The 43989-nt window shown below is 39.4% G+C and carries 38 protein-coding genes; 28 read left to right on the top strand and 10 right to left on the bottom strand.

Annotated features, from left to right (window positions below; translation table 11 throughout):
* Positions 1-107 precede the first annotated feature (107 nt).
* From OC25_RS24530 to OC25_RS24515, 4 genes are all read right to left on the bottom strand, one after another.
* Positions 108-914, bottom strand: a complete 807-nt coding sequence (locus tag OC25_RS24530) for a M48 family metallopeptidase (protein ID WP_039482308.1) — start codon at positions 912-914, stop codon at positions 108-110.
* A gap of 169 nt (positions 915-1083) precedes the next feature.
* Positions 1084-1731 (bottom strand): glycerol-3-phosphate 1-O-acyltransferase PlsY, encoded by a 648-nt coding sequence (gene plsY / locus OC25_RS24525; RefSeq protein WP_039482305.1) that lies wholly within the window; start codon positions 1729-1731, stop codon positions 1084-1086.
* Positions 1732-1780: 49 nt separating this feature from the next.
* Complete coding sequence (gene nadC / locus OC25_RS24520) at positions 1781-2623, bottom strand: carboxylating nicotinate-nucleotide diphosphorylase (RefSeq protein ID WP_039482302.1); 843 nt, start codon at positions 2621-2623, stop codon at positions 1781-1783.
* Between the two features lie 96 nt (positions 2624-2719).
* The gene (locus tag OC25_RS24515; RefSeq protein WP_039482299.1) at positions 2720-3118 is read right to left on the bottom strand and encodes a DUF4783 domain-containing protein; all 399 of its coding nucleotides are present in this window, start codon (positions 3116-3118) and stop codon (positions 2720-2722) included.
* A 172-nt stretch (positions 3119-3290) separates the two neighbouring features.
* On the opposite strand from OC25_RS24515, the gene gpmI reads away from it, so the two are divergent.
* Positions 3291-4811 carry a 2,3-bisphosphoglycerate-independent phosphoglycerate mutase gene (gene gpmI / locus OC25_RS24510; protein WP_039482297.1) on the top strand — a complete coding sequence of 507 codons (1521 nt, stop codon included), beginning with the start codon at positions 3291-3293 and terminating at the stop codon, positions 4809-4811.
* Positions 4811-5341 (top strand): hypothetical protein, encoded by a 531-nt coding sequence (locus tag OC25_RS24505; RefSeq protein ID WP_039482292.1) that lies wholly within the window; start codon positions 4811-4813, stop codon positions 5339-5341. The genes gpmI and OC25_RS24505 overlap by 1 nt, the downstream gene beginning before the upstream one ends.
* A gap of 53 nt (positions 5342-5394) precedes the next feature.
* On the opposite strand, the gene OC25_RS24500 is transcribed toward OC25_RS24505, so the two are convergent.
* Entirely contained in the window at positions 5395-6015 is a 621-nt protein-coding gene (locus OC25_RS24500) for a tetratricopeptide repeat protein (RefSeq protein ID WP_039482289.1), read from the bottom strand.
* Between the two features lie 315 nt (positions 6016-6330).
* On the opposite strand from OC25_RS24500, the gene lon reads away from it, so the two are divergent.
* Both lon and OC25_RS24490 read left to right on the top strand, forming a co-directional pair.
* On the top strand, positions 6331-8802 hold the full coding sequence (gene lon, locus OC25_RS24495; protein ID WP_039482287.1) for an endopeptidase La: 2472 nt from the start codon (positions 6331-6333) through the stop codon (positions 8800-8802).
* Positions 8803-8885: 83 nt separating this feature from the next.
* The gene (locus OC25_RS24490; RefSeq protein WP_039482286.1) at positions 8886-9836 is read left to right on the top strand and encodes a lipid A deacylase LpxR family protein; all 951 of its coding nucleotides are present in this window, start codon (positions 8886-8888) and stop codon (positions 9834-9836) included.
* Positions 9837-10025: 189 nt separating this feature from the next.
* On the opposite strand, the gene OC25_RS24485 is transcribed toward OC25_RS24490, so the two are convergent.
* Entirely contained in the window at positions 10026-11060 is a 1035-nt protein-coding gene (locus OC25_RS24485) for an MAC/perforin domain-containing protein (protein ID WP_039482284.1), read from the bottom strand.
* 134 nt (positions 11061-11194) lie between these two features.
* Positions 11195-11602 carry an alternative ribosome rescue aminoacyl-tRNA hydrolase ArfB gene (gene arfB / locus OC25_RS24480; protein ID WP_039482281.1) on the bottom strand — a complete coding sequence of 136 codons (408 nt, stop codon included), beginning with the start codon at positions 11600-11602 and terminating at the stop codon, positions 11195-11197.
* 74 nt (positions 11603-11676) lie between these two features.
* On the opposite strand from arfB, the gene cmk reads away from it, so the two are divergent.
* From cmk to OC25_RS24430, 10 genes are all read left to right on the top strand, one after another.
* Positions 11677-12357: a (d)CMP kinase gene (cmk, locus tag OC25_RS24475; RefSeq protein WP_039482277.1), complete on the top strand. Its 681-nt coding sequence runs from the start codon at positions 11677-11679 to the stop codon at positions 12355-12357.
* Positions 12358-12615: 258 nt separating this feature from the next.
* Positions 12616-13422, top strand: coding sequence for a 3-keto-disaccharide hydrolase (locus tag OC25_RS24470; RefSeq protein ID WP_245222148.1), 807 nt, complete (start codon positions 12616-12618; stop codon positions 13420-13422).
* A 60-nt stretch (positions 13423-13482) separates the two neighbouring features.
* Positions 13483-14982 (top strand): TPM domain-containing protein, encoded by a 1500-nt coding sequence (locus OC25_RS27130; RefSeq protein WP_052266433.1) that lies wholly within the window; start codon positions 13483-13485, stop codon positions 14980-14982.
* An 85-nt stretch (positions 14983-15067) separates the two neighbouring features.
* Complete coding sequence (gene lepB / locus OC25_RS24460; protein ID WP_039482269.1) at positions 15068-15724, top strand: signal peptidase I; 657 nt, start codon at positions 15068-15070, stop codon at positions 15722-15724.
* 141 nt (positions 15725-15865) lie between these two features.
* On the top strand, positions 15866-16849 hold the full coding sequence (locus OC25_RS24455) for an SH3 domain-containing protein (RefSeq protein ID WP_039482266.1): 984 nt from the start codon (positions 15866-15868) through the stop codon (positions 16847-16849).
* 530 nt (positions 16850-17379) lie between these two features.
* Positions 17380-19314, top strand: a complete 1935-nt coding sequence (gene rpsA / locus OC25_RS24450; RefSeq protein WP_039482263.1) for a 30S ribosomal protein S1 — start codon at positions 17380-17382, stop codon at positions 19312-19314.
* 430 nt (positions 19315-19744) lie between these two features.
* Entirely contained in the window at positions 19745-21418 is a 1674-nt protein-coding gene (locus OC25_RS24445) for a beta-N-acetylhexosaminidase (protein WP_039482258.1), read from the top strand.
* Between the two features lie 76 nt (positions 21419-21494).
* The gene (locus OC25_RS24440; protein ID WP_039482255.1) at positions 21495-21680 is read left to right on the top strand and encodes a hypothetical protein; all 186 of its coding nucleotides are present in this window, start codon (positions 21495-21497) and stop codon (positions 21678-21680) included.
* Between the two features lie 3 nt (positions 21681-21683).
* The gene (locus OC25_RS24435) at positions 21684-22160 is read left to right on the top strand and encodes an RNA polymerase sigma factor (RefSeq protein WP_039482250.1); all 477 of its coding nucleotides are present in this window, start codon (positions 21684-21686) and stop codon (positions 22158-22160) included.
* Between the two features lies 1 nt (position 22161).
* Positions 22162-22761 carry a hypothetical protein gene (locus OC25_RS24430; RefSeq protein ID WP_039482248.1) on the top strand — a complete coding sequence of 200 codons (600 nt, stop codon included), beginning with the start codon at positions 22162-22164 and terminating at the stop codon, positions 22759-22761.
* Here OC25_RS24430 and OC25_RS24425 read toward each other — a convergent pair.
* Complete coding sequence (locus OC25_RS24425) at positions 22750-23676, bottom strand: AraC family transcriptional regulator (protein WP_039482318.1); 927 nt, start codon at positions 23674-23676, stop codon at positions 22750-22752. The genes OC25_RS24430 and OC25_RS24425 overlap by 12 nt on opposite strands.
* 235 nt (positions 23677-23911) lie before the next feature.
* Here OC25_RS24425 and OC25_RS24420 point away from each other — a divergent pair, with 235 nt between their 5' ends.
* The 3 genes from OC25_RS24420 (at position 23912) to OC25_RS24410 (ending at position 26481) form a co-directional block, all read left to right on the top strand.
* On the top strand, positions 23912-25417 hold the full coding sequence (locus OC25_RS24420) for an aldehyde dehydrogenase family protein (protein WP_039482245.1): 1506 nt from the start codon (positions 23912-23914) through the stop codon (positions 25415-25417).
* Between the two features lie 96 nt (positions 25418-25513).
* Positions 25514-25888, top strand: a complete 375-nt coding sequence (locus OC25_RS24415) for a DUF779 domain-containing protein (RefSeq protein ID WP_039482243.1) — start codon at positions 25514-25516, stop codon at positions 25886-25888.
* 392 nt (positions 25889-26280) lie between these two features.
* Entirely contained in the window at positions 26281-26481 is a 201-nt protein-coding gene (locus tag OC25_RS24410) for a hypothetical protein (protein ID WP_039482238.1), read from the top strand.
* Between the two features lie 3 nt (positions 26482-26484).
* On the opposite strand, the gene OC25_RS24405 is transcribed toward OC25_RS24410, so the two are convergent.
* A complete protein-coding gene (locus OC25_RS24405) occupies positions 26485-26886 on the bottom strand; it encodes a thiol-disulfide oxidoreductase DCC family protein (protein WP_039482234.1) in 402 nt (133 codons plus the stop codon).
* Positions 26887-27016: 130 nt separating this feature from the next.
* On the opposite strand from OC25_RS24405, the gene OC25_RS24400 reads away from it, so the two are divergent.
* The 10 genes from OC25_RS24400 to OC25_RS24355 all read left to right on the top strand — a co-directional run bounded on the left by OC25_RS24400 (position 27017) and on the right by OC25_RS24355 (position 39969).
* The gene (locus OC25_RS24400; RefSeq protein WP_052266432.1) at positions 27017-27844 is read left to right on the top strand and encodes an aminotransferase class IV; all 828 of its coding nucleotides are present in this window, start codon (positions 27017-27019) and stop codon (positions 27842-27844) included.
* Between the two features lie 114 nt (positions 27845-27958).
* Positions 27959-28504 (top strand): bifunctional pyr operon transcriptional regulator/uracil phosphoribosyltransferase PyrR, encoded by a 546-nt coding sequence (gene pyrR, locus OC25_RS24395; RefSeq protein WP_039482230.1) that lies wholly within the window; start codon positions 27959-27961, stop codon positions 28502-28504.
* Positions 28505-28511: 7 nt separating this feature from the next.
* Positions 28512-29441, top strand: coding sequence for an aspartate carbamoyltransferase catalytic subunit (locus OC25_RS24390; protein ID WP_039482225.1), 930 nt, complete (start codon positions 28512-28514; stop codon positions 29439-29441).
* Between the two features lie 463 nt (positions 29442-29904).
* Positions 29905-32928 carry a tetratricopeptide repeat protein gene (locus OC25_RS24385; RefSeq protein WP_039482222.1) on the top strand — a complete coding sequence of 1008 codons (3024 nt, stop codon included), beginning with the start codon at positions 29905-29907 and terminating at the stop codon, positions 32926-32928.
* A gap of 4 nt (positions 32929-32932) precedes the next feature.
* The gene (locus OC25_RS24380; RefSeq protein WP_039482219.1) at positions 32933-34630 is read left to right on the top strand and encodes a porin family protein; all 1698 of its coding nucleotides are present in this window, start codon (positions 32933-32935) and stop codon (positions 34628-34630) included.
* A 310-nt stretch (positions 34631-34940) separates the two neighbouring features.
* Positions 34941-36611 (top strand): HU domain-containing protein, encoded by a 1671-nt coding sequence (locus OC25_RS24375; RefSeq protein WP_039482216.1) that lies wholly within the window; start codon positions 34941-34943, stop codon positions 36609-36611.
* Positions 36611-37315 (top strand): MotA/TolQ/ExbB proton channel family protein, encoded by a 705-nt coding sequence (locus tag OC25_RS24370; protein WP_039482213.1) that lies wholly within the window; start codon positions 36611-36613, stop codon positions 37313-37315. The genes OC25_RS24375 and OC25_RS24370 overlap by 1 nt, the downstream gene beginning before the upstream one ends.
* On the top strand, positions 37315-37716 hold the full coding sequence (locus OC25_RS24365; RefSeq protein WP_039482209.1) for an ExbD/TolR family protein: 402 nt from the start codon (positions 37315-37317) through the stop codon (positions 37714-37716). The genes OC25_RS24370 and OC25_RS24365 overlap by 1 nt, the downstream gene beginning before the upstream one ends.
* Positions 37716-38537, top strand: a complete 822-nt coding sequence (locus OC25_RS24360) for a hypothetical protein (RefSeq protein WP_039482205.1) — start codon at positions 37716-37718, stop codon at positions 38535-38537. Before OC25_RS24365 ends, OC25_RS24360 begins: the two co-directional genes overlap by 1 nt.
* Positions 38538-38679: 142 nt before the next feature.
* Positions 38680-39969, top strand: a complete 1290-nt coding sequence (locus OC25_RS24355; protein ID WP_039482202.1) for a bifunctional folylpolyglutamate synthase/dihydrofolate synthase — start codon at positions 38680-38682, stop codon at positions 39967-39969.
* Positions 39970-40051: 82 nt separating this feature from the next.
* On the opposite strand, the gene OC25_RS27125 is transcribed toward OC25_RS24355, so the two are convergent.
* Positions 40052-41710, bottom strand: a complete 1659-nt coding sequence (locus tag OC25_RS27125) for a DUF3472 domain-containing protein (protein WP_052266431.1) — start codon at positions 41708-41710, stop codon at positions 40052-40054.
* 371 nt (positions 41711-42081) lie between these two features.
* Between OC25_RS27125 and pafA the strand changes: the two genes are divergently transcribed.
* The gene (pafA, locus tag OC25_RS24345) at positions 42082-43740 is read left to right on the top strand and encodes an alkaline phosphatase PafA (protein ID WP_039482198.1); all 1659 of its coding nucleotides are present in this window, start codon (positions 42082-42084) and stop codon (positions 43738-43740) included.
* The last annotated feature ends 249 nt before the right edge of the window (positions 43741-43989 follow it).

The raw sequence follows: 43989 nt of genomic DNA, 5'->3' as shown, positions 1-43989 counted from the left end.
CTGAAATAAATCCGATAGCTATCGGATCAGCATGTGGATCAATGAAAAAGGTGGAAGTTTATGCTTCATGCTAAACCTTCCACCCTTTTTACCTTCTGCCTTCTACCTTATTTTTTGTAATACTGCTGTGCCTCTGGTAAATATTTCTGAATCTGTGCAATACGTGTTTCATCACTAGGGTGAGTGCTTAAAAACTCAGCTGGTTTTTGCGCTCCCGCAGAAGCTGAAGCCATCCGGTTCCAGAAAGCAGTAGCATTTTGCGGGTTATAACCAGCCATAGCCATAAAAATCAAACCTAAACGATCGGCCTCCAGCTCCTGGTTACGGCTAAATTTAAGCATGGCAACTGGAGTACCTACGCCGTAAAGTGTATTGAAAATAGATTGTGTTTTCGGATTTTTAGATAAAGCTACACCTGCAGCGGCACCAATTCCCTGTGCTACCATTTCCTGCGACATGCGCTCTGCCGAATGGCCGGCAATGGCGTGGGCAATTTCGTGCCCCATTACAGTAGCTAATCCGGCATCATCCTGTGTTACCGGCAAAATTCCGGTATAAACCACAATTTTACCTCCAGGCATACACCAGGCATTTTTTTCGTTGTTCTGAACCACATTTACTTCCCACTGGTAATCGGCAATTAAATTACCATAGTTATTGCTGTTCATGTACGATTTTACGGCGGTAATTAAACGGCTACCTACGGTTTTCACCTTTAAAGCCTGCGCATTGGATGCCGGTAAAACTGTCGATTTATTTTCAGTTAAAAAGGTATTATATGCTTGAAATGCCATAGGTAAAACCTGGTCGTTACTCACCAGATCAAACCGGCTACGACCGGTTAAAGGCACTGTAGAACAAGAGTTAAACAGTAAAACACCAGCTACGCTTGCTGTTAAAAATAACTTTTTCATTTCTTATCAATTTAGTTTTCTGGGTTATTAAACAATCATTACAGTCCCCGTTTAAAACAGGAGTGAGCATTGTTTCACAAAATCTTTTGTTAATGATATCAATCCCCTATTTGTAATATCCATATTAACAGGAATATTTAAAATAAGTTTTTGATTATGTATTTGTTAATTAATTAGCTTTCTTCTTAAACAAATACACTTTAGATTCTTTGCCCTTGAGCAATCTTTCGAGGTTTTTTTGGTGGGTAACTAAAATAAGTACACAAACAACCATTCCGTATAGTACTTCCGATTTAATGGAAACCTGAAACAGAAAAACTACACTGAGTGGAAAGGTAAAACCTGCGCAGATGGAGCTTAATGAAACATATTTCGTGATCAGCAATACAATTACAAAAACCAGAACGCAAAGCATAGATGCCTCGAAGTTAACTGCCAAAATCATTCCAAAAAGTGTGGCCACTCCTTTTCCTCCGCGAAAGCCGGCAAAAACAGGAAATAAATGCCCCATTACTGCAGTTACGCCCAGGGCAAGCTGATAATTAACAAATGGTGCAGAATTTTGTGGTCCGGTTACTGATAAACCGATGAGATAAGCCAGATTGGTTGCAGTATAACCTTTTGCAATATCGATAATCATTACCGCAATACCAGCTTTCTTACCCAATACCCTGAATGTATTGGTAGCGCCTGCATTACCGCTGCCATACTCTCTTACGTCAACGCCATAAAAGGCCTGACCGAGCCATACGGCTGTTGGTATCGATCCAAAAAGGTAAGCTAATAATAAAGCACTGAGCGAATAAACCGTAACCATAGCCTACAATGATACAAAAAATAAGCTTTTAATTTTAGCGCAAATCACTTTAGTACGCTTTTAAACTCATATCCAGGCTCTTTACCGAATGTGTAAGCGCGCCCATTGAAATAAAATCTACTCCGCATGCCGCATATTCGGCTACATTCTCTTCGGTAATACCACCTGATGCTTCAGTAGTGAATTTACCATCAATTAATGCTACTGCTGCCTTAAGGTTCTCAAAGCTAAAATTATCGAGCATAATACGGTCTACACCACCAATGGCTAAAACCTGTTTCAACTCATCTAAATTTCTTACTTCAATTTCTATCTGAAGTTTTTTATTTTGATCGGCAAGATATTGTTGAGCGGCCTTAATCGCATTCGAAATCCCACCAGCGTAATCAACATGGTTATCTTTAATCAAAATCATATCATAAAGACCAATGCGGTGATTAACACCTCCACCTATCCGCACTGCCCATTTTTCTAAATAACGCAGGCCAGGTGTGGTTTTTCGGGTATCTAAAATTTTGGTTTTAGTAGCCTTCAGTAAAGCAACAATGTGGTGGGTTTTAGTGGCAATGCCGCTCATGCGTTGCATACAGTTTAAGACCAGCCGTTCAGCAATCAGGATGGCGTGTGTACTTCCGGCAACGGTAAGGGCAATATCGCCAACTTTCACTGCGTCACCGTCGTGCAACAGCACTTCAACTTTTAATTCAGCATCTACTTCTTTAAAAATAGCAACAGCAAGTTCTACCCCCGCGAGTATACCATCTTCTTTAATAATCAGTTTTGCTTTTCCCTGTGTGCCCGAAGGAATGGTTGATAACGAAGTATGGTCGCCATCGCCAACATCTTCAGTAAGGGCATTTTTTATGAATTGATGTATAAGTTGAGTATCCAAAATGTAGATTTTAATGTCGCAAAAATAAGAATTATTTGTTAGCAGACAATTTACTGATGGATATAAAGATATTCCGAAGCCTTAGGTAACTGGTTTCTAGTCTTTCGCAGGTTCAATCCTCAACTCGGTTATCGAGAAACTGGTATTGAATTTCTTCATGGTAATAGAAACCCTGAAAGTTTCTTTGGCTGTATTTAAAATAACCACCCCAAAACGGTAATTGGGATTGGTATTAATTTTATGAAAAATACTTGTTTTGGTAGGTGGATGCTTGACAAAAAAATCTCTTAAAATCTGTTCACCCTGTGCTTTTGAGTATACATCTTCTTCATCAACAATAATTAATTCGATGGTAGAGGCGAAATTTTTGGCAATTTCTTTGGCATTGCCAGCCTTAAAATACGACGACAAATCATCAATAATATCAGCCTGAATGGCTGTAGGACGACATAATGATGATAAACTAAAGATTAATAAAAATAAGCTCCGGATCATTTCTGTATTTTATACAGAAGCCTACAGCTAAAATTATGCCATTAGCATATCAAAAAAAGGATTTCTTAATTTGTATAACATCCAATAAAGTTATATTTGTCCTATAAACAAAGCAATAGAACAGTTTTAAAATAGAAATGTTTTATTGCTGGTCAATAATTTTTAAATCAAGATGGTAAATAACAAAAAACTCGCACTTATAATTCTGGATGGTTGGGGCTACGGAAAACAAGATAAATCTGATGCAGCCTATGCTGCTAATACTCCTTTTTTCGATTCGTTATTACAAAATTATCCGAACTCAAAGCTTGAAGCATCTGGTGAGGCGGTAGGTTTACCAGCCGGACAAATGGGAAATTCGGAAGTTGGCCACATGAATTTAGGTGCCGGCCGTGTAGTTTACCAGGAACTGGGCAGAATAAACAAAGCCATTGCCGACCGCGAATTACACAATAGCCAGGTATTGGTAAATGCTTTTGATTATGCCAAAAAGAATAACAAAGCAGTTCATTTTATTGGTTTGGTATCTAATGGCGGTGTGCATGCCCATATCGAGCATTTAAAAGCCCTTTGCGATGCAGCAAACGAATCGAACGTAAAAAATTATGTTCACGCTTTCTTAGATGGTCGCGATACTGATCCGAACTCCGGCCTGGGTTTTATTACCGATTTACAAAACCATATTAAAAATACAGATACCAAACTAGCCTCTTTAATTGGCCGTTATTATGCAATGGACCGCGATAACCGTTGGGAGCGTGTTAAACAGGCTTACGATGTAATGGTTAATGGTGTTGGAGAAAAAACACAGGATGCTTTGGCTGCCATCAGAAAATCGTACGAAGAAAACATTACCGACGAGTTTTTAAAACCAGTGGTACTTACGCAGGATAACGGCGCTCCGGTAGCAACGATCCAGCCTGATGATGTGGTAATCTGTTTCAACTTCCGTACAGATAGGGGTCGCGAAATTACTACCGCCCTGACACAAAAAGATTTCCCTGAGCAGCAAATGCACAAACTGCCATTGTATTATGTAACCATGACTACCTACGATGAAAGTTTTGAAAAGGTAAATGTAATTTTCACTAAAGATGACCTGACCAAAACCATTGGTGAAGTTTTGGCCGATAACAATAAAAACCAGATCCGTATTGCCGAAACTGAAAAGTATCCACACGTTACTTTCTTTTTCTCAGGCGGCAGAGAAGCTGAATTTGCAAACGAAAAACGCATTTTAATCCCTTCGCCAAAAGTGGCTACCTACGACTTGCAACCAGAAATGAGCGCCGCAGGCATTACCGAGGCCATTACCAAAGAAATGGAAACCGGCTGGGCTGATTTTATTTGTTTAAATTTTGCAAATCCTGATATGGTGGGCCATACCGGTGTTTTCGAAGCCGTAGTAAAAGCAGTAGAAACTGCCGATAAATGTGCAGAAACTGTAGTAAAAACCGGATTGGCAAACGGATATTCTTTTATCCTCCTGGCAGATCATGGCAACTCTGAATATATGATTAATGGCGATGGCTCTGTGAACACTGCCCATACCACCAACCTGGTACCTTGTATCTTAATTGATAAAGATTACAAAGCCATTGCCGATGGTAAATTAGGCGACATTGCCCCTACCATTTTAAGGATTTTAGGTGTTGATATTCCGGCAGAAATGACTGGAAACGTTTTAGTATAATGACTAAAAAACTTTATATCGCGGTATTTGCCCTGGCATTGCTTTCCTGTAACCAACGGAAAGCTGCCGAAGCAAATACCGGTTTTTTATATTTTGATATTAAAGGCTATTTTGGAAAAGAAATAAGCCGGATGCAAAAACTCAATCCTACTGTACAAAAAACAGTAAGTGTGAATGGCGAAGCAGAGCATAAAGCAAGCCGCATTGCTGACTGGGAGAAAGAGCTGGCAATCTTTGTTAATGCCGACATCAATAAAACCTCATGGCGGGGAAGTTTTAAAATTAACCAGGAAAATGGTGCTGATGTTTACACTTCAGACAATAAAAAGATTCCGGTTAAAAAGGTTGTGGTTGAAAAAAGCGATGCACAAATTAATAAGGTTGAAATTATCATCGATAATAAAAATATCTTATTCCAAACACAGGATACACTTACCTACTACCCAGATAGTTTGTACCAGATTAAAAAACAACAAAAAATCAGGCTGTTAAACCTGAAAAAATACCTGATAGTTGGAAAATTGAAATAAAAAAAGGAGCCTTGAATTCAACCGAGGCTCCTTTTTACGTTTAGAAGGTCTTTTTATTTCAAGGTTGCAATCTGCGCCTTATCATAAGTTACCCAGTCAATAATATCTTTTCTAAGTGGTTGTAAAGTCAACACCTTCTGAAAATCGGCAATAGAGTTATTAAAAAGCGCAATACAAGCTGCTTTTTCATCTTTTTTCTTGGCTTTAAACGATTTAAAGATCGCATAATCTTTATAGGCTAAACCCCGGTTCTGAAACATTTGGGTATCTTCTTCCCCGTTAATTTCGATTGCTTTTGTAAAATCTTTGAGCGATGCCTGATAAAAATTATCGCGCATGGTGCTTAACGATTCTTTTGGATCGTTGGCAATTTTTAACCGGGCTATCCCACGATAATAAAAAGCCGAAACTTCATTGGGTTTTACCACCAGTAAGCGGCTATAAGTATCTATACACTTTTCATACTCCCGGTTCTGGAAATACGAATAACCAAGCATCTGTAATACATTAGCATTATCAGGAGTCTTGGCACTGGCTTTTTCCAATTGTGCAGCGGCTGTTTTATAATCACCTTTCATCATTGCCTGCATGCTTCTTTCGTAGTTACCCTGTGCAAAACTGCCTGTTGATGAAAAAATAATAAGTGCTAAAATCGCCTGTTTAAAATAGTCCATGTATGATTAATAAGTTTAACAATGATGACGCCTAATACAATATATAGGAGAAATTTTTTGCAATATAATCCTATTCTGATAATTTAAAAGTTTTAATTTCTTTTGTTCGCGCACAAAGTTCCCAAACATTAGCTTAAACGCAAAAAAATACATTATATGATATTGGCGGAAATATTTAAATTGCTCTGCCTTTTTAACATAACATTAATATAATTTTTACTTTGGCACAAGAGTTGAAATTGTTAACTTAATATAAAAATTAAACAAAGTGAATACGATTAAACTGCCAGTTTGTCGTTAGCGGAAAATGTGATAATGAGTAAACAAGATATATTTGATTTCCATACAGCTATGCCAATAATCAATGAAGATACAGAGTTTTTTCCCCTCATGTCTCAACAAGACGAGGACGAAATGAACAATGAGGAAACACCCGAAACATTGGCCATATTGCCTTTGCGAAACACCGTTTTATTTCCGGGAGTTGTAATTCCGATTACAGTTGGAAGGGATAAATCGATTAAATTAATTAAAGAAGCTTACAAGGGAAATAAAATTATTGGGGTAGTTTCTCAAAAAGATGTGTCGATTGAAGACCCGACTTTTGAGCAGCTAAACACCGTTGGTACTGTAGCAAACATCATTAAATTGCTGCAAATGCCAGATGGTAATACCACCGTAATTATACAGGGTAAGCAGCGTTTCAGCTTAATTGAAGAGGTTCAGAACGAACCTTATATTAAAGCTGTTGTTAAAAAATTCGAAGAGCAGAAACATAAAGCCGACAAAGAGTTTAAAACCCTCATCGCATCTATACGCGAAATGTCGGCTCAGATTATCCAGCTTTCACCAAATATTCCGAGTGAAGCCAGTATTGCGCTTAAAAACATCGAGAGCAATTCATTTTTGATCAATTTCATTTCATCGAACATGAATGCCGAAATGGCCGATAAGCAGAAAATCCTGGAAATGGATAAACTGCAGGAAAGAGCACAAAAAGTGATGGAGCTTTTAATGGTCGAACTGCAGATGCTGGAACTGAGAAACCAGATCCAATCTAAAGTACGTACCGATTTAGATAAGCAACAACGCGATTATTTCTTAAATCAACAGTTAAAAACCATTCAGGAAGAATTGGGTGGCAACTCTGCCGATTTGGAATTTGATGCTTTACAGGAAAGGGCCAAGAAGAAAAAATGGACCAAAGCCGTTGCTGCACACTTCGATAAAGAATTAGACAAACTGGGTAGAATGAACCCAGCAGCTCCCGATTATTCGGTACAGTTAAATTATTTAGAACTCCTTTTAGATTTACCGTGGAGCGAGTTTACCAAAGATAATTTTGATCTGAAAAGAGCACAGCGCATCCTGGATAAAGATCACTTTGGTTTAGAAAAAGTAAAACAGCGTATTATCGAATACTTGGCCGTACTGAAACTAAAACAGAACATGAAAGCCCCTATTTTATGTTTGGTTGGCCCTCCGGGAGTTGGTAAAACCTCATTGGGTAAATCAATTGCAAAAGCTTTAGGTCGTAAATACGTACGCATGGCTTTGGGTGGTATCCGCGATGAAGCAGAAATTCGTGGTCACCGTAAAACCTATATTGGCGCTATGCCGGGCCGTATTATTTCTTCGATCAAAAAAGCGGGTGCCGATAATCCTGTTTTCGTACTGGATGAGATTGATAAAGTTGGCACCGATCACCGCGGCGATCCGTCATCAGCTTTGCTTGAGGTTTTAGACCCTGAGCAAAACAATGCTTTCTACGATCATTATGTAGAAATGGATTACGATTTATCGAACATTCTGTTCATTGCTACCGCCAACTCTTTAAGCACCATACAACCTGCTTTGTTAGATCGTATGGAGATTATCGAAGTAAACGGATATACTATTGAAGAGAAAATTGAAATCGCTAAAAAATACCTCTTGCCTAAACAAAAAGAAAACCATGGCTTGCAAACCAAGGATATTAACCTGAAACCAGCGTTAATTGAGAAGGTTATTGAAGATTATACCAGGGAATCGGGTGTGCGTGGTTTAGAGAAAAAAATAGGTTCGATTGTTCGTGGCGTGGCCACAAAAATTGCCATGGAAGAAACTTACGACGCGAACTTAAATCCGGAAGACATAGAGCGTATTTTAGGTGCGCCCATTTACGATAAGGATTTATACGAAGGCAATGAGGTAGCTGGTGTGGTTACCGGCCTGGCCTGGACAAGTGTTGGCGGTGATATTTTATTTATTGAATCGAGCTTAAGTCCTGGAAAAGGCAAATTAACCCTAACCGGTAACCTGGGCGATGTAATGAAAGAATCGGCTGTAATTGCGCTAGCTTATTTACGCGCACATGCTGCCGAGTTTGGTATCGATTATAGCTTGTTTGATAACTGGGATGTACACGTACACGTTCCTGCAGGCGCTACGCCAAAAGACGGTCCTTCAGCAGGTGTTACCATGCTTACCGCCTTAACATCGGCCTTTACCCAACGTAAAGTAAAACAACACCTGGCCATGACAGGAGAAATTACACTACGGGGGAAAGTGCTTCCTGTAGGTGGCATTAAAGAAAAAATCCTCGCTGCCAAAAGGGCCAACATCAAAGAAATTATCCTTTGCAAAAGCAATCGCAAAGACATTTTAGAGATTAAGGAAAGTTATATCAAGGATCTGAAATTCCATTACGTAAGCGAAATGAGCGAAGTAATTGAATTGGCACTTACTAAAAACAAAGTAAAAAAGCCATTGGATTTAAGCGTAAAAGTTGCTTCGATTGTCAACTAATTTTTAATCTTTTGACAGAGAACGATTAAAAATCCAATTACAATAAATACTTTTATAGTCCCGGTAATTATCGGGACTTTTTTATGAAATCACTTTTATCTGCTATCGTTTTTTGTTTGGTTGTTTCAACCGGTTTTGCACAATCTTTCAAAAACGAATTTGGTTTTAAAACCGAAAACGATGCCTATCTGGCCACTTTAAACGACCGTTATTATACCAATGGATTATTTATTTATTTCCGCAGGGCAATAAATACCGAAAAATTAGCCGATAAGATCGAAAAGAAAACCTACGAAATTTCTGCCGGCCAAAAGATGTACACACCTTACTGGGGTCAGGTGCCGAATAAAGAAGATCAGGACCGACCATTTGCCGGTTATTTATATGCAGGCGCTGCTTACTCGGTATTTTACAAAAACGAGAGTGTTTTAAAAACCAGTGTAGAACTGGGTACAGTGGGTCCGAATTCGCTTGCACAAACAGCACAGCGTTTTTTGCATAAAACAGTCGGTTTTTACACACCAGCCGGCTGGGATTACCAGATCAGGAATGAAGTAGCCATAAATTTAGCTGCAAACTACAGCAAATTGCTTTTCAGACCAGAAGATCCGATTGTGGATATCAGCGCACAAGGTTATGCCAATTTAGGTACTACTTTTTCGGGTTTGGGGGCGTCAGTTTTATTCAGGGCGGGTAAAATCAATCAATTATTTAATAGCGCTTACCACAATGCGGTAATTGGTAATGCAAAAACCAAAAGCTTAAACAACTCTGAATTTTTCTTTTACATAAAACCGCAGCTCAATTTTGTAGCTTACGATGCCACCATTCAGGGCAGTCTGTTCAATAATGATAGTCCGCTAACTTTTGGGGTTAAACCCATTGTTTTCGAACAGCAGTTTGGGGTAAATTATAGTTCGAAAAGGTTTACTGCCGATTTTAATATCATCTTAAAAACCAAAGAGGTTAAAAGCGTAGCCAAAGCACAAAATTACGGTGGTTTAAGCTTGTATTACAGGTTTGGGAAAATATAATAAATTGCTGAATTGCGATATGGTAGAATTGTTAGTAACGACGCTTGTTGCTCGGGTTAATTACCATCGATTAATTGGTTAATTTGTTTAAACTGATTAAAACGTTTGAAAGACAAATTGCCAAAATACTTTTCTAACCTATAGGCTAATAAACAAAGAAGGGCGATTTTGATCGCCCTTCTTTGTTTATTAATTTTTCAACTTCACTGCTTTAGCAGCAAAATATTGTTCGATGTAGGCTTTTACCTCAGCTTTTTTTACCGAATCATTAATAAAGTTGTATATCGGAACCAAGCCATCATCTGAAGCTCCTATAAAACGTGCCTTATCTTCAGTAGTTGATGCAACCCAGTTATTCAGATTTAAAATCACCCTGTTATTTATGTTTTCGGGCTTTAATTTATTAATATCCCCACCTGTTGAAAGATAATAGATTTTTGCCGAAGCATTATCATTTAAATCGCGGAGTTTAGGTTCATCTAAATAACCGCTGGGCAAGCCAAATGTTCTTTTTAAGGTATAACGTAAGCCTTCCATAATAATCGCCCCTCTCCTTCCATTATCAGGTGCTTCTGCCTGATAAAGTACATCGAATTTAGACCCTATTTTGATATCGTTTAAAACATGAGTTCCATATTTCTCGACAAGTTGCTCAGCACTTAATAAAGCAATGTCCCGCTTAAAATCAGCTGTTAAAAAATTATTAACACGTTTTTGATCATCCCAAAAATTATATCTTTTCCAGATCATATAATAAGAATAGTATCCATAAACATATTTTTTATCGGTAATATCAGAGCCTGGAAATTTATCAATTGTATTCCCAAAAAGTTTCAGGCCATCAGTCGCTTCGTATAATCTTGAAAATTTTGCTGATAGGTCTGCTGCATTTTCAGCCTGAATAGTTGTCCAAGAGCCTTCAGTTCCTCTTGCAATGTTAACCATGTAACTCGCGCTCACATCATAAGCAGGAATGTCAACAACGCTTGCCCTTACAGAGGTTTCGTCATTAAATTTATCTGTAACATCATAGCCAAATCCCAAGTAATTAAATGTCTCGGATGGGGGATATAAAAGCTGGGGGTCTTTTGTTGCTCCATTAACCGTAAAGGCAATATCAGGTGATAATTTTTCTTCCGGGGAAGGATTTGGAGTTTCATCAGGATTTTTCTTGCAGGCGGCAAGTGTAGCCACAAGGGCTAAGGCTAAGATTGTTCTTTTCATTTGGTTTAATTTGTGTGTGTTACGGCGATATCAATTTTGATGCCATTTACACTACAAATCATTAAAGCGGATGGCTTTCCCGAACTACAAAGTAAAAACAACTAAACAAATAGTAACAAAAGACACTTAATGCATTAAAAATCAAACATTTTTCTGTTTTTCTTTTTTTCAGCTGTAGCCGCCTTATTTTTTAATCTATTTTCGATAACGCCTTTCGGAATTTTGGTAGGCTTTCTTTTTTTCTGAACAACCAATGCCCTTTTTAGCAGATCGAGTAGTTTGGCGATGGTTTTTTCTTTGTTGAGTAGCTGGCTCCTGTCTTCCTGCGAAACAATATGCAGCAAACCTTCGCTATCTAAACGGTTTTGCAACTTTTCTTTAAGCAGGGCTTTTTCTTCATCAGTAAAATACGCAAAGGTTTCGACATTAAATACCAGCTCTACTTTACTGGAAACCTTATTTACATTCTGCCCGCCTTTACCCCCGCTGCGTGAGGTTTTAAAAATGGCCGATCGTAAAATTTCTTCTCTGCTGGGTAACATGCGGCAAAAATATAAAGAATATCGATCTAAAAAAAGTTAGTAAACCCATCGGCTTTTTTTACCTTTGTAGCAGAATGAAGAAAAACTTGGTTATAGCTATTGATGGCTATTCATCTTGCGGAAAAAGCACCCTGGCAAAGGCATTGGCTAAAAAATTAGGTTTTATTTATGTAGATAGCGGGGCAATGTACCGTGCAGTTACCCTATATTTTCTACGGAACCACATTGATGTTAGCAACGACACACAAGTTGAAGATGCTTTACAGCATATCGAACTAAATTTTCATTCGCGCGATTACGAATCGCATATTACCCTCAACGGTGAAGAAGTTTCTGAAGAAATCCGTTTAATGCCTGTTTCTGAAAATGTAAGCGAGGTTTCTGCGCACCGCATTGTTCGCCATGAAATGGTAAAACAACAACAGCGCATGGGCAGATCGAAAAACATTGTAATGGATGGCCGCGATATCGGCACTACGGTTTTTCCGCATGCACCCGTAAAATTCTTCATGACCGCCGATCCAAAAATCAGGGCCGAGCGTCGCTTTAAAGAACTGGAAAGCAAGGGCAATAACGAAACCACTTTGGAAGAAGTTTTTGAAAACCTGGCCCACCGCGATTATGCCGATACTACCCGGAAAGAAAGTCCGCTGGTAAGAGCAGACGACGCCATTATTTTAGACAATACCGATTTAACCCAGGAAGAGCAATTAACTTTTGCACTATACCATGTAGAACCTTTTTTGGTTCAATAGTTCATTTGTTCACTGGTCATTGGTTAGCATGGTGGTTCATGGTCAATAGTTAATAGCCTGATCCAACTGAGTACTGCCAACTGAAAACTGTTAACTAGTCAATAGCTCATTGCTTCATTAGTTAGCACGTTCAGAAAAAAAATTCCGTGATAATCTGTGCTTCCGTGGCTGAATATTAGTGCGTTTGCTATTAGAAAAAAATTCATATTTTTAGCACCTAACCCAAATGCAAATATGAAATTAAGATCAATGTGCCTTATGGCATTAGTATTATTCACCGCCACTTTAAGCGCCAATGCCCAAAAAGGCTGGATTAACCTATTCAACGGAAAGGATTTAAAAGACTGGAACGTTAAAATTTCCAAACACGATTACAAAGAAAATTATGCCAATACCTTCCGTGTTGAAGATGGTTTAATGAAGGTAAGTTATGATGGCTACAAAGAATTCGACGATCAGTATGGCCATATCTTTTACAAAAAACCTTTTTCGGCTTATCTTTTAAAAGTTACGTATCGCTTTGTTGGTGATCAGGCTAAAGGTGGTCCGGGATGGGCCTACCGCAATAGTGGTGCGATGTTACACTGCCAGGATCCGGCTACCATGCTGAAAAACCAGGATTTCCCCATCTCTATAGAAGGACAAATTTTAGGTGGCGATGGTGAACACGAACGCCACACCAGCAATGTTTGTACTCCTGGTACCTTAATAAACTATAATGGTAAATTGTTTACTCCACACTGTTTAGATTCTAAGTCGAAAACCTATGCAGGCGACCAATGGGTAACTGCCGAGTTTTTAGTTTTAGGCGATTCGGTAATTAAACACATTATTGGCGGTGAAGTAGTTTTAGAATACACCAAACCGCAAATTGGTGGCGGCAGCGTTTCTAATTACGATCCAAAAGTTAAAGTTGATGGTAAACCACTAACCTCGGGCTATATTTCTTTACAAAGCGAGAGCCACCCGATCCATTTCAAATCGGTACAACTTTATGATTTAGAACCATACATGAAAGATAAAGCAAAACTGGATAAGGTGCTTGCAAAAATTTTAAAAGAGTAAACCATATTGGCATCTGTTTGTTAAATGATGGCGCAATAATTTTACAACTAAATTAATACGATGCTCAAGAACCATTTAATCAAACATTTTGCCCTTTTACTTTTTCTTTTCCTGTCCAATGTTGCCCTTGCGCAAACAGCCTATCAGGTAAAAGATATTCCCGATCCAAAAAATAACGGTGGTGGCTACGTTAGCGATCCCGACAACATTTTAGGCAGTGGTACTGTTGCAACATTAAACAGTACCATTGCCGATTTCGAAGCAAAAACCAATGTTCAGGTTGCTGTGGTTGTTGTTAACGATTTCGACCACGACAAAGAAGATTTCGACTTTGCTTACGAGCTGTTCCAGTACTGGGGTATTGGACAAAAAACAAGCAACAATGGCCTCCTCCTATTTATAGCCAAAGACCGCCGAAAGTATCGTTTTATAACCGGTACAGGAACCGAAGGTGTTCTGCCTGATGTTACGCTTAAGCACATTGCCCAAGATAACCTGGTGCCCGCTTTTAGAGAAAATGATTTTAGCACGGGTATTACCAACACTATTAACGCCATTGGCGAAATTATTTTAAACCCGAATAATAAACAGGAACTTAATCAGCTTTTTACACAGCGTGAAAGCAGTTCGCCCTTCCAAAATTTTTGGCTGCCTTCTCTGATCATCATCCTGGCTTTTGTTGGGGTATTTAAAATTGTAAACCGGCAGGCCAAAACCGCCTTTAACCTGAAAAGCCTGAATAAGCAAGAAAACAATTACGATAAAACCATAGCAAAAGGCTGTATCGGCATATTCTTTTTTGTTTTCATTTCCGTATTTGTTGTGGTTTTTACCGATAGTTTTGAACTGTTCAGCAAAATTAAGCTGGCGCATATACCTTATATTCTTTTTGGTGTTTTAGCCATTGCACTTTTCTTCAGGTACCTGTTTTATATTGCTACGATACGAAAAGCGCATCAGGATGATGAAAACTTTTTTGATGCAGTTGTAGCATTTCACAAGAAAAACTGGTGGTTAATATTGTTCTCTCCGATTATACTAATTGCAATGATTGTTCACTTGATTAAACGGGTAAAAACCATCGATCGTTTTAAACCTGTTTTAGATAGCCAAAACAATGCAATGGTACGCGTTGACCGCGATATTAATATTGAAGGAGAACCTTTTTTAAGCAAAGGACAGCGCAAAGAAGAAGTAATACAGGCATACGATTATGATATTTGGGAAAGTACCGACCATAAAGAACACCTGATTAAATGCTGGCCCGCCGAAGCCTACAACAGCTATACCGAATGTCCTTCGTGCAATTTCAGAACCTATAAACTGAACAAAAAAGTAACGGTTAAAGCAGCAACTTATAGTCATGAAGGGCAGGCCAAACTGATCAATGAATGCAGCTTTTGTAAGCGCGAAGAATTTATCAAATGGATTACACTGGCCATGCTGGTCGAATCGAGTTCATCCTCAGGTTCCTCTTCTGGCAGCAGCAGTTCTTCATCTTCATCGAGTAGCTGGGGCGGTGGCAGCAGCAGTGGCGGCGGTACAGGGGGTAGCTGGTAGGTGAGCCTAATTTTAATAAATTTCCGGATATAAATTGATAAAATAATAATTACTTTGTCGTTTTAATTTTTAGCGCTTTTCAAACATGAAAAAAGTAATTTTTATCTGTGCAGGTTTCTTTATACTCTTAGTGTGCGTATGGATCGGCATCAGGTCTTTTGGAGTATTTAATACCTATAAAAATGTTTCATCTGCCAACGAACCAAATATTGCTGTTGGCCAGCTTGTAATGGCCTCAAATTTAAAGGAAGCAAAAAAAGACGATCATATTGTCGCAAATGTAAATGGAGAGCGCTGCATTTATAGGCTGTGTGCATTCCCGGGGGATCGTGTTGAAATAAAAAAAGGTGAAATTTATTTAAATGGCAAAATAATGCCACAAAATTACGACACCAAACACAGCTATAATTTTAGTAACAAAATGTACGATGACCTGATCAGTTCAGGTAAGATAAGAGCTGGGGAGAATCTTTATAAGATCGGTGATGAAGTATATTGTGAACTCGTTGATGCTGAAGCTAAAAAAGCAAACATTTATCAAAACAGAACTGTAGCGATACCTGCACACCGCGATGAAGGTATTGAGAACCAATGGAAAAATAGGTGGAATGCAGATAATTTTGGTCCTGTGATTGTTCCAAAAGACAGTTTTTTCGTACTTGGCGACAACAGAAACAATGCAAGAGACTCCAGATACATTGGTTTTATCAAAAAAAGTGATTTATTGGCTGTAGTTTTGTAAATAACGGACATTTGCAGGCTTTTTTAAACTCACACTCCTGCCTATTAAAAGTATTTCCTAATTTTGGAGCACTTAGCACGATGTTTGCTCTTAATGCCGTGCAATAAATTTATTAAACTGCTTTGCGCAAACCCAATACCTATGACCAGAACCTTATTCCTGTTTTTTGCCCTTTTTATGCTCTCGCTAACGGTTAATGCACAAGATATGTACCGTGTTACTGCTGATAAATTACGCGTTAGGGCAACAAAAGATTCGAAAAGCAAGGTGATCGGCTCGATCTCTCAAAATGAAAAGGTGGCGGTTTTAGATGCCAGCGATGCTAAATTTTACAAGGTAAAATTAAAAAATGGTGAGGGCTGGGCAAGTAAAGATTTTTTAGCGAAAATTGCCCCGGCAGCTCAACCTGCAACACCTGTAGCCACTACCGCCACACCAAATACGCAAACACCAACAACAGCGGGCAGTGAAGACATGTACCGGGTAACAGCCGATGATTTGCGCGTTCGCGAAAAGGCTGATGCCAACAGTAAAATTGTGGGCTACCTGCCCAAAAACGAAAACGTGGCTGTGATCGATTCATCGAACACGACTTTCTATAAAATTAAGGTAACCAATGGTGAAGGTTGGGTAAGTAAAGAATTTTTGGTGCGGATTTCGCCAGCAAAGGCTCCGGTACAAAAAACTACTATTGCAGCCTCGGTACCACAATCAAGCAAAGATTATTCGGGCATTATTTTTATTGCCGTAGTGGCAGTTATTTTGTTTGCCATTTTATACTTCTCGCTTAAATATGCCAGTGGTAATAAATTTATCATTGGTTTCTCGGTAATCGTTATTTTGGTGGTGGGTTATTTTTGCTACATCACTTTTGTAGCCGAAAAAATAGTTACAGGTACATTTGCCAGCAGCGAAGACATCCAGTATAAATCGTTCAATTTTAAATCGAAAGATTCGGTTACGGTGAGCGATGCCTACAATGATTCTATTTTCACCTCTAAATATGTGATTGATGGCGATATGATTAAATTATACGATCAGCAAAACACGATCATGCTATTGATCAGAGATGAACAAACGTTGATTGGCGAAGGTTTTACGCGGGGAACATTTACGAAAAAATAAATCTAAACCATAATCGACTTAATGGGAAAACACGTACATTTCTGTGCTACCTGTGATTCGTCCCACCGGGACGACTTATCAACAAACAAGTGCGACAAATTTTAAAAGCCCGTCCCGGAGAGACGGCTGCCAGGTAGCCAAATAATTTATTATTGGCGTTTGGTAGATTTTGAGCACAAGCCCTCGTTTTTAAACCCGATAGAGCGGAATAGCCCGGAGCGCAGTGAGGACTATAAGCGATAGCGGGGCTGCATTTACCGAAGCATTGCTGCCCGTTCATTTTCAGATAATTGGTTTCATTTTTTAAAAAAATGTCAGAGATGCTGAAATACCCGCCTGAATGTAAGGGCAGGAATTCAGCATGACGTTCGTAGTTAAGCGAGTGTTTTGGATTAAAAAGGTCTATTATGGTTTAGTTAATTCTTAAATAGCTTAAAATCAGCTATATTTATTAAAAAAAACTTTTCCATAATTAAAAAAAGTATTACCTTTGCAATCCCTAAATAGGGAAAAAAGGAGATAATTAATTAATGGCTAAAAAACAAGTAGCAGAAAAAGAATTAGCAGCTAAAACAGCTGAACTTCAGGGAGAAGGCGGACGCCTGACTGAAAAAGAAACTATTGAATCAGAAGCTGATTCAGTTTCGATCGAATCGATCAAATCATCATTAGCAACACCAAGCGAAGATTTCGACTGGGATGCAGATGAAAAAGTTTTTGGTAACTACAATGAAGCAGACCGTAAAAAGTTTGAAGATATGTATGCCGGAACATTCAACCAGATCACTAAAGGTGAAATCATCAGCGGTATCGTTGTTTCAATCAACAACAAAGACGTAGTATTAAACGTAGGTTTCAAATCAGACGGTTTAGTTTCTACTTCTGAGTTCCGTGATACACCAGATCTAAAAATCGGCGATTCAGTTGACGTATTCGTTGAAGCACCAGAAGATGCTAACGGTCAATTGATCCTTTCTCGCAAAAGAGCTAAAACCCAAAGATCATGGGAAGCAATTAACGAGGCACTTGAGAACGACAGAATCATCAACGGTTTCGTTAAGAGCCGTACTAAAGGTGGTTTAATTGTTGATATCATGGGTGTTGAGGCTTTCTTACCAGGATCTCAAATTGATATTAAACCTATCCGCGATTACGATGTATACGTGGGTAAAACAATGGAATTCAAAGTTGTTAAAATTAACCACGAGTTTAAAAACGTAGTAGTTTCTCACAAAGTGTTAATTGAAGACGATTTAGAATCACAAAAAGTAGAAATCGTTTCTAAATTAGAAAAAGGTCAGGTATTAGAAGGTACTGTTAAAAACATTACTGATTTCGGTGTATTCATCGATCTAGGTGGTGTTGATGGTTTACTTCACATTACTGACATTTCTTGGGGCCGCATAGAGCATCCGAAAGAAGTATTATCATTAGATGAAAAAATCAACGTGGTTGTTTTAGATTTCGATGATGAGAAAAAACGTATCGCTTTAGGCTTGAAACAATTAACTCCACACCCTTGGGAGAACTTAAGTGCTGACATTCAGGTTGGTTCTAAAGTAAAAGGAAAAATCGTAACTGTTGCAGATTACGGTGCTTTCTTAGAAATCATCCCTGGTGTTGAAGGTTTAATCCACGTTTCTGAAATGAGCTGGTCGCAAAACTTAAGAAACCCACAAGAATTCTTAAAAGTTGGTGATGAGATCGAAGCTGAAGTTTTAACTTTAGACAGAGACGAGCGCAAAATGAGCTTAGGTATTAAACAATTATCTAACGATCCATGGCAAGAAGTTGCTGCTAAATTCCCTGTTGGAAGCAAGCACAAAGCAACTGTTAAAAACATGACTAACTTCGGTGTATTTGTTGAAATCGAAGAAGGTATTGATGGTTTAATCCACATTTCTGACTTATCATGGTCTAAAAAAGTTAACCACCCTAACGAATTCACTAAAGTTGGTGATGTATTAGACGTAGTTGTTTTAGAATTAGACGTTGATAACCGTAAATTAAGCTTAGGTCACAAACAATTAGAAGAAAACCCTTGGGATACTTTCGAAACGATCTTCACTTTAGATTCGGTTCACCAGGGTACTGTTGTTAAAGTAACTGATAAAGGTGCTGTTATTGCTTTACCTTATGGCGTAGAAGGTTTCGTACCAACTAAACACATGGTTAAAGAAGATGGTACTTCAGTTAAAGCTGAAGAAACCAATGACTTCAAAATCATTGAATTCAACAAAGAAGCAAAACGTATCGTAGTATCTCACGCCCGTATCTGGGAAGAGGTTAAAGCTGAAGCTGTAGCAGAAGAAAGAAATGCTAAGAAAAAAGAAGCTAAAGCTGCTGTAACTGCGGTTAAAAAAGTTAAAGATTCTGTAGAGAAATCTACTTTAGGAGACTTAGACGTATTGGCTCAATTGAAATCGCAATTAGAAGGCGAAGAAAGCAAAGCTAAAAAAGGCTAGTTCTTTTTAACTGAAATATTAATCCCGATAGCGAAAGTTATCGGGATTTTTTTTGCCCAATCCTGTAAGGTTTTTAAAACCTTACAGGATTATTTTTTACCCTACAACCTATACCAGGCAGCAACGAAAATACGGAGTGCACAGATTTTCTTGATGAATCGTCATTGCAAGAAGGCTTTTTCAGCCGACAGCCTGCCCCGTTTTTCGGGGAAACAAACTTATATTTTCTTAGATTCCTTATATGGTCAAATATTATTAGAAAACGAAAGTAACTGCTTATCGGTAACTACAGCCCCGCTATCCTTCCTGCCGTGAAAAACGGCATCCATCCTATCGGGTTTATGTAACATAAGTAATTCGTTCTACCATCCTATTCCCGGCATCCGCCAATTATCACTACTTTTGAAAAGCGTAACCTAGCCTTTTCAGCATGAAAAAAATTATCTTTTTATTTCTGGTCCTTATTTCGTTCAAAGTTTCTGCTCAGGAGATTAACATTATCCCGCAGCCCGTACAATTAAGACCAGGACTTTACCCAACTGATAAATTTAAAATTGATAATCAGACTATTATTTTCATAACGGATGATAAAGCGATGAATTCTGCTACATTGTTAGCAGAATATTTATTTAAACATTACAAACTCAATCTTAAAATAAGTAATACTGCAGGAGACGGAAATAAAAACAGTATTAAACTTGTATTATCTGATCAATTGTATGAAAACCCAAACAAATACTTTGTATCGGTACTTTCCACAACGCTAAATGCAGGAGCATCTTCAGAACAGGGTTTATTTTATGCAGTTCAAAGCATTATCCAACTATTACCTGTAACAACTTCGGATGAACTCTTCATCCCTTCTGTTGATATTATAGATTATCCCCGCTTCGACTACCGCGGCATGCACCTCGATGTAAGCCGTCATTTTTTTGATGTAGCCTTTATCAAACAATACATCGATTACCTGGCCCTGCATAAAATGAATTATTTCCACTGGCATTTAACCGATGATCATGGCTGGCGGATTGAAATCAAAAAATATCCTAAACTAACCGAAATTGGTGCCTGGCGTAACGGCAGCATTATTGGTTTATGGCCCGGAAAAGGCAACGAAAATATTAAATACCAGGTACTACCCAACGAAATTAAAATTACGCCAAAAGATGCTGTAATTAAAACTGATGGCATTCGTCATGGCGGCTTTTACACACAGGAACAAATTAAAGAAGTGATTGATTATGCCGCTAAACGTTATATTACCATTATTCCCGAAATTGAGATGCCTGCGCACAGCATGGCTTTACTGGCAGCCTATCCGGAATTAGGCACCGAACCCAACAAAAAGTACACAGTTGCCGAAACCTGGGGCATGATGAACAAATACAACAATGTACTGCAGGCTTCTGATACTACTTTTAAGTTTTTAGAAAATGTTTTAACAGAGGTAATGGCCTTATTCCCCTCCCCTTATATCCACATTGGTGGCGATGAGGCTTCTAAAGTATGGTGGAAACAATCGGCAGTTTCACAGCAGGTAATGAAGGCCAACGACTTAAAAACCGAGAGTGAACTGCAAAGTTATTTTATCCGCAGGATGGAGAAATTTGTAAACAGCAAAGGAAAAACCATCATCGGCTGGAACGAAATTTTACAGGGCGGCTTGGCACCAAATGCAGTGGTAATGAGCTGGCAGGGCGAAAAAGGTGGCATAGAAGCTGCAAAGCAAAACCACAAAGCCATTATGACCCCTGAAAATAAAATGTACTTTAATCACGGTCAGTTTGTAAAAGAAGATAGTTTAACCGCAAGTACCCCATCACTCCTGGCTGATGTGTACAACTATGAACCTGTGCCGGCAGAATTAAATGGCGAGCAGGCCAAATACATTTGGGGTGCACAGGGCTGCTTGTGGAGCGAATACATTACGAACCCCGCTAAAGTACAGTACCAGCTTTTTCCACGCCTGGATGCCTTAAGCGAAGTGTTGTGGAGCCCGAAAGAAAAACGAAATTATCCTGATTTCCAAAAACGCCTGAAAGCACAGTTTCAACGCTACGATTTGATGGGCATTACCTACTCAAAAAGATACCTTGCAAATTAATTTTATCTGGCTGTAATTTTTTGGGGCTATTGCTTACTAACTGTTCAAAAATTAGTGATTCAGTAAGAGTAGTAACATGGAAAACAAAACTTCAAAATTCGGAACATCAGCATTTTTAATTTGTGTGGTAAGCTGTACCAACATGCCTTATTTTTTAAAATATCCCCTATTGCTTGTGGCAGCAATATCTTTGGTTATCGGGATTTACCAATACCAGAAAACATTTAAATCAATGGCTAAACCAGCAGATCAGGCTAAATAAGGTATGATAGCAAAATCTTATCTCGATAAACTCGAGGCACATAAAGGCATTATCTATAAAATGGTAAACCTGTATGCCGATGACGAGGAAGACCGTAAAGATTTATACCAGGAAATTGTTTTCCAGAGCTGGCAGGCCTATCCCCGCTTTAAGGGCGATGCCCAATTTTCGACCTGGCTATATAAGCTCAGCTTAAATGTATCGCTCTCTTTTTTAAGCAAAAAACAAAAACAAACCCAGCTTAAAAGCCGCCAAGCTTTGGATTATTATTTCGAACCGCCTGAATTATCAGAACGTGCCGATTGGCTGTACCGTTGCATTAAACAACTCACAGAAATTGACCGCAGTATAATAATGCTTCATCTTGATGGTTTCGACAATACCGAAATCAGCGAAATGATGGGGATCTCCAGAAACCACACCAACGTGAAATTACATCGCATTAAACAACAATTAACTACCCTTTTAACAGGCAAATAACATGAATTTAGAACAAGAATGGCAAAACCTGAGTGTAGAATTTAACACAAAAGCCGGGCAGATAGATAGCACGAAATTAAACATCGACGAGAAAGCACACAGCCTTTTACAGGACCTGATTTTTAAAATGAAGTGGAAATTAAGGTGGATCAGAATTATTGATCTTCCGCTTTTAGCACTGGCCATATTTGCCAAAGGCGATTTAAAAATATTGCTGCTGCTTGTTGTAATTACCTACGAGATCTGCAGGGCATTGGGTGTGCGCGATTTTAACAAAATTAAAACAGCTGTAGACTATAACGCCAACACCAAACAGGTGCTCACCGATAACTTTAACGCTATAAAAAAGATTTTACGCGGCGAAACCATTTTCGGTTACATCTTTTTGCCTCTAGCTGGCCCCATTGGTTTACTGGCCTACCGGCTATACGTACACCAAACCATGGCCCAAGTAATTCAGTTGCCTCATTTCTTTTTACAAATGGCCTTATTAGCACTGGTTGGTATTCCTTTTATCTGGCTTACCAAAAGGATGAACGACAGTATTTTTGCTGCTCCTTTAAAACAGCTAAAAGATAAGCTAAATGATTTAATGGATTAACTGGCTGGCTACTTGCAACTGGTAAGCCCCGGGCGTAATGCCAACAATCTTTTTAAAGGTGCGGATAAAATAATTGGCATCGCTAAAGCCGAGTTCGTAACTGATAGAAGCTACTTTACCTCCTGGCTGCGACAACAATACTTTGGCCTTATTTATTTTTTCAGCCAGAATAAAATCGTTCGGACTAATACCGAGCTCGCGTTTAAACAACCGGTAAAAAGTGGCTTTGCTCATGCAGGCCTTATCGCTCAGGCTGTTAATGTTAATCTTCTCGTTTAAATTGGCCTTGATGTAATTGAGCACATAAGCCAATGGATTATGATTGGGATTATGCGTATCGCTGTTTAAAATATTCAAATTCTGGGTTTGCATAATCCTCACCAACAGCTCTTTCAGGGTTAAATCGGCCAGGATATCTTTTTCTTTTGAGCGTTCGGAGCAAATACGGATTACCTTGTTAATCAGGTAAGCAATTTCTTCGTTATTGTAAAAGTGGTATTGATCGTAATTTAACAGCCACTTTTCATTACTCCCTTCCTTCGGAAAAAATTCGTTTAAATAAGCAATGGTTTTCTTAATCTGGTCCTGATCTATGGCCAAAGCAATACATTGGGTTGGATTTACATTTGTGGCTTCAGGAAAATCGATTTTCATGGTTACAGCAGGCGGAACAATAACTGTTTGGCCCGGAAAGTAATCGAAGCCTTTTTTATCGAACAAATGCATCACCTTTTTGCCCCGCAGCATACTGGTAATCACAAAATCGTTAAAGGTAAGCGGAACCCGGTACGATTCGGTATAGGTTTCGAAAACATTGAGCTCGCAACGCTCTAAAGTATAAGAAGTACGGTTCTCGACCAAAGTCTGCAAACTTTCTGATTTACTTAAACTTACCTGATCCAATACATGTGCCATAACAATAAAGATTTGGTTAGCGAGCATTACTCTACCCAAATATAAAAGTATTTTGGCAAGCTTGTTCATGCTGCAACAATAATGCTATCGGTTGAGGCAATTATACTATCACTGCCATGTACTTTGCCATTAGGTTTGTATTAACCAAATCTTAAAACCGCAAAGAAAACACAGAGCCAATTCTTTCCAGAACTGCTACAAGTGTTTTTCGAACCACACCAATTGAATAATAATTATGGAAAACTTAATTAAAAAACCGGCATTCAAACCCCATTACGATAACTACATCGGCGGAAAGTTTGTAGCACCGGTAAAAGGCGCTTATTTCGATAACATCTCTCCTATTGACGGGAAGGTATTTACCAAAGCTGCACACTCTACCAAAGAAGACCTAAGCCTGGCTGTTGATGCTGCACATGAAGCATTTAAAACCTGGAGCAAAACCTCTGCAACCGAAAGAAGCATTATACTAAATAAAATTGCCCAGCGGATGGAAGACAACCTGGAATATCTGGCCACCGTTGAAACCATCGATAACGGTAAAGCCGTGCGCGAAACCCTGGCTGCCGATTTACCACTGGGCATTGACCATTTCAGGTACTTTGCCAGTGTAATCCGCGCCGAAGAAGGTTCACTTTCAGAGCTAGACCAGAATACCGTTTCGCTTATTGTTCACGAACCGATCGGTGTAGTTGCACAAATTATTCCCTGGAACTTCCCTTTGTTAATGGGGATCTGGAAACTGGCGCCAGCACTTGCTGCAGGTAATTGTGTGGTTTTAAAACCAGCCGAAAGTACACCAGTTTCGATCATGATCTTAATGGAATTAATTGGCGATTTATTGCCTCCGGGTGTAGTTAATGTGGTAAATGGTTTTGGTGCAGAGCTTGGCCGCGCATTGGTTACCAATCCTAAAATTGCTAAAGCTGCCTTTACCGGTTCTACACCTACTGGCCGCCTGGTCATGCAATATGCTACAGAAAACATCATCCCGGTTACATTGGAGTTGGGCGGTAAATCGCCCAATATCTTCTTCAGTTCGGTAATGGCCGAAGATGATGCCTTTTTAGATAAAGCTGTTGAAGGTGCAGTAATGTTTGCCTTAAACCAGGGCGAAATCTGTACCTGTCCTTCGCGCTTACTGGTACAGGAAGATATTTATGAGAAATTTATCACCAAAGTTATTGAGCGTACCAAAGCCATTAAAATTGGTAGCCCGTTAGATCGTACAGTGATGATGGGTGCACAGGCTTCGAAAATACAATACGAAAAAATTGCGGCCTACATTAAACTCGGCAAAGAAGAAGGCGCAGAAGTATTAACTGGTGGCGAAGTAAATGAGTTAAGCGGCGATTTAGGTGGCGGTTATTACATTAAACCTACCATTTTTAAAGGCCACAACAAAATGCGGATTTTTCAGGAAGAAATTTTTGGTCCCGTACTGGCCGTTACTACTTTTAAAACCGTTGACGAAGCTATCGAAATTGCCAATGATACCTTATATGGTTTAGGTGCCGGTGTTTGGACGCGTGATGCACACGAACTTTACCAGGTACCCAGGGCCATCCAGGCCGGCCGGGTTTGGGTTAACCAATACCATGCCTACCCTGCTGGTGCACCATTTGGAGGCTATAAACAATCGGGGGTTGGCCGCGAGAACCACAAAATGATGCTTGGTCATTACCGCCAGACTAAAAACATGTTAATTTCTTATGACAAGAACAAACTGGGTTTCTTTTAGCACAAAAAAATAAATTGTCCGTTGATTAGAGATGCCGCAGTTAAACAGGCTGTTTAACTGCGGCTTATTGCGAACTGCTTAGTGTAAAATTTTACCATGACCAATAGAATCGACAGTACCCAAAAAGCAAAAGAACTGATTGCCATTTTAAAAGAACAGCATGGCGATTTGATGTTTTATCAGGCCGGTGGTTGTTGCGAAGGTACACAACCCCAATGTTTTGAAAAAGGTGGTTATTATCTCCGAATGCATGATATTTGCCTCGGCGAAGTGGAAGGCTGCCAATTTTGGGTAGACCGCGATCTTTTTGAATATTGGCAGTTTTCGCACTTTACGCTCGATGTACTGGATGGTTTCGGTGTGGGCGGCTTTTCATTAGAAACCCCATTACAAAAAACCTTTAAAGTACACTATCGTTTATTTACAAAAGCAGAACTCGAAGATTTAGTGCCGGTTAAAACGGCAGAATAATGTTTGTATTTGGTTAATTGAAGTCAGTTTGGAGCAATCCGGCTGACTTTTTTATTTAAGGAAATCGTCATCTCGACTGAAGCGCAGCGAAATGGAGAGATCTATCTCGATAGATTTATCTTGCTGAACCTTCGGATCCTTGGCTTTGTTGTACTCCGTTATCAATGATATCCTCAATAGAAATTCGTCATTGCAAGGAGAGACGACAGTCTGCCCGTTTTTAGGGGAAGCAATCTTACAAAACGGGCTTACAGCGACCGCTTTAAGATTGCTTCAGCCAATGAAGAATTGGCTTCGCAATGACGATCCTCTGCGATATATCATTCATCACTCTAATAAAAAGCTAAAATAATATTAAAAATTAATGCAATCTTTGCATTCAAATTCAAAACATGAGGAAAGTATTTGCCGTAATCTGCACCATTATTACACTTTTTGCCATTAAAGAAGCAGTATATGTATTTACCTCTACTGAGCCGGATATGGTTAAACAGCGTGAAATCATGATTGTAATTGCGCTAAGTATCTGTATTCCTTTAATTATCCTCACTTTGTGGCTTTGGTCGCCACGCAAAAAGAATAACGGCCAGTAATTACTAGGGATAAAATTTACTTTTTAAAGCCGGCGTAGGTATCCAGCAGCTTTCTTCCTTACCCCACCACTTGTAGCGGTTTTTGGCTATGATGTTGTAAACCCAATCTCTAATAAATTTTGGAATGATAATAAAGCCATACAACAGTGGCCAGGCCCCATCCAGTTTTTTAGCAATCCTTAATGCCGCCGAAGATTTGGTATACAATTTCCCTTCTTCTAAAAGCATTACCGTATTGAGCTGGCGCGGATCGATTTTAAACTCAGGCAAAACCGCTTTAGCCAACTCTCCCTGAATCGCTGTAAAACCAAACTGATCTTTTTTATCGTGTGCAATAACAAACTGAACCGACGCATTGCAAAGGTTACACACTCCATCAAAAAAGATTATTGGCTTGTTAAGCATGGCTAAAATTAACAATTAACACCCGCATAAAAATCAGGCTTTTGTATTATTAACCTTCAATTCTGCTAAAAGTTTAGCAATTCAAGTTCAATTAGCTTAATTTTAAATATCATATTCAACACACAGCGCGATGTATATTTCCATCAATAACAAATTGTACCCGGCCGCAGAGGCCAATATTTCAGTTTCAGATTTGGCTGTACAAAGAGGCTTTGGCATTTTCGATTTTCTTAAAACGGTCAATCACAAACCCATTTTTATCGACAATTATTTCGACCGGTTTTACCATTCGGCACAGGAAATGAATATGGAAGTGAGTTTTGATCGCACGCAACTGCGTAAAAGTATAAACGAGCTGATCGAAAGAAATAACATCCCCAACTCGGGCATCAAAATAATTTTAACCGGTGGTTTTGCCGACGATGGCTATACCATGAGCAAACCCAACCTGATTATTACCCAAACACCTTTAGAAGTTAATCCAGATCCTTTTAAAAACCCGTTGAAACTACTTACTTATAATCATCAGCGCCAACTGCCGATGGTTAAAACGATCGATTATCTTCAGGCGATCAGGCTACAATCGTTTGTTAAAAACAGTGGCGCAGAAGATTTACTATACCACAACAACGGCTTAATCAGGGAGTGCCCCAGGGCAAATTTCTTTATCGTAACCGATCACCAGATTGTGACGCCTAAAACAGAAATTTTAAAAGGAATTACCCGCAGCAAAATTTTAGGGCTCGAAATTGCAGGCTACAAAATAGTAGAACGTGATTTTGAACTCGAAGAGTTATACACCGCTAAAGAGGCTTTTATCAGCAGTTCTACTAAAAATGCCTGGCCGGTGGCCGTAATTGATGGTAAGGAGATTGGCAATGGTACTTTCGAAGTGGTAAAAACAATAAACAGCAAGCTCCTTCAACTTATTGATGATTACCAGCAGCATGGTGCATAATATTGCAATTCATAATAACTGAAAATTAAGATTTTAACCAACGAAAGCCAAAACAATCTGCATCTGGCTTTACAACCTTAAAACATTTTTATATATTTGCCCAATCCTTCTTCAATGCAAAAGAAAACACTTCTTGACGGACAAAAAATTCAGATTACAATTAAGAGGCTCTGCCATCAGTTAATTGAAAACCACGACGATTTCTCGAATACCGTTTTAATTGGCATTCAGCCAAGGGGTATCTTTTTGGCCGACCGTATTCACCAGGAATTACAAACCATCCTTAAAAACAAAAAAATATTAAAGGGTAACCTTGATATTACTTTTTTCAGGGATGATTTTCGCCGTAAAGACGGACTGGTAACTGCAAGCAGCAATTCTATCGATTTTATCATCGAAGGCAAAAAAGTAATCTTAATTGATGACGTACTTTGGACCGGCAGAACTATCAGGGCAGCAATGGATGCTATTTTGGCTTACGGCCGTCCGGAAAAAGTAGAACTTTTGGTTTTAATCGACCGCAGGTTCAGCAGGCATTTACCCATTGAGCCCGATTATATCGGCCATCAGGTAGACAGCCTCAATTCGCAACAGGTAAAAGTAACCTGGACAAGCGAAGGCAGTGAAGACAAAGTAGTTTTATTATCGGAAAAACAATAAATTAAAAATGGCAGCAGAAAAATTATCAACCCGACATCTTTTAGGCATTAAAGATATTAACCGGAATGATATCGAATTGATTTTCGAAACTGCAGATAATTTTAAGGAAGTGATTAACAGGCCCATTAAAAAGGTGCCCTCACTTCGTGATATTACTATTGCCAACATTTTTTTCGAGAACTCTACCAGAACCAAGCTTTCTTTCGAGCTTGCCGAAAAAAGGCTTTCGGCTGATGTGGTAAATTTTGCCGCCTCATCTTCGTCGGTAAGTAAAGGCGAAACCCTTATTGATACGGTAAACAACATCCTATCAATGAAGGTGGATATGGTGGTGATGCGCCATCCATATGCAGGTGCCGGTCAGTTTTTAAGCAAACACGTTAAAGCCCAGATTGTAAATGCAGGCGACGGTGCACACGAGCACCCTACACAAGCCTTGCTTGATGCTTTCTCTATCCGCCAGAAACTGGGCGATGTTGCAGGCAAAAAAGTGGTTATTGTGGGCGATATTTTGCACTCGCGTGTGGCCATTTCCAATATCCTTTGCTTACAGCGCTTAGGTGCCGAAGTAATGGTATGCGGGCCTACTACACTTATTCCTAAGCACATCCACCAACTGGGTGTAAAAGTAGAACACAACCTGATTAAAGCCCTGAACTGGTGCGATGTAGCCAATATGCTGCGCATTCAGTTAGAGCGCCAGGACATAAAATATTTCCCTTCGCTAAGAGAATACGCCATGATGTATGGCTTAAACAAACAAATCTTAGATAATCTGGATAAAGAAATCGTTGTAATGCACCCGGGCCCGATAAACCGCGGTGTAGAGATTACCAGCGATGTAGCCGATAGCAAACAATCTATTATTCTGGAGCAGGTAGAAAACGGTGTTGCCATTCGTATGGCGGTGTTGTATTTACTTGCGAGTCAGGGCTAGAGTTGAGCTGGGAGTTTGGAGTTGTTAGTTTGGAGTAGGTTTTCTTTACAATTAACCGATTTAAACAATTAACCAGTTAACCCACTAAGCAGTTTTCAATTGGCAGTTTCCAGTTAGCAATGCAACAATCTCCAACAATACAGTTAACCGATTTAAACAATTAACCAGTTAACCAATTATGCAGTTTTCAATTGGCAGTTTCCAGTTAGCAATGCAACAATTACAACAATACAGTTAACCGATTTAAACAATTAACCAGTGAACCAATTTCATTGTCCGCGATAAATCCACCAATGAACAAATGACTATTGAACGAATGAACCGGTAATTTTCCACATTCGCACTTCAGCCAATACCAAAGCAAAAAACCTGTCGTTTAATTGTGTTATTAACAGATGTTAATTACTTCTGTTGATAAGCTTTGATACTATTTCTAATTTAGTACCAACCATATTTGAAACCAATGCAGAAAAAATACTTACTAATTCCGCTATTTGTAGCAGGAGGTTTGAGCACCTACGCCCAGGTTAGCGCCGTGCAAAATCTTAATAAAAACTATCAAACGGGCTTAGAGTTATTAGACAAAGAAAAATATACGGCAGCCGCACAACAGTTTAAACTCGTTGAGCTGCAACGTTATAAACCTTCTACCCAAACCGAAAGCAACGCCGAGCTTTCGCTGTTAAAAGAAAATGCAAAATTCTATGCTGCCGTTTGCGCACTGGAGTTAACCAATAGCGATGCCGAAAGTCTGTTTCAGGCTTTTATCCGCGATTATCCGCTAAACCCAAACACCAAGCTGGCTTATTTTTATGTTGGAAAAACCTATTTCAACCAAAAAAACTATAAAAAAGCTTTAGAGTGGTTCGAAAAAACCGATCCCTCTACCCTTTCGGGCAAACAAAGAAACGAATACCAGTTTAAACAGGGTTATGCTTATTTCGAGCTTAAAGATTACGAAAAAGCAGAACCCTTATTCGAGAAAGTTAAAAAAGAAGAAGGTGCCTTTCAGGAAAGTGCTACCTACTATTTTGCTTACATCAATTATTTAAACAAAGAGTATAAAACAGCCCTTGCTAATTTCGAAAAACTAAAAGGTTCGCCAACTTACGAGGCCAGCTATCCCTACTACATCACCTCGATGTATTACTTAGATGAGCGTTACGATGATGTGATCAGCTATGCGCTGCCCATTATGCAAAAAACCAAACAACAGTTTGAACCCGAAATGTTGAGTTTGGTGGCAGCCTCTTACTTTGCAAAATCTGATTTTAAAAACGCAGAGAAATACTTTGCAGATTTTTATGCTAAAGATAAAAGCGAAACCAAAAACAACCTTTTCATTTACCAGTATGGTTATTCTTTGTTCCAAAACAAGAAATACAAAGAATCGGTAGCGGTTTTAGAAAAGTTGAATACCGACGATATTTACCTGCAAAACGGTATGCATACGCTGGGTAAAGCTTTTATCCAGTTAAACAATAAACAAAAAGCACAAAGTGCCTTTTTCAGGGCATCGCGTTTAGATTTCGACAAAGCCATCCAGGAAGAAGCCTGGTTAAACTATGCAAAATTAAGCTACGAGCTTGAATTCCATCAGCAGGCATTAGAGGCTACACAGGGTTTCTTAAAAAACTTCCCTAAATCGCGCAAAATAAACGAAGCTAAAACTTTGTTGGGCGAAGTGTTGCTTACCACTAAAAACTATCAGGCTGCAGTTGATATTTTAGAATCAATCCCCGATAAAACTTTAGAAGCCAAAGAAGCTTACCAGAAAGTTACCTATTTCCGTGGCCTGGAATTCTATAACGAAAGAGCATTCCCCAATGCATTATCGATGTTCTTACGTTCAGAGAAATTTGCAGAAGACAGTGAAATACATGCTTTAAGCACCTATTGGAAAGCAGAATCGATGTACGAGCTGCGTAAATATGGCGAAGCTGTAACTACTTTCGAGAAGTTTTTGAAAATGCAGGATGCCGACAAAACCGGCGTTTACAATTTTGCCAACTACGCCCTGGCTTATGCAGCTTTTGAAGATGAAAAATACAGCAAAGCCGCCAACTATTTCGAGAAGTTTTTAGCCGGAAACGATAAAGACCAGAAAACCATTGACGATGCCACCATCCGTTTAGCCGACTCTTATTTCGTAAACAAGAACTATGGCGATGCGATGGCGAATTACAATAAAATCATCAACAGACATACCAGCGCCGAAGATTACGCCACTTTCCAGAAAGGGATGATCCAGGGGCTGGAAAACCAGTATGATGCTAAAATTGGTACCATGCAAAGTTTGCTTTCTAAATTCCCGAATTCGAACTACGCTGATGATGCCGGTTTCGAAACCGCCTACACTTATTTTAACAAAGGGGACTTCGATAAATCTAAATCCGATCTGGTTGCTTTGGTAGCCAAATATCCACGCAGCAGTTATGTAGCCAAAGCTTTGGTAACTATTGGTTTGGTGCAATACAACCAGGACCAGGACGATGCCGCCTTAGAATCGTTTAAAAAGGTAATTACCGATTACCCAACTACCGATGAAGCCAAACAGGCGATGGAATCGATCAAAAATATCTACGTAGATCGTGGCGATGCCAATGGTTTCATTGCTTATGCCAATACCACCCCACTTGGCAATTACTCAAGCAATGAGCAGGATAATATCGTTTTTGCAGCCGTAAATAACCTCTATTTAAAAGGCGATGCCAACGGAGCTTTCCAGGCGGTTAATGCTTATTTCGATAAATTCCCGAAAGCCAACCACGAGAAAGAAGCCAAATTTATCAGGGCTGAATCGCTGGTGAAATTAAAACGTCCGGATGAAGCCATCCCGGATTACGAATTTATCCTGAACGATTGGACCAGCGATTATACCGAACGTTCGTTGGTTAGCATTTCGCAATTATTCCTCGATCAAAAAAAGTATAACGAAGCCATTGTTTACTTAAAAAGATTAGAGACAACAACTGATTATAAATCGCACTATAGTTTTGCCATCAACAACCTGTTAAAGGCTTACACGGCTTTAAACATGCCTGATGACATGCTTAAATATGCACAGTTGACCAAAGATTCGGAAAAAGCTTCGGAAGAAGAGAAAAATAGTTCAGGTTTATTCTCAGGTAAAGCTTATCTGTTAAAAGGCGATACCACCACAGCGGTTAAAGAATTTAAAAACGTAGTGGCCAAAACCAAAACAATTGCCGCTGCCGAGGCAAAATACAATCTCGCTTTGGTTGAGTATAACAAGGGCGATTACAAAACCTCATCTAAAACCTGTTTCGATCTGATCAATAACATGGCTTCTTATGATTATTGGGTAGCTAAATCATTTATCCTGCTATCTGATAACTATGTGGCCCTGAAAGATAATTTACAGGCAAAAAGTACACTTCTCAGTATCATTGATAATTACGATGGTAAGGATGACATCATCCCTACAGCCAAAGAAAAACTGGAAAAACTAAACAAGAAGAAGTAGCATTATGAAATCGATTAAATATATATATAGTTCACTGTTTCTTTTAGCTGCTGGATTAATGACTGCCCAGGCGCAGGATAAAAAGCCTGAAGAAAAAACTGCTGTAAACGAAGAGATTGAAGTGGTACGCCCTTACAAGCCCATTTTGGCCGAAGCAGTAAAACTGAGAAGAAGTCCGAATCTGGATGACGTTAAAACCTACAAGGCCAAACTGAATTACAGCATTACCGACAGAAAACTGGAATTGAATAGTGATATCCAGAAATTACAGGCCCAGGCCCTTGCCGAAGAGAAAGCCAGTATTTTGGTAAATAATTATGTTAAAGGTGCTTTTGGCTCGCAGGCTACGCTTTTAGGCGAAGCTTACTTCAATACTGGTAAAGACGAAGGTTTGCAACTTGGCGGTTATTTCAGGCATTTTAGTCAGGAAGGCAAGCTGAATAAACAAAACAGCAGCAGCCAGCAATTGAGTGTTTTTGGACGCAGCATATTAGACGAAAATACCTTCAGCGGTAAACTTAATTTTGAACGCAACGGCACCTATTTTTATGGTATTGACGATGCCCGCCCAACCTTAAATCCAAATCCTGAAAAACAAGCCTTAACCTTTGTTGAGCTGGAAGGCGAAATGGTGAAAAACTTTACCGAAGATCAGGATGCTTTTAGCTATGCCTTAAAAGCCAATGGTTATATCTGGGGTGATAAGTTTAGCGCCAAAGAAAATTACTTTACGCTGAATGGTTATTTAAACAAGCGCATCAGCTCGTTTAACTTAGGCCTGGCAGCTGCAACTGAGTTTGGCAATACCAAAGATGCTTTAACCAGTGTAGGCAACAATTTATTGCGTTTAAACCCTTACATCCGCTTGCAGGTGAATGGTGCAAAAATTACAGCTGGAATTAACTTTGTACAGGAGTTTGGAGCTTTTAGCAGCTCGAGGATTTTCCCTGCTGTTACTGCCGATTTCACTTTGATCCCAGATTACCTGCAGGTTTTTGGTGAGGTAAAAGGCGATGTAAACAGAAACTCGCTTAAAGGTTTAACTGATGAAAACCCTTGGTTAAACAGCAACATCAATATCCGAAATACCATCGAAAAATTAAGCTTCAGTGCAGGTATTAAAGGTACCGGCGGACCAGGTTTTGGTTACAAAGCCCGCATTTACGTAAAACAGTTTGATGATATGCCACTGTTTGTAAACAACTATACCGATTTTAATAAGTTTGATGTGATTTACGATTTCGGTAAAACCAAACTTACCGGTTTAGAAGGCGAAATTTCTGTACAGGTAAGCGATGCATTGAAATGGACAGGTAAATTAAATATCGACGATTGGAAACCTGCACAGGAAACCTACTCGTGGTTTAAACCAGGCTTAAAAGTAAGTTCGAACTTTGTGTACACCTACAATAAAAAATTAAGCTTTAATGTAGCAGTAGTTATTCAGGACGATGTTAAAGCAAAATTATACATTGCACAACCGGTTAACCCACAACAATATGTAGTACCTAATACTTCAATCGAATCGATCGAAACCGTTAAAGGCTTTGTTGATTTAGGTCTGGGTGCAGATTACAGAATTAACAATAAATTCTCTGTTTTTGCCAAAGCAAACAACATTTTGAATAAAAATTATAACCGTTACCTGTTTTATCAGGTAAATGGCTTTAATATTTTTGGTGGATTGACCTATTCATTTTAGGATTAACAAACATCAAACCCAAACGCCTTTAAGCACATTGCTTAAAGGCGTTTTTTGTAAATAACAAGCCTTTAAATTCAATAGAAGTGGCGAGTGATTTGGCTGGGGATATACCATTTCTGCGTTTATCAACGTTATGTTAAGAAGATACAGGTATCATTTTTGCTAATACTTAATTTAAATCGTTATCATCCATAAAAAATCATATCTTTCTTGTATTCAATTTTTTAACCGAAAATTAAAAATATGGTCATTGCTACATTTGAAGGTAGAATTAACAAATTAAAATAAAAACGCTAATTTTACCCGAATGGATATCTTATCATACCTTTTAGAGCTCTTGCAGCAACGCAAAGAAGTTGGTATTACCGGCTTGGGAACTTTTTATAAAAAGAAATATCCCGGTAGATACGATAAGGAAAAACAAACGTTTTTACCTCCTGGCTATACCCTTCAGTTCACTGCTGATGTTAAAGAAGAAAAAGCACTAACTGATTTTATTTCGGCGAAAAGAAATATCTCTGCAGAAAGTGCCCAATATTACATTGCCCAGTTTGTTGAAGAGGTAAACCAGAAACTGGAACAGGATCATGAAATTGAGTTAGAAAATACCGGTCGTTTGTTTTTTACCGAACAGGGTTTGGATTTCGAACCGATTAAAAATATGAATTACGGTTCTGAATTTTACGGATTGCCTTCGCTTACCGAAACCGCTGTTGAAGAAACGCAGACAGCACCTGTTAAAGAAGACGAAGCCGTTTATGATGAAATTGCCGAGGCTCCAATTGTTCCTGCGCCTTTCCAAAATAAATCGTACCAGCAACCGGTAATCGAAAATGTAGAACTGGACGAGGTAAAAGACGATTTGAGGAATACCCTGCAGCATACGGAGCATGCAATTGAAAAAACTGCTGAAACGCCTGCAACTCCTGCTCCTGAACCAGCCGTTATTGAAACGCCTGAATCAGAAGAAGCGAGCCATATCGAAGAACAGCATGAAGTAGCCATTCCGGAAGCAGTAATACACCAGCACGAGGAACATCCTAACCGTTTTGGACATACACCAGAATCAGAACAAGCCAATAAAGCTGTCGAAGCACAGGAGGTGGAAGTTCCGCCGGCAGTTGTACACCAGCACGAAGAGCATCCAAACCGTTTTGGACACACACCAGAGTCTGAAGATGCTGTTGCTGAAACACCTGATGTATTCACACCAAAACACCAGGAAGATCCGAACCGTTTCAGGCTGACTCCAGAACCAGAAGCTGCTAAAACTTACATCCCACTTGAGGAAGAGGTTAAACCAGCTGAACCTGTTGTAGAAGCTCCTGCTTTTATTAAACAACAGCACGAAGAACACCCTAACCGTTTTGGACACGATCCGATTGATCACGATACGCAGCCGCAAGGCATGTCTACCTGGTTAAAAGTGGTAATCATAGCACTGATCATTATTATTGCGGCTGCCATTACCTACCTGGTTAAACCCGAATTGTTTAACGGGCAATCCGAACCTGCAATCACAAATCCGGTAACTGTCGATTCGCCCAAAGTGGCCGTAGATACCCTGAAAGCGAAACAAGATTCTATCGCCAAAACCGATAGCATTTTAAAAGCCAATCAGGTACAGAAAAAGGCTGATACCGTAAAAAAAACAGCACCTAAAGTAACACCAGTTGCCCCAAAAGCAGAAACAGCACCTGCCAAACCGGAAACAGAAGCTAAAAAAACAGGTCCTGCAACTTTCGAAGTAATTGGCGCATCATTCGGAAGCGTTGAAAAAGCAGAACAATACATTAAGACCTTAAAAAAGGTGGGTATTAATGCAAAAATTGCGAAAATGCCGGGCAAACGTCAGAACGTGAGTTTGGGTACTTTCACCAACGAAAAAGAAGCCGTAGCACAAAAAGATTTATTACAGAAAAAACTCAAGGGAAAGGGTTACTACGTACAACAAATATTTAACAACACACAACCATAATGATAACTTTATTAATTCAAGACACCACACAAGCATTACAAGACACCGCAAATGCAATTAACCAGGCCGTAACACAGCCTGCACCAGAACTACATTTTATTGATTTATTATTTAAAGGCGGCTGGGTAATGATTCCCCTTGCATTTTTAGCCTTTTTAGCACTGGTTATATTTGTAGAACGTTATTTAACCATCAAAAAGGCAACTAAAGATGAATCAAACCTGATGGGCCAGATCAGATCATATATCCAATCGGGTAATTTAGATGGTGCCATGTCGCTTTTGAGAAACAATAATTCTCCGCTTTCGCGCATGTTGCAAAAAGGTTTAAGACGCATTGGTCGCCCGATTAAAGAAATTGAAGGCGCTATTGAGAATGTGGGTAAGTTAGAAGTTTCAAAACTCGAAAAGAACATCAGTATATTGGGTATTGTTGCAGGTATTGCACCGATGCTTGGTTTCGTTGGTACCATTGTGGGGGTAATCACCATTTTCCACCAGGTATCCATTAAAGGCGCTATCGAAATCGGAACCATTTCAGGTGGTTTATATACCAAGATGATTACCTCAGCAACCGGATTAATTATCGGTATTATTGCCTACGTGCTTTACCATATCTTAAACATTATGGTGGAGAAAATCATCCTGAAAATGGAGACCGATGCAATTGACTTTATTGATTTATTAGAAGAACCGGGCAAATAATGAATTTACGCAAAAGAACAAAAGGAGGTGTAGAAGTACATACATCGGCACTAAACGACATCATGTTCTTCCTGATGCTGTTTTTCCTGTTGGCATCTGCTGTGGTAAATCCTCAGGTAGTTAAATTGCTGTTGCCTCAGTCATCGAGTGGACAACAATCAACAGCCAAAAAAGCAGTTACGGTAACCATAGACGAAAAGTTAAATTATTTCGTTGATAAGAAACCGACACCAGAAGATCAGTTACAACCGGTTATTGAAGGCTTCCAGAAACTGGCACCCGATTTAACCATCATTTTGTACGTAGCTAAAAATGTACCTGCCGAAAACATTATGGTAGCCTATGATGTTGCCAATAAACTGAAATTAAAACTTGTTTTAGCTGTTGAGCCTAAAAAATAATGAATACTGCAGAAGAAAATAATTACCCAAAAGCAGTTGCCATTTCTACCGGGATAATGGCTTTTCTGCTTGCGATCAGCTTTTTCATTGTAATCGGCTCGTTCCAACCGCCAGAAGATATTGGTATGGGTGGTATGGTCGTAAATTATGGTACTGCAGCAGAAGGTATGGGCGATGATTACACCAGCATTGAAGAGCCCTCTGTTGATCCTAACGCTAATGGTAAAGCTCCCGACAAGGTTACTCCTGAAGAAAAAGTTACACCAAATACTTCAACCGAATCGAGTGAAAAAGAAATTCAGACACAGAATACTGAAGAAGCTTTAGCGGTAAATACCAAACCCACCAAGGTTAAAACCACTACCCCAACGGCGCAAACAGAAGAAAAACCTGCCAAGCCGGTTATCAATCAAAATGCTTTGTACAAAGGCAAAAAGAATCCTGGTCAGGGACAAGGCGATGGAACCGGAAGTACTCCTGGAAACCAGGGTGATAAAGATGGCGATCCGCTGGCCTCTAACTATGGAGAAGGTGGCTCAGGAAATGGAAATGTTCAACTTTCATTGGCCAGCAGAAAATTTATAGATATCCCCCGCATTCAGGATGATGGGCAAAGTGCAGGTAAAATTGCTGTTCAAATCCGTGTGGACAAAAATGGTAAAGTGGTTCAGGCCAGAGCGGGTGCAAGAGGTACTACCCTATCCGATTTAGCTTTATGGAGAAAATGCGAACAAGCCGTAATGGGAGCCAGCTTAAATAAACTGGAATCGGCACCTGATGTACAAACCGGAATCGTAATCTTTAACTTCAAAGTGAAATAATCATTTGAAATAAAATAATTCAAAAGCACAGGTAAAACACCTGTGCTTTTTTGTTTATAGCCCATTTCACTGGTGGTCTGTTTTAAAATCTTCATTATTTCATTTCAGAATCGCAATCCTCGGCTTATATTTGACCCGTATTATGAACTACCAGCAAACACTCGATTATTTATACAGTAAACTGCCCATGTTTACTCGTGTAGGTGCTTCGGCTTTTAAAAAAGATTTAACCAATACCATCATTTTTTGCGAAGCGCTGGGCAATCCGCAGGATAAATTTAAAAGCATCCATGTAGGCGGCACCAATGGTAAAGGTTCTACTTCGCACATGCTGGCTTCGGTTTTACAGGCACAGGGCTACAAAACGGGTTTATACACTTCGCCGCATTTAAAAGATTTTCGTGAGCGGATCCGCATTAACGGTAAAATGATTAGCAAAAGTGAGGTGATTGCTTTTGTTAAGAATCAGCGACAACTGATTGAAAAAGTCGAGCCTTCATTTTTTGAAGTTACGGTAGCGATGGCTTTTGATTGCTTTGCCAGGAATGAAGTAGATATCGCCATCATTGAAGTAGGTTTAGGCGGCCGTTTAGATTCGACCAATATCATTAGTCCGCTTACTTCGGTAATTACCAATATCAGTTTAGACCACACCAACATGTTGGGTAATACCCTAACCGAAATTGCTGGTGAAAAGGCCGGGATTATTAAAAAAAATACTCCGGTTGTAATCGGCGAAACCCATCCCGAATCTGCACCGGTATTTAATAAAAAGGCCTCAGAAATGAATGCACAAATTGTTTTTGCCGATCAGGTTTTAACCGCACGTGATTTTAAACTGGTGAACAATAAATTGTCATTATCAGTTTATCAGGGCGAAGCAATCAAATATAAACACCTGCAAAGCGATCTTACAGGTGTTTATCAACACAAAAATATCTTAACGGTTTTAGAAGCATTGGCTGTGCTCAATGCACAAACCGAAATCAAAACCGACGAGCAAAGCATTTACAAAGGCATAAGTCAGGTTAAAAAACAAACCGGTTTGCAGGGCCGTTGGCAAACTTTAAGCAAAAATCCCCTGGTAATTTGCGATACAGGCCACAACGAAGCCGGTATTAGCGAAGTAATTAAAAACATTAGCCAAACGCCATATCAAAACCTCCACATCGTTTTCGGGATGGTAAAGGACAAAGATATTTCGAAGGTTTTGTCGCTGCTGCCCAAAAATGCTGCTTACTATTTTTGCAAGCCCGATTTAGAACGTGGCTTAGCCGCCAATGAGCTTGCAGAACAGGCAGCCGGGTTTGGTTTAAAAGGAAATACTTATTCATCCGTAGCCGAAGCCAAGGCAATGGCTATCCAATCGGCTGGTTTAAAAGACCTTGTTTACATTGGTGGAAGCACTTTTGTGGTGGCCGAAGCGCTGTAAAGAGATAAATAATTCCCTCTTTTTCAAGATTAACGAAATGAGCTGAGTGCTATGTAGCCTCAACTCATTTGTTGTTATTGTTTTATTGTGCCTCTAATATCCATTGCTGGTTTGCAGAACCAGAAGTACCATTTATGCTATACTGCACAATCTTAGTACCACTGGTTGTACTACTCCCCGGGTTATCCAACACATAATGATTAGACAGGTTACTCTGGATTACATATTTATTTGCACCCACAGGAAGTAAAATCCACTGCTGATTTGCCCCGTTAGTAACCGTATACTGAATAATATTGCCGTTTAAGGCTTGTGTACCTCCAGCTATATCAAGCGCTTTACTGCTATTCGCATTAACGATTACATAGTTTGTTCCCTGAGTATTAAATTTCCACTTTTGTCCATTTCCGGTGGCACTGGTACTCTCAACCAGAAATGCACTATTGGCCGTGCTGTTATTTTCGATAGCAAGATAAAGCCCGCTTGATGCATTTTTGACTTTATACCAGGTATTAGCCATAATACCGCTTGTAACAGGAACAGTTACTGGTGTTGAATTCTGATTGAAAATATCGGTGATGGTAACTCTTACTGAATAAGTTCCGCTACCTAGGGTGCTGCTAATCGTGGCCGATCTTTTTTGAGGCAAAACCTCATTTACCGTGCTAACCACCGTGCCTGATGAATTAAGCAACTCTACTTTTGAAGAAAACTGAGGGCTTTTACTCTGATTGTTCGTCCAGTTTACCGTTACCGTACTGCCATTGCTAACTGCTGTTGCCGATTGTACTTCCCCAACGGTTAATGTTGGTGCGGTTCCCTGATTGGTTTGTGCCGGAAGCGTCAAAGTACGTCCTGTGCCGAAACCCGAACTGGGTTGAACATTTCCGCCATGCTCCATAAAATAAGCATCTTCTGTCGCATCATATCCCGAATTGAAAGCCCTGTCGTAAATACCGTTTCTGCCCGCATCGTTAGCATTTGCGCTAAAACTTCTGCTGGTGTGCTTTTCCCAGGTATTATTGGTGGTTAAATTCCAGCAATCTTTAAAAAATGCTTTTCTAACAAAACTGCCATCATAAGCGGGATTGGATCCAGTCCAGTTCTCCAAAAATGCATCATTACCTGAGCCCAGAAACTGGGTACGCTCAGGAATAGCCAATGTGGAGGTATGAAACCACACACCGCTGGTTTGATTTTGGATAAAAGTACCGATATATAACTTCCCGTTTAATTTCCATGCCCTTAAAGCTATATTATACCAGGTATTAAGTTCCCATTGATAAGGATTAATCGTTTTGTAACCATCACCCTCTCCTCCAAACCTGCTGCTCGTGGTTCCAGCTCCTGTATAAGCCACTTCCGAATACACGCCCCCGGCTGTATTTGGATCCCATAATGACGAGATCAAAATATTCGGTGTTCCAAAAGAATTATCGGGGGTTTGCTGTAAACCCGCATAACCGCCGGCATAATTGTGAACCGAAAAATATTCGGCATTGGCTGATTGCGTAATTTTTATTTTATGCAACTTAGCAATCGCATCAGAAGGAAAAGAAAAATAAAGGTGTTCTGAAGGTGCGGCATTCTCTCCACTTGCCGTAGCATTTGTGACCAAACTCAGTGCATTTTTTGATAGTTTCGGGCTTTCGGCAATAATACTTTTCTGACAGGAAAAGAGAAAAAATACCAGGATCCCCATGGCCATTACAGACCAGGTTGAAAATTTAGTCGACTTCATAGTTTTACAGTTGGTTAGGTGATTAATTGTAATCTTAAATTAACCACAAAAATCAAATTGCTATTATTTTTCTCTACGCAAACGATTGACTCCATTATGCTATCGTCAACCTTGATTTAGCAGCCATAACACTTGCAACTATATGAAAATGAGCACATTTTACAGTTTAAAACGCTATGTATTTTCGTGTTTCGAAATTATAAGAGGCCGAATGAAGTACCTGATGGCAGTTTTTTTGATTATTGCTAATTAGACAACCGTTTGCGCTTTAATTTCTGATAGAAATATCCCATTTCACTTCTAAATATTTACAAAAAGTTAAAAATATCTTTATTCAAAATGGTTACTTTAGCCGCATTAATAAAAATAAAATGAGAAAAATTCCTTGTCTGATCTTTTCAATTTCTATCTTATCCTTTTCGATTGCTTTTGGTCAAACCAAAAAGACCGTACCCGCAACAGCTAAGGCATTCCCTGCCGAAGTAGCCCGCCCTAAACTGGTGGTTGGCCTCGTTGTAGATCAAATGCGTTGGGATTACCTGTACCGTTATTATAACCGCTATACCAATGGTGGATTTAAAAGACTGGTGAACGAAGGTTTTTCAGTAGAAAATACTTTTATTCCTTATACCCCAACCTATACGGCATGTGGTCATACCTGTATCTACACCGGCTCAGTACCTGCTGTACACGGTATTATTGGTAACGATTGGTACGATCCTGAAACCAAAAGAACTGTTTACTGTACCGAAGATTCTACTGTAACTACTGTTGGCAGCACACCTTCATCTGAAGGAAATATGTCGCCAAAAAACATGTTAACCACTACCATTACCGACGAGTTGAGACTGGCCACTAATTTCAAGGGTAAAGTAATCGGTATTTCACTTAAAGACCGTGGCTCTATCCTTCCGGCAGGCCACGCGGCAAACGCTGCTTATTGGTATCAGGGCAGTACAGGTAACTGGATTACCAGTACGTATTACATGAAAGAAGTGCCAACCTGGATTGCAGATTACAACAAATTAAAGTTAGCCAACAAGTTTTATGCTAAAAACTGGGAAACACTATATCCGATTAATACTTATGTAAACAGTACTGCCGATGCTAAAGAATATGAAGGCAAAAACAATATTTTCCCGCACCAGTTAACTCAAAATATCGATAAAAACTTCGATGCCATCAGAAGCACTCCTTATGGTAATACCATTACGCTGGATTTAGCTAAACTGGCCATTTTATCAGAAGATTTAGGTCAGGATAACATTACCGATTTCTTAGCGGTAAGCTGTTCTTCTACCGATTATGTTGGCCATGCTTACGGACCTAACTCTATCGAAGCCGAAGATACTTACCTGCGTTTAGATAAGGATATTGAAGAGTTCTTTAACTATCTGGATAAAAAAGTAGGTAAAGGCAACTATACCGTATTCTTAACTGCCGATCATGGTGCAGCACATGTTCCGGGTTTTATGAAAGAAAACAAAATGCCTTCTGGTGTAGTAAGCGATAGGGATATTGCCAATAAATTGAACGCTTACCTGAACGATAAATTCAAAGTAAACAATGTGGTTTTAAGTTCGATGAACAACCAGATTATTTTCGACCACGATAAAACTGCTAAAGGCAATGTAAGCTTCGATGTGATTAAAGCCGCATCAGTTGAATTCTTAAAAACTTTAGATGGCTTCCAGAATGCGGTAGATATCTCAAAGATCTCACAAAGCACACTTCAGGAAATCCAGAAAAAAATGATCACCAACGGCTATAATGCACGCAGAAGCGGCGATATTTATTACGTTTTAGAACCAAACTGGTTTAACGGTGGCAGCACTGGTACCACGCACGGTAGCTGGAACCCTTACGATTCGCACATTCCATTGGTATTTATGGGCTGGGGAATTAAACCTGGTGCTACCAACAAAACGCATTACATGACGGATATTGCACCAACACTGGCGGCATTGCTCCACATCCAAATGCCAAACGGTACCGTTGGAGAACCGATAACAGAAATAACCAATAAATAATTCAAAGAAAACTATGCCCACCAGCATAGTTTTTTTATGTTTAATTGCAGGGGGTACACCATAATGATTTGTTATCCTAAGGGCAATTTATTATATAAAAATCAATATGAGTGACGGGGAGAGCTTAACGGCATTGATCTACTCGAAAAATCTTCATTGCGAGAAGGAACGACGAAGCAATCTTTCATGCCGGTAATTCTTGCTATAAAGATTGCTTCGTCGGCTGAAAAAGCCTTCTCGCAATGACGA

The sequence above is a fragment of the Pedobacter kyungheensis genome (assembly GCF_000812965.1).
GTDB lineage: Bacteria > Bacteroidota > Bacteroidia > Sphingobacteriales > Sphingobacteriaceae > Pedobacter > Pedobacter kyungheensis.
This window is presented reverse-complemented; position numbering and strand designations above follow the sequence as displayed.

Excerpts from the sequence above, each read along its gene's own strand:
- pyrR (WP_039482230.1), top strand. The coding sequence starts at position 27,959 with ATGCAAAAGAAAACACTTCTTGACGGACAAAAAATTCAGATTACAATT.
- plsY (WP_039482305.1), bottom strand. The coding sequence starts at position 1,731 with ATGGTTACGGTTTATTCGCTCAGTGCTTTATTATTAGCTTACCTTTTT.
- rpsA (WP_039482263.1), top strand. The coding sequence starts at position 17,380 with ATGGCTAAAAAACAAGTAGCAGAAAAAGAATTAGCAGCTAAAACAGCT.
- OC25_RS24470 (WP_245222148.1), top strand. The coding sequence starts at position 12,616 with ATGGCATTAGTATTATTCACCGCCACTTTAAGCGCCAATGCCCAAAAA.
- OC25_RS24490 (WP_039482286.1), top strand. The coding sequence starts at position 8,886 with ATGAAATCACTTTTATCTGCTATCGTTTTTTGTTTGGTTGTTTCAACC.
- lon (WP_039482287.1), top strand. The coding sequence starts at position 6,331 with ATGAGTAAACAAGATATATTTGATTTCCATACAGCTATGCCAATAATC.
- lepB (WP_039482269.1), top strand. The coding sequence starts at position 15,068 with ATGAAAAAAGTAATTTTTATCTGTGCAGGTTTCTTTATACTCTTAGTG.
- OC25_RS24505 (WP_039482292.1), top strand. The coding sequence starts at position 4,811 with ATGACTAAAAAACTTTATATCGCGGTATTTGCCCTGGCATTGCTTTCC.
- OC25_RS24435 (WP_039482250.1), top strand. The coding sequence starts at position 21,684 with ATGATAGCAAAATCTTATCTCGATAAACTCGAGGCACATAAAGGCATT.
- OC25_RS24400 (WP_052266432.1), top strand. The coding sequence starts at position 27,017 with ATGTATATTTCCATCAATAACAAATTGTACCCGGCCGCAGAGGCCAAT.
- OC25_RS27125 (WP_052266431.1), bottom strand. The coding sequence starts at position 41,710 with ATGAAGTCGACTAAATTTTCAACCTGGTCTGTAATGGCCATGGGGATC.
- OC25_RS24485 (WP_039482284.1), bottom strand. The coding sequence starts at position 11,060 with ATGAAAAGAACAATCTTAGCCTTAGCCCTTGTGGCTACACTTGCCGCC.
- OC25_RS24385 (WP_039482222.1), top strand. The coding sequence starts at position 29,905 with ATGCAGAAAAAATACTTACTAATTCCGCTATTTGTAGCAGGAGGTTTG.
- OC25_RS24360 (WP_039482205.1), top strand. The coding sequence starts at position 37,716 with ATGAATACTGCAGAAGAAAATAATTACCCAAAAGCAGTTGCCATTTCT.
- OC25_RS24380 (WP_039482219.1), top strand. The coding sequence starts at position 32,933 with ATGAAATCGATTAAATATATATATAGTTCACTGTTTCTTTTAGCTGCT.
- OC25_RS24355 (WP_039482202.1), top strand. The coding sequence starts at position 38,680 with ATGAACTACCAGCAAACACTCGATTATTTATACAGTAAACTGCCCATG.
- OC25_RS24445 (WP_039482258.1), top strand. The coding sequence starts at position 19,745 with ATGAAAAAAATTATCTTTTTATTTCTGGTCCTTATTTCGTTCAAAGTT.
- OC25_RS27130 (WP_052266433.1), top strand. The coding sequence starts at position 13,483 with ATGCTCAAGAACCATTTAATCAAACATTTTGCCCTTTTACTTTTTCTT.
- OC25_RS24365 (WP_039482209.1), top strand. The coding sequence starts at position 37,315 with ATGAATTTACGCAAAAGAACAAAAGGAGGTGTAGAAGTACATACATCG.
- OC25_RS24370 (WP_039482213.1), top strand. The coding sequence starts at position 36,611 with ATGATAACTTTATTAATTCAAGACACCACACAAGCATTACAAGACACC.
- OC25_RS24500 (WP_039482289.1), bottom strand. The coding sequence starts at position 6,015 with ATGGACTATTTTAAACAGGCGATTTTAGCACTTATTATTTTTTCATCA.
- OC25_RS24455 (WP_039482266.1), top strand. The coding sequence starts at position 15,866 with ATGACCAGAACCTTATTCCTGTTTTTTGCCCTTTTTATGCTCTCGCTA.
- OC25_RS24390 (WP_039482225.1), top strand. The coding sequence starts at position 28,512 with ATGGCAGCAGAAAAATTATCAACCCGACATCTTTTAGGCATTAAAGAT.
- OC25_RS24440 (WP_039482255.1), top strand. The coding sequence starts at position 21,495 with ATGGAAAACAAAACTTCAAAATTCGGAACATCAGCATTTTTAATTTGT.
- OC25_RS24430 (WP_039482248.1), top strand. The coding sequence starts at position 22,162 with ATGAATTTAGAACAAGAATGGCAAAACCTGAGTGTAGAATTTAACACA.
- OC25_RS24530 (WP_039482308.1), bottom strand. The coding sequence starts at position 914 with ATGAAAAAGTTATTTTTAACAGCAAGCGTAGCTGGTGTTTTACTGTTT.
- OC25_RS24410 (WP_039482238.1), top strand. The coding sequence starts at position 26,281 with ATGAGGAAAGTATTTGCCGTAATCTGCACCATTATTACACTTTTTGCC.
- OC25_RS24515 (WP_039482299.1), bottom strand. The coding sequence starts at position 3,118 with ATGATCCGGAGCTTATTTTTATTAATCTTTAGTTTATCATCATTATGT.
- OC25_RS24375 (WP_039482216.1), top strand. The coding sequence starts at position 34,941 with ATGGATATCTTATCATACCTTTTAGAGCTCTTGCAGCAACGCAAAGAA.
- OC25_RS24405 (WP_039482234.1), bottom strand. The coding sequence starts at position 26,886 with ATGCTTAACAAGCCAATAATCTTTTTTGATGGAGTGTGTAACCTTTGC.
- OC25_RS24425 (WP_039482318.1), bottom strand. The coding sequence starts at position 23,676 with ATGGCACATGTATTGGATCAGGTAAGTTTAAGTAAATCAGAAAGTTTG.
- arfB (WP_039482281.1), bottom strand. The coding sequence starts at position 11,602 with ATGTTACCCAGCAGAGAAGAAATTTTACGATCGGCCATTTTTAAAACC.
- gpmI (WP_039482297.1), top strand. The coding sequence starts at position 3,291 with ATGGTAAATAACAAAAAACTCGCACTTATAATTCTGGATGGTTGGGGC.
- cmk (WP_039482277.1), top strand. The coding sequence starts at position 11,677 with ATGAAGAAAAACTTGGTTATAGCTATTGATGGCTATTCATCTTGCGGA.
- OC25_RS24415 (WP_039482243.1), top strand. The coding sequence starts at position 25,514 with ATGACCAATAGAATCGACAGTACCCAAAAAGCAAAAGAACTGATTGCC.
- OC25_RS24420 (WP_039482245.1), top strand. The coding sequence starts at position 23,912 with ATGGAAAACTTAATTAAAAAACCGGCATTCAAACCCCATTACGATAAC.
- pafA (WP_039482198.1), top strand. The coding sequence starts at position 42,082 with ATGAGAAAAATTCCTTGTCTGATCTTTTCAATTTCTATCTTATCCTTT.